This window comes from Hydrococcus rivularis NIES-593 (assembly GCF_001904635.1).
Taxonomy (GTDB): Bacteria; Cyanobacteriota; Cyanobacteriia; order Cyanobacteriales; family Microcystaceae; genus Hydrococcus; species Hydrococcus rivularis.
The window spans coordinates 1-52,040 of sequence record NZ_MRCB01000033.1; the positions used below are offsets into that span (position 1 = coordinate 1).

General features: G+C 46.2%; 40 protein-coding genes and 1 pseudogene. 22 read left to right on the forward strand and 19 right to left on the reverse strand.

All coding sequences use genetic code 11. The features are described 5' to 3' along the window. The 3 genes from NIES593_RS19565 to NIES593_RS19575 all read left to right on the forward strand — a co-directional run. The coding region (locus NIES593_RS19565; protein WP_217651977.1) for an Eco57I restriction-modification methylase domain-containing protein at positions 1-1,506 on the forward strand (1,506 nt) is incomplete at its 5' end. A gap of 122 nt (positions 1,507-1,628) precedes the next feature. Beyond that, positions 1,629-1,880 (forward strand): hypothetical protein, encoded by a 252-nt coding sequence (locus tag NIES593_RS19570; RefSeq protein WP_073601183.1) that lies wholly within the window; start codon positions 1,629-1,631, stop codon positions 1,878-1,880. Continuing rightward, complete coding sequence (locus tag NIES593_RS19575) at positions 1,877-2,269, forward strand: hypothetical protein (protein ID WP_073601184.1); 393 nt, start codon at positions 1,877-1,879, stop codon at positions 2,267-2,269. The genes NIES593_RS19570 and NIES593_RS19575 overlap by 4 nt, the downstream gene beginning before the upstream one ends. Before the next feature lie 180 nt (positions 2,270-2,449). On the opposite strand, the gene NIES593_RS19580 is transcribed toward NIES593_RS19575, so the two are convergent. Beyond that, positions 2,450-3,151: a Crp/Fnr family transcriptional regulator gene (locus NIES593_RS19580; RefSeq protein ID WP_073601185.1), complete on the reverse strand. Its 702-nt coding sequence runs from the start codon at positions 3,149-3,151 to the stop codon at positions 2,450-2,452. A 599-nt stretch (positions 3,152-3,750) separates the two neighbouring features. Between NIES593_RS19580 and NIES593_RS19585 the strand changes: the two genes are divergently transcribed. Genes NIES593_RS19585 through NIES593_RS19605 form a run of 5 tightly spaced genes read left to right on the forward strand, consistent with a single transcriptional unit; the run spans position 3,751 to position 8,508 of the window. Then, the gene (locus NIES593_RS19585; RefSeq protein ID WP_073601213.1) at positions 3,751-6,060 is read left to right on the forward strand and encodes a nitric-oxide reductase large subunit; all 2,310 of its coding nucleotides are present in this window, start codon (positions 3,751-3,753) and stop codon (positions 6,058-6,060) included. 34 nt (positions 6,061-6,094) lie between these two features. After that, complete coding sequence (locus tag NIES593_RS19590; protein ID WP_073601186.1) at positions 6,095-6,433, forward strand: group I truncated hemoglobin; 339 nt, start codon at positions 6,095-6,097, stop codon at positions 6,431-6,433. Next, on the forward strand, positions 6,430-7,149 hold the full coding sequence (ric, locus tag NIES593_RS19595) for an iron-sulfur cluster repair di-iron protein (protein ID WP_073601187.1): 720 nt from the start codon (positions 6,430-6,432) through the stop codon (positions 7,147-7,149). Before NIES593_RS19590 ends, ric begins: the two co-directional genes overlap by 4 nt. Next, on the forward strand, positions 7,149-7,595 hold the full coding sequence (locus tag NIES593_RS19600; RefSeq protein ID WP_073601188.1) for a CopD family protein: 447 nt from the start codon (positions 7,149-7,151) through the stop codon (positions 7,593-7,595). Before ric ends, NIES593_RS19600 begins: the two co-directional genes overlap by 1 nt. Before the next feature lie 58 nt (positions 7,596-7,653). Then, positions 7,654-8,508 carry a YwiC-like family protein gene (locus tag NIES593_RS19605; protein ID WP_073601214.1) on the forward strand — a complete coding sequence of 285 codons (855 nt, stop codon included), beginning with the start codon at positions 7,654-7,656 and terminating at the stop codon, positions 8,506-8,508. A gap of 84 nt (positions 8,509-8,592) precedes the next feature. On the opposite strand, the gene cysS is transcribed toward NIES593_RS19605, so the two are convergent. Then, entirely contained in the window at positions 8,593-10,023 is a 1,431-nt protein-coding gene (gene cysS, locus NIES593_RS19610; protein ID WP_073601189.1) for a cysteine--tRNA ligase, read from the reverse strand. A 3-nt stretch (positions 10,024-10,026) separates the two neighbouring features. After that, positions 10,027-10,392, reverse strand: a complete 366-nt coding sequence (locus tag NIES593_RS19615; protein WP_073601190.1) for a SaoD/DsrE family protein — start codon at positions 10,390-10,392, stop codon at positions 10,027-10,029. A gap of 389 nt (positions 10,393-10,781) precedes the next feature. Here NIES593_RS19615 and NIES593_RS19620 point away from each other — a divergent pair, with 389 nt between their 5' ends. Further along, positions 10,782-11,993, forward strand: a complete 1,212-nt coding sequence (locus tag NIES593_RS19620) for an FAD/NAD(P)-binding protein (protein ID WP_175561183.1) — start codon at positions 10,782-10,784, stop codon at positions 11,991-11,993. 178 nt (positions 11,994-12,171) lie between these two features. Here NIES593_RS19620 and NIES593_RS19625 read toward each other — a convergent pair whose 3' ends face one another. The 6 genes from NIES593_RS19625 to NIES593_RS19650 all read right to left on the reverse strand — a co-directional run bounded on the left by NIES593_RS19625 (position 12,172) and on the right by NIES593_RS19650 (position 23,447). Next, positions 12,172-12,957, reverse strand: a complete 786-nt coding sequence (locus tag NIES593_RS19625; protein WP_073601191.1) for a DUF4198 domain-containing protein — start codon at positions 12,955-12,957, stop codon at positions 12,172-12,174. A 215-nt stretch (positions 12,958-13,172) separates the two neighbouring features. After that, complete coding sequence (gene hemB, locus NIES593_RS19630) at positions 13,173-14,165, reverse strand: porphobilinogen synthase (RefSeq protein ID WP_073601192.1); 993 nt, start codon at positions 14,163-14,165, stop codon at positions 13,173-13,175. Positions 14,166-14,290: 125 nt separating this feature from the next. Beyond that, positions 14,291-17,089, reverse strand: a complete 2,799-nt coding sequence (locus NIES593_RS19635; protein WP_083602495.1) for a CHAT domain-containing protein — start codon at positions 17,087-17,089, stop codon at positions 14,291-14,293. A gap of 15 nt (positions 17,090-17,104) precedes the next feature. After that, the gene (locus NIES593_RS25670; protein ID WP_073601193.1) at positions 17,105-17,308 is read right to left on the reverse strand and encodes an element excision factor XisI family protein; all 204 of its coding nucleotides are present in this window, start codon (positions 17,306-17,308) and stop codon (positions 17,105-17,107) included. A 22-nt stretch (positions 17,309-17,330) separates the two neighbouring features. Then, positions 17,331-21,434: a two-partner secretion domain-containing protein gene (locus NIES593_RS19645; protein WP_083602497.1), complete on the reverse strand. Its 4,104-nt coding sequence runs from the start codon at positions 21,432-21,434 to the stop codon at positions 17,331-17,333. Between the two features lie 285 nt (positions 21,435-21,719). Next, positions 21,720-23,447, reverse strand: a complete 1,728-nt coding sequence (locus NIES593_RS19650; RefSeq protein ID WP_245817652.1) for a ShlB/FhaC/HecB family hemolysin secretion/activation protein — start codon at positions 23,445-23,447, stop codon at positions 21,720-21,722. Positions 23,448-23,945: 498 nt separating this feature from the next. On the opposite strand from NIES593_RS19650, the gene NIES593_RS19655 reads away from it, so the two are divergent. The 8 genes from NIES593_RS19655 (at position 23,946) to NIES593_RS19685 (ending at position 33,133) form a co-directional block, all read left to right on the forward strand. Further along, positions 23,946-26,036, forward strand: a complete 2,091-nt coding sequence (locus NIES593_RS19655; RefSeq protein WP_073601194.1) for a dynamin family protein — start codon at positions 23,946-23,948, stop codon at positions 26,034-26,036. Between the two features lie 251 nt (positions 26,037-26,287). Next, on the forward strand, positions 26,288-27,184 hold the full coding sequence (locus NIES593_RS19660; protein ID WP_073601195.1) for a M48 family metallopeptidase: 897 nt from the start codon (positions 26,288-26,290) through the stop codon (positions 27,182-27,184). 13 nt (positions 27,185-27,197) lie between these two features. Then, the gene (locus NIES593_RS19665; RefSeq protein ID WP_073601196.1) at positions 27,198-28,277 is read left to right on the forward strand and encodes a lipase family protein; all 1,080 of its coding nucleotides are present in this window, start codon (positions 27,198-27,200) and stop codon (positions 28,275-28,277) included. A gap of 107 nt (positions 28,278-28,384) precedes the next feature. Then, complete coding sequence (locus NIES593_RS19670) at positions 28,385-29,419, forward strand: dynamin family protein (RefSeq protein ID WP_073601197.1); 1,035 nt, start codon at positions 28,385-28,387, stop codon at positions 29,417-29,419. 208 nt (positions 29,420-29,627) lie between these two features. Then, on the forward strand, positions 29,628-30,422 hold the full coding sequence (locus NIES593_RS19675) for a lasso peptide biosynthesis B2 protein (protein WP_073601198.1): 795 nt from the start codon (positions 29,628-29,630) through the stop codon (positions 30,420-30,422). An 11-nt stretch (positions 30,423-30,433) separates the two neighbouring features. Continuing rightward, complete coding sequence (locus NIES593_RS19680; protein ID WP_073601199.1) at positions 30,434-32,290, forward strand: asparagine synthase-related protein; 1,857 nt, start codon at positions 30,434-30,436, stop codon at positions 32,288-32,290. A 197-nt stretch (positions 32,291-32,487) separates the two neighbouring features. After that, on the forward strand, positions 32,488-32,643 hold the full coding sequence (locus NIES593_RS24340; RefSeq protein WP_175561184.1) for a hypothetical protein: 156 nt from the start codon (positions 32,488-32,490) through the stop codon (positions 32,641-32,643). Beyond that, positions 32,636-33,133, forward strand: a complete 498-nt coding sequence (locus NIES593_RS19685) for a hypothetical protein (protein WP_073601200.1) — start codon at positions 32,636-32,638, stop codon at positions 33,131-33,133. The genes NIES593_RS24340 and NIES593_RS19685 overlap by 8 nt, the downstream gene beginning before the upstream one ends. Before the next feature lie 10 nt (positions 33,134-33,143). Here the strand turns inward: NIES593_RS19685 and NIES593_RS19690 are convergent, their stop codons facing one another. Both NIES593_RS19690 and NIES593_RS19695 read right to left on the reverse strand, forming a co-directional pair. Beyond that, the gene (locus NIES593_RS19690) at positions 33,144-33,572 is read right to left on the reverse strand and encodes a type II toxin-antitoxin system VapC family toxin (protein WP_073601201.1); all 429 of its coding nucleotides are present in this window, start codon (positions 33,570-33,572) and stop codon (positions 33,144-33,146) included. Continuing rightward, positions 33,565-33,819 (reverse strand): YlcI/YnfO family protein, encoded by a 255-nt coding sequence (locus NIES593_RS19695; protein WP_073601202.1) that lies wholly within the window; start codon positions 33,817-33,819, stop codon positions 33,565-33,567. The genes NIES593_RS19690 and NIES593_RS19695 overlap by 8 nt, the downstream gene beginning before the upstream one ends. A gap of 458 nt (positions 33,820-34,277) precedes the next feature. On the opposite strand from NIES593_RS19695, the gene NIES593_RS19700 reads away from it, so the two are divergent. Then, positions 34,278-34,772: a hypothetical protein gene (locus NIES593_RS19700; protein ID WP_073601203.1), complete on the forward strand. Its 495-nt coding sequence runs from the start codon at positions 34,278-34,280 to the stop codon at positions 34,770-34,772. A gap of 222 nt (positions 34,773-34,994) precedes the next feature. Further along, positions 34,995-35,744, forward strand: a complete 750-nt coding sequence (locus NIES593_RS19705; protein ID WP_073601204.1) for a peptidylprolyl isomerase — start codon at positions 34,995-34,997, stop codon at positions 35,742-35,744. A 48-nt stretch (positions 35,745-35,792) separates the two neighbouring features. Here NIES593_RS19705 and NIES593_RS19710 read toward each other — a convergent pair whose 3' ends face one another. The 6 genes from NIES593_RS19710 to xth all read right to left on the reverse strand — a co-directional run bounded on the left by NIES593_RS19710 (position 35,793) and on the right by xth (position 44,255). Then, positions 35,793-36,599 carry a DUF928 domain-containing protein gene (locus NIES593_RS19710; protein WP_073601205.1) on the reverse strand — a complete coding sequence of 269 codons (807 nt, stop codon included), beginning with the start codon at positions 36,597-36,599 and terminating at the stop codon, positions 35,793-35,795. After that, entirely contained in the window at positions 36,592-39,051 is a 2,460-nt protein-coding gene (locus NIES593_RS19715; RefSeq protein WP_073601206.1) for a CHASE2 domain-containing protein, read from the reverse strand. The genes NIES593_RS19710 and NIES593_RS19715 overlap by 8 nt, the downstream gene beginning before the upstream one ends. Further along, positions 39,051-40,412 carry a DUF1822 family protein gene (locus tag NIES593_RS19720; RefSeq protein ID WP_073601207.1) on the reverse strand — a complete coding sequence of 454 codons (1,362 nt, stop codon included), beginning with the start codon at positions 40,410-40,412 and terminating at the stop codon, positions 39,051-39,053. The genes NIES593_RS19715 and NIES593_RS19720 overlap by 1 nt, the downstream gene beginning before the upstream one ends. Beyond that, complete coding sequence (locus NIES593_RS19725) at positions 40,409-41,827, reverse strand: hypothetical protein (protein ID WP_073601208.1); 1,419 nt, start codon at positions 41,825-41,827, stop codon at positions 40,409-40,411. Before NIES593_RS19725 ends, NIES593_RS19720 begins: the two co-directional genes overlap by 4 nt. A 304-nt stretch (positions 41,828-42,131) precedes the next feature. Further along, positions 42,132-43,439, reverse strand: a complete 1,308-nt coding sequence (locus tag NIES593_RS19730; RefSeq protein WP_073601209.1) for a DNA cytosine methyltransferase — start codon at positions 43,437-43,439, stop codon at positions 42,132-42,134. A gap of 21 nt (positions 43,440-43,460) precedes the next feature. Beyond that, the gene (gene xth, locus NIES593_RS19735) at positions 43,461-44,255 is read right to left on the reverse strand and encodes an exodeoxyribonuclease III (protein WP_073601210.1); all 795 of its coding nucleotides are present in this window, start codon (positions 44,253-44,255) and stop codon (positions 43,461-43,463) included. A 166-nt stretch (positions 44,256-44,421) separates the two neighbouring features. Between xth and NIES593_RS19740 the strand changes: the two genes are divergently transcribed. After that, positions 44,422-45,666 (forward strand): BaiN/RdsA family NAD(P)/FAD-dependent oxidoreductase, encoded by a 1,245-nt coding sequence (locus NIES593_RS19740; protein ID WP_073601211.1) that lies wholly within the window; start codon positions 44,422-44,424, stop codon positions 45,664-45,666. 406 nt (positions 45,667-46,072) lie between these two features. Here the strand turns inward: NIES593_RS19740 and NIES593_RS19745 are convergent, their stop codons facing one another. Then, entirely contained in the window at positions 46,073-46,216 is a 144-nt protein-coding gene (locus tag NIES593_RS19745) for a hypothetical protein (RefSeq protein ID WP_015144552.1), read from the reverse strand. Positions 46,217-46,495: 279 nt separating this feature from the next. Here NIES593_RS19745 and NIES593_RS19750 point away from each other — a divergent pair, with 279 nt between their 5' ends. Together NIES593_RS19750 and metK are read left to right on the forward strand one after the other, a co-directional pair. After that, on the forward strand, positions 46,496-49,729 hold the full coding sequence (locus NIES593_RS19750) for a cation-translocating P-type ATPase (RefSeq protein WP_073601212.1): 3,234 nt from the start codon (positions 46,496-46,498) through the stop codon (positions 49,727-49,729). 243 nt (positions 49,730-49,972) lie between these two features. Continuing rightward, positions 49,973-51,196, forward strand: coding sequence for a methionine adenosyltransferase (metK, locus tag NIES593_RS19755; protein ID WP_073601219.1), 1,224 nt, complete (start codon positions 49,973-49,975; stop codon positions 51,194-51,196). A 351-nt stretch (positions 51,197-51,547) separates the two neighbouring features. Here metK and NIES593_RS25675 read toward each other — a convergent pair. Beyond that, positions 51,548-51,952, reverse strand: a pseudogene (locus tag NIES593_RS25675) (DUF6920 family protein). Positions 51,953-52,040 lie beyond the last annotated feature (88 nt).

Below are 52,040 nucleotides of genomic sequence, written 5' to 3' on the forward strand. Positions count from 1 at the left end.
TTAACTCCGTTCAAAACCAGGCTTAGAGCGTGTTGCCAATTTTCGGACGAGTCTAATGAGCTAGTTAGAAAAAGCAAGATGGATATTAAGGAGTTTGAGAAAGCTCAGAAAAAGCTGCTTGAAGATCCAGAAATTGCTCAAGCTTGGTGTGAATATCAAAGCCAATTTTCCTATGTGAGCGCTTATTTTCGTAGAGCAGAACAGTATAAAAATCAGATTTCTATTGTGAATGGTAAGAAGGCAGGAACAGACATTAACCTTTATAAACTATTTCTAGAACAGTGCTTCAATTTATTACGAGAAGGTGGACGATGTGGAATCATCTTGCCTACAGGAATTTATACAGATTTGGGAGCAAAACAGCTTCGAGAAATGCTGTTTATGCAATGCAAGTTGGATAATTTATTTGGTATTTCGAACGAACGATTTATTTTTGAAGGTGTTGATCACAGATTTAAGTTTTGTTTGATCGACTTTGAAAAGGGTAAATCAACTGAGAGCTTTCATTCTGCTTTTCGGATTGATCCACGGGAAGCTGTTAGGCCTGACGAGTTGGCAACCTTCCTGCATGACCAAACCCAACAGCTTGAGATTCCAGTATCGCTCGTACGGCAATTATCGCCAGATTCATTGTCGGTGATGGAATTCAAGCAAGCGATCGACATCACCATAGCCAAAAAGATGCTGCAATTCCCCTTACTAGGCGAAAAGATTGAGGGCAAATGGAACCTCAAGCTGACCTGTGAATTTCACATGACGAATGACAGCTATCTCTTCAAAACTGAGCCAGCACCAGGGCGACTGCCGCTCTATGAAGGCAAAATGATCCATCAGTTTACGCATCAGTTTGCCGAGCCGCGCTATTGGGTGGATGAGCAGGAAGGGCGCAAAGCGGTTTTAGGGAAAAATGGTGTGGATCAGGGTCAAAAGTTGGACTATCAGGGCTATCGATTCACTTATCGATCTGTAGCTGCTAGCACGAATGAGCGGACTTTAATTTCGTCAATCATTCCAAATAATGTCTTCTTTGGACATTCCATGAATGCTTGCGTTCTCAATGATGGAAATAATTTTTTAATTAATAATCAAGAAATTTTGTTCTTGACAGCCTGTTTAAATTCCTATGTTTTTGACTACGCCTTAAGACAAAGAGTGAGTCAAAATTTAACAATGTTTTACATCTACCAACTTCCTGTTCCTCGACTTCAAGAGGGCGACCAATGGTTTAGGGAAATCGTCGAACGAGCCGCCAAGCTCATTTGCACCACACCAGAATTTGATGATTTAGCCAAAGAAGTCGGGCTAGGCTCCCATAAAAATGGCGTAACCAATGAAATAGAACGCGGTAGACTCCGTGCTGAACTCGATGGCATCATTGCCCACCTGTACGGACTGACCGAGGCCGAATTTGCCCATATCCTCAGCACCTTTCCCCTCGTCCCCGATGCCACCAAACAAGCCGCTCTCCAAGCCTACCGCGATGTCGAACGGGGGGTGATCCCATGATTCAACCCTACGGCTTCACCAACGCAGAACTCGACGGCCTCATCAACTACGACATCAAATACCGCATGGGCAGAGATTCCGGAGGGGATGACATGGATTTCTAATCACAGCTTACCAAACCGATGCAATCAAAGAAGGAGAAACCCTATGACACAAGTAAAATCTACTACGAACCCGAAATGGAGTTGTTAACCGTTTTCTGGCAACCTCCCCGCAAAAATCAAATTGCTACAGAGCTAGGTGATGGAGTGATTTTAATTAAAGATGAAACAACAGGCGAACCGATTGGCATGGAACTGTTATCCTATCATCCTAGCGATAACCGCTTTGATGCTGTCAGCGTTGAGATAGGTCGATTGGCGGGTATTTCATGATCGCGCCCTTACAAACCATCGCCCCCGATCATCCAGCCTATCCCACTGCACTCAAAACCTGGGGTGCCTTCAGAACAGCACCGATCCTCAACACGATCGGTAATCTTGAATTTCTGACACAGAATACGATCGCCCTTTTCTGCTCTAAACAATGTCCTGGAGATCTCATCCTTAAAACTTACGACCTCGCTCAGAGCTTGCGGGATCAAGCCATTCCCGTTATGAGCGGTTTCCATACCCCGATCGAACAAGACTGCCTCAAAATTTTGCTCTCTGGTACCCAACCCATCATCCACTGTCCTGCCCGCAGTCTCCACAACAACGCGCTGCACCCGACCGCCGAGAGGTTATCTGTCAGAGGCAAAGATTACTTGCGGCGAGTGAGCTAAGCCGTTACGCCAAAATCCTTTGGTTATGGTAGAATAAATGGCTGCTTGGCTGGGGCAGCTATCACTTCTCAATTTGTTTACAGGGCACCCTGAACAATTGCTCGATCTACTGAAAACAGCGTCTGCAATCCTTGATATTTCGTTCGCGATCGTCCCAGATTTGGAATTAATCAAGGCTCCCTACCGATCGTTTTGCTCCAGTAACTGACTTAAGTCTTGCAAGCGATCGCGATCGCGCAACTCAATTTGTGCCCCACGAACCATAATCATTCCTTCACGGCTGAGCCGATCAAAGGCTCTAGAGAGGGTAGCTGGAATAGTGCCGAGGGCAGCAGCCAGTTGACTTTTGCTCAAATCTAACTCGACTACACAGGGGTTATTTGTGCGATCGCTCAAATTCAGTAAGTAGGTTGCGAGGCGTTGGGGGACTTCTTTAAATGAAAGATCTTCGATCAACTGACTGAGATTACGGGCATGTTGGGACAGGCTAATGAGCATGGTAATCGCGATATCAGGATACTGATGGAGCAACTCAATAAAAGCAGTGCGGGGCAGAAAAATTACCTCTGATGGCTCGATCGCGGCTGCCGATGCTGGAAAATCTTGACCATCTAGGGCGGGAACTTCGGCAAAATGGTCTCCTGGACCGAAAAAATGGAGTATTTGCTCCTTCCCTTGCGCTGATAACTTAAAAGCCTTTACCCGACCTGTTTTCACAACAAAAAAGCCCGTCGCCGCGCTGCCCTGATGAAAGATATATTCTCCCTTTTGGAAAATATGTAATTGAGCAATATCAGCGAGCGATCGCAGTTGCAATGGGCTTAATCCGCGAAAGATTGGTGTCGTTTTGAGCCAGTGGGATAAGTCGATGGCGGCAGGCATGGGTTTTGGGGTGCGAACGCCGATAGGTTGTGCCTATACTCAGATACTATCGTGATATATTATAGAATTTTTGCCATTTAGGTTAGGACACCCAGTAACGTTACAATCTATCGCTCGTCACTATAGCCCTCTGGATGGGGACGATTAGCGGCTGCTATATTGCCAGGTTGCAATTCATCTTCCCCCTAATCAAGAATCATGGGAGCAGCCCTTCCTGGAGCTTTATGTTGATGCCTGTCTTCGTCGGCTCCCTCATCATCACTTTTGTGCCCAGTAGAAGTTACTCCCAGCATTGGCTGTAGTAAATTTTCAGGTTGTGCATTTTCATTTTTATACATTCATTAATGTCGAGAAGGCACTGGTATCAAGTCCCGAATCGCACAGCCTTCTGGCATCGACAATCTTCAAGTTTTTTTAGGCAGGATTTGACTTAAGTCAAAGCATGTTTGGCAAGATCGATACTAGGATCGATACTAAGCTGAGTTAGCTGGATCGACCTTGTGAACCGGCTCGAATAGGAAGACTCTAAGAGGATTGCTTTTCTGGTCTTTTCTAGTCGAGGTTCTGTGACTGGATTACCAAACTTTGTAACGATCATTATGGCAAATCCAACCTTTGATATAGCAGTACCCATTCGTAAGCCAGGCAGGCAGTTAAGCTTGCCCGCCTGGCTTGTATCGATCTGCATTGTTACCTTTACAGTTTTACTTTCAGCCGGGGCAGCGATTTATAAAAATGCGCCGCCCATTCCGGCGACCATCGTCTCGCCACGCCAGGAAGTGATTTTAACCCAGGAGAACATTCAATCGGGTCAGGAAACCTATCTGGCACGGGGGGGGCAACATATTGGCAGTATCTGGGGGCATGGTAGCTACCTCGCTCCTGATTGGACGGCTGATGTGTTGCATCGCTGGGGTTTGGCGACGGCGGGGGTGCTGTACAACGGCGATGCGAATTTCGCGCAGGCGGATTGGGAAGCCCTATCGGCGAGCGATCGCGCCCTGTTGCAGGTCAAGCTACGCGACGAATTTAAGACCAATCGCTACGACCCCGATACGGGCCGCTTGACGCTGACCGCTGCCCAAACCCAAGGGTTACACCAGGTCTTTGCGGACTATCAAACCCTGTTGTCCCAGGGGTCAGCCGTGCATTCCATTCCCAGCGGTTGGTTTACCGATGTTGGGCAAATCCGGGATGTCACGGCATTTTTTAGCTGGACTGCCTGGGCTGCCGCCGCTAACCGACCGAATGCGCTCTTTTCCTATACCGCCAACTGGCCCCACGATGACCTGATCGGTAACCAGGCGCCGGCGCAGTTCCTGATCTGGTCGATCGTATCCGTGATTGTACTGATTGCCGCGATCGCCTTTTTCCTGTTTGTCTATCTCACTCAAGAAGAGGCCTACAAGGTTCTCCCTGTCGCCACGCGTCCGGCTATTCGTCTGGCTACCCCCAGCCAACGAGTGACAACGCTCTTTTTTGCCGTTGCCATGACTCTGTTTTTGGTACAGATTTTGATGGGAATGGTGACGGCGCACTATGCGGTGGAAGGGGAAGGTTTCTATGGGATACCCATTCAGCAGTATTTACCCTATGCCGCCTCCCGCACCTGGCATTTACAACTGGCGGTGTTTTGGATTGCCACCTGTTGGCTGGCGGCGGGACTCTATTTTGGGCCGCGCTTTGGCAAGCATGAACCTCAGGGGCAAGCCTGGGGCAATGGTGGCTTACTCGCCGCTCTAACCGTAGTGGTCGTCGGCTCCTTGGTTGGTTCCTGGGCGGGTATTCAGGGCTGGCTGGGGGATAAAAGCTTTTGGTTTGGGCACCAGGGCTATGAGTATGTGGAATTGGGTCGCCTCTGGCAACTATTGCTAATTGGCGGTATGGTGTTCTGGCTCTGGCTGATGTATCGCGCTCTCAAACCTGCGCTCAAGGCGGAAGGCAGCAAAACGGGGCTCAATCACTTCTTCCTCTACAGTGCGATTACGATTCCGCTCTTCTATGCATCGGGATTGATGTACACTAACCATACGCCGCTGAGCGTGGCAGAATACTGGCGCTGGTGGGTGGTGCATCTGTGGGTGGAAGGGTTCTTTGAGGTGTTTGCCACGGTGGCGATCGCCTACCTCTGTAGCGAACTGGGTTTCCTGAAGCGTTCCTCTGCCCTGCGTGCGACCTATCTGACGACGATTCTCTATCTGGGTAGCGGTGTGATTGGCACGCTGCATCACCTGTATTTTGCGGGTACCCCCGTGTTTATCACCGCGATGGGATCGGTGGCCTCGGCGCTAGAAGTCGTCCCCCTGACATTGATTGGCTTTGAGGTAGTGAAGTCGCTGAAACTTTCCCAAGAGGCGCAGGGATTTTATCGGATGCCGCTCCAGTTCTTTATTGCCACCTGTTTCTGGAATTTGGTGGGGGCGGGTGTCTTTGGCTTTTTGATCAATCCACCGATCGTCCTCTATTACTCCCAAGGGCTGAATACGACGCCGATCCATGCCCATTCCGCCCTCTATGGTGTCTATGGGTCGTTGGCGATCGCGCTCATGCTCTTTGCCCTGCGGGAAATCACTCCCGATCGCGCCTGGGATGAGAAGAAAATAAACTTTGCCTTTTGGTGGATCAACGGCGGACTGGTACTGATGATGGTCATGGGTCTGATTCCCAACGGTTTCTACCAACTGGTGCAATCGGTCAACCACGGCACTTGGTACGCCCGCAGCGCCGAAGTGATTAGTTCGCCTTGGATGCAGTGGACCGTGTGGTTGCGGATTCCCGGCGATATTGTGTTTGCCGTGGGAGCCGTCATGCTGGTGTATTGCGTTGGGCGATCGCTGGTGGGTATTTTCCAGCAACCTACCCAGGCGCAACCGCCCGAATTTCTCGCGGCTGAAACCACTACACACTAAAAAAACATACAAACCTACGCAAGGACAACAACGAATGGCAACATTATTTGAGCAACTGGGTGGAGCAGAAGCGATCGACTTGGCTGTAGATAAATTCTACGAACGGGTGTTGGCTGATGAACGGATCAAACACTTTTTTGCCAATACCGATATGGCGAAACAACGGGCACATCAAAAAGCCTTTCTTACCTACGCCTTTGGTGGCACGGATAAATACAGCGGCAGCGATATGCGGGAAGCGCATAAAGCCCTGGTCGTTGAGCAAGGCTTAAACCACGAGCATTTTGACGCGGTTGCCGAAGATCTGATGCTTACTGTGGCTCGACTTAGGAGTTGTAGCTTGTACTCTCAGAACTCTCGGAGACGACTATGACCACTCTGCAAATCAACAACACCGTCGGCGCGATCGTCCGCGATCGCCCCTCCCTCTCCCGCCTATTCGAGCAAGCCCAAGTCGATTATTGCTGTGGCGGCAAAAAGACTCTAGCAGAAGCTTGTGCCCAGCGCGGGATCGATCCCCAAGTCTTCCTCGCGCAGTTAGAAGCCTATATTGCAGCCACACCCGCGCCAGAAAGCAATCTCAGCGACCTGTCTTTAACGGAACTTGCCAACCATATAGAGCAAATCCACCATGCCTACTTGCATACCGAACTGCCCCGTTTAGAAAAACTGGTCACCAAGGTGGCAACCGTCCACGGCGAGAAAGAACCGCGCTTGCGACAAATTCAGGACATTTTTCTAGCCATCGCTGCCGAACTCACCACGCACCTGATGAAGGAGGAGCAGGTCTTGTTTCCCATGATTCGGCAGTTAGAAGCCAGCGATACTGTGCCCGTCTTTCACTGCGGGACGCTGGCGAATCTCATTCAGCAGATGGAATTGGAACATGAGGAAACCGGGGCCGCCCTCGTCCAACTGCGCCAACTGACCGATAATTTCACCCCACCAGACTGGGCTTGCAATACCTATCGGGCGATGCTCGATGCCCTGCACACCTTTGAACAGGATATGCACCAACATGTTCATAAGGAAAATAATCTGTTGTTTCCCCAGGCGATCGCCCTAGAGCAAACCAAAGGAAAACGCTAATGCTATTCAAAATTCTGGTGATTCTCCATACCCTGGGTGCCACAATCTGGACGGGAGGTCATCTGGTACTTGCTCTCACCGTACTACCCCAAGCATTGAAGCAGCGCGACCCCGATCGCATCCATCAATTTGAATCCCACTTTGAGGGGTTGGGCTTATTGGCGCTTTTGCTTCAGGTGCTGACAGGGCTGTGGCTCACCTGGATTTATTTTCCCAAGCTGGAACATTTCTGGGCGTTTGATTCCTATCTATCTACTTACATTGGCATCAAACTGCTGTTATTGTTGGGGACGCTAGCTCTGGCCATTCACGCCCGCTTTTTTATCATTCCCAACCTTAGCAAAGACACCCTCAACCGCCTCGCTTGGCACATTGGGGGAGTCACCATCCTAGCGATTGGGTTTGTCATTATCGGCGCAGGAATTCGCCTGGGCGGACTCAGCTAATGACACACCTCATTTCTGTTTGATTCCAGCGATGCATTTGAGACTAGAAGACTCAATGATGGCACTTTCTAATACCAACCCACCTGTCGAAAACGAGGGCGTTCAACTTTCGGTTAGTCCCTCCCCCCATGCACCAACTTGGTATCGCCCGACGATTTCACCGGAGCATGGCGTTTATATTGTCCTGTTGGTATCGTTTCTGACCGGGGCCGCAGCGGCTCAACAATGGACACTGGCAACCACCCTGGCATTCATTTGTGCCTTTGCCGGGTTTCAAGCCGAACACCCCTTGGTACTGCAAATCAAACAGCGACGCACTTGGAAACCCCGATATCTCCTGTGGGGCAGTCTTTATGGGGGACTCTCCTTGAGCCTTGCCATTTATCTGTATCTGCAAGTTCCAGTCCTGCTATGGCTTTATCTAGGCGCGATCGCGGCTTTGATCGTCGATGCCGTCTCAGTCTTCTATCGACAGCAGAAATCCATTGGCAATGAACTCCTAACGTTTGCTGCTGTTTGCCTCGCCGCCCCCTTTGCCGCGATCGCCACAACCAAAACCGTAACCCTCTCTTTCTGGGGGCTATGGCTGTTGAATACGCTCTTTTTTAGCAGCGCAATTTTTACCGTGAAACTCCGCAAACCCAAGACCCAAGCCCTAACGCCGGGGCTGATTTATCATGGAGTCGCCACGCTGATTATCTTCGGGTTGTGGTATGGTGGCGGGTTGACAACGCTAGCGGCGGTCGCCTTTGGAATTGTCCTGCTCAAATTTGGGTTCATCCTCTGGCGACGAGACTGGTATAAAACCACGAAGATTCAGAATGTCGCTATACTGGAAACCCTCTCAGCGGTTGTGTTCTTTCTCTTGACCGCGATCTCTCTATTGCCCAACTATCCTGTTGCTGCGGCATAACAATCCGCTTGCACACAGCAATGGTTAGTTGAATCCGAAAGATTTTGGCGACGGGTGATGGGCAACGTTAAAAATTTAGTTATCTCAACGAACAATACTGGTTTCCCCATTAGGACGGTCAATTAAACTAATTCCCATTTGTTGTAATTGTTCCCTAATGCGATCGCTTTTGGCATAATCTTTTACTTTTCTAGCTTCATTTCTTTCTTGAATCAGTCTTATAATTTCTGCTTCGTCAAAACCCTTGGCATCAGTGATATTTGCTTCAGTTTTAGCCTCTAAACCTAAAACTCCTGCCAAATGAACTAAAGTTTGCCATTGCTGTTGTAATTCTTCGACACCAGTATCGGTTTTACCTTCATGGGTGAAAAGATTTCCTTCCCGACGGAGATTTTTAGCTAGTTCAAATAAAACAGCTAATCCTCCAGGAGAGTTAAAATCATCGTCCATTGCTGTTTTAAATTTTTCTATGACGGTAAAGTCCAGTTTTTGGTCTTTCTTCCAACCTAATTTTTTCCCAAACAGTAATCCTTGTTTTAAAGTCTTCCAACTATTTACTGCTGAATTAATAGCCTCTTCAGTAAAATCTAATGGTTTGCGGTAATGTGCCTGTAAAACAAATAATCTAATTACCATCGGATCGAGGGGACGATTTAATAACTCGCGAATCGTCGTAAAGTTACCCAAAGACTTAGACATCTTCTCGCCATTCACCGTTACCATACCATTGTGCAGCCAGTATTTAGCTAAGGGTTTACCATTGGCAGCTTCCGACTGGGCAATTTCATTTTCATGATGGGGAAAGACCAAATCGCTTCCACCGCCATGAATATCGATGGTTTCTCCTAACAATGCCCTAACCATAGCAGAACATTCGATATGCCATCCAGGACGACCTTTTCCCCAAGGAGAATCCCAAGCAGGTTCTCCTAGTTTGGCACTTTTCCAGAGGGCAAAATCTGAAGGATGTTTTTTCTTAATTGTTTCAGGATCCCTAAGTGCTACTCTGCCACTGGCCCCTGCTTTCATCATTGACTGGGTACGCCCAGAAAGTTTGCCATATTCTGCAAAAGCTTGGACATTGAAGTAAACGTCTCCATCCACAACATAGGCATAGTTTTTATCCAGCAAGATCTGAATTAATTGTTGAATCCCAGAGATATTATCGGTGACGCGGGGATATTCATCTGCATCCATGACATTTAAGGGACGGATATCTGCAAAGTAAGCTTTGATAAAACGTTCTGAGATATCTGCCATCGAAACCCCTTCTTGTTGGGCGCGATGGAGAATCTTATCATCTATATCAGTAAAGTTCTGAACGTAGGTTACTTCATATCCCCGCCATTGCAGATAACGACGTACCATATCCCAAACAATATAGGAACGGGCATGACCTAAATGGCAATAATCGTAGACGGTTACACCACAGCAATACATAGTCGCTTTTCCTGGTTGAAGAGGAATAAATGGTTCGAGACGACGGGTTTGGGTATTGTAGATTTTAAGAGCCATTTTTTATAATGTGATGATGTAATCTGGGATATTACTGTTTAAAGCTTGGTAGAGATCGGGAAAACAACCTACTTGCACTCCTTCTACTGTATTTTGAGGCGTACAATTTCCTGGTTCTCCTTGAGCAAGACCTCTTTCTAAAGCACAGCGATCGCACAACATCAGTAACATTCCAGAAGTTTTAGCTAGTTTAGCCAAACGCTCTCCCATTGAGTCTCCCTTTCTTAAAAGGTAAGTATTATCGTCGAAGAAAAACATTCCTACCACTTCTGCACCGTGGTTATGTTCTTCTAGTTGGGGCAAAATCATTTGACCTAGTTTGTAACTAGCTGTATGTCCTGACGTACTAAAGATATAAGCAACTTTCATCGTTATCGGGTTATTATAATGATAATCATTATTATAATAGATCCGCTTAAACAACCATATTGTTTGTACTTGTACGGGCGAGTTTAGCTAAGATTTTTAGGGAAATTAATAACTTAAAAACAAAACCCAGCCCTATCGACGTCAAAATCTTTACTGTGAGAAGATTCTGACTAAATAATTAATTAATGCTACTGCCATGAATTAACAATTAACCCTTCCACTTAAAATTGCTCACATTTAAGCGATCGTTTTGTTGGTCTTTTATAATAATGATTATCATTGTCGATTCACAATTATCATCGATACTCAAATTTCATTAAGCATCTGTAGCGTTCTTTTTTTAAAAGCAGTATAAGCCAGACGAAGAAGAAAAGCCATTAAAAATTTCTATGAAAAAGATATCATTACCTACCTATATCGATCTAGCTATTGTAGGTGCGGGACCGCAAGCACTAACCTTAGTGACTCATTTACTGCAAAAACGAGCTAAATTCAGGAATCGGTTTTTAGTATTCGATCCTAGTGGAACTTGGTTGAGTCGATGGCGACATCAATTTGCTGCCCAGAAAATCCCTCATTTGCGATCGCCGGCGGTTCACCATCCCGATCCCAATCCCTATGCTTTAAGAGCATTTGCCGAAAATCGCCCTCACGAACTGTTTCCCCCCTACGATTTACCGGGAACGCAGTTATTTGAGGATTTTTGCGGGGAAGTAATTCGCCGATGGCAATTGGAAAATTGCATCTATCCAGAAAAAGTAGTCGAGATTCTGCCTCACAAACATCGGTTTCAATTAATTTTAGCGGCAGGAGAATCGATAATTGCGCGTCGAGTCATTTTAGCAACGGGAAAGGGGATTCCTCAGTTTCCTGAGTGGGTCAATCGAATTCCCTCTCCCTATCCATCAGAAAGATTGTGCCATTCTTCGCAAATCGATCTGCGATCTTTGCACCTAGCTGGAGAGAAAATTTTAATTATCGGTGGCGGTTTGACTAGCGGACATTTAGCAATGGGTGCGATCGCGCAAAATGCTAACGTTTTTTTAATGGCACGCAGAACCTGGCAAGAAAAGCTATTCGATGCCGATCCTGGTTGGTTGGGGCCGAAATATTTGAAGGGATTTGCAGCAGAATCTAACTGGTACAGGCGATGGGAGTTGATTCAACAAGCACGCAACGGCGGATCGATGACTCCAGCGATGATGCTACAGTTGAGGCGCTTATCGCGAGAAGGCAAGATTACTCTCAAGGAACGCTGCGAGATAGTTGGGGCAATCTGGCAGGACTCGCATTGGTTGGTAAAATGTGCCAATGGCGATGTTTATGAGTGTGACAGAATTTGGTTGGCTACGGGCACTAAATTTGATTGCCAACAAAACCCCCTTCTCGAAGACATGTTAGCCGCTTATCCGACAGAAATTGTCAACGGTTTACCCGTCCTCGACGAGTATTTACGTTTGCCAGGGAGTGAATTTTTTCTTATGGGTGCTTTAGCAGCTTTGCAAGTGGGGCCAGTTGCCAGAAATCTGTCGGGAGGGAGAATGGCAAGCGATCGCATTGTTCGGACGCTTACCAAAGCAAGTATCGCGCTGTCATCGTAGAAATGATACCAATTTTCAGGTTTTCGCGATCGACATTATTCTCCCCTCTCCCAAACTGGGAGAGGGGTTAGGGGTGAGGGCGATCGACTATCTCTGTTATTAATGAATGAAAGGAGAGGGGTTGGGGATGAGTAGCGAGATGCGAACTTCTGGATGCAACTTACCGTTACAGAAGACACTAACTCCGATCGCGTTTCAGTGCCAAAGTTGTTAGACCAATTACGCCAAAAGCTAGCAAAAAAGAGGGTTCGGGAACGGAAATAGTTTGCGCGGTCAGGGTAGTCGCATAGGATATCCCAGGGTTATTGGCTGTCGGATTGTCATAACTTGCTTCAATAACTTGCAATCCTCCTTCACCGATGGGAACCAAAGCAATCCCGTTAGTATCGATAGTGAGTTCTTGTCCGAGGTATTCTACTGTTGGATTAGCGATCGCGTTTCCCTGATACAAAACCCGAATAGGCAAACTTTCTCCCACTCTTACTGTAAAAGGATTTGTTAGAGGCATAATCTCAAGCGGAAGACTGAAAGGCGTTGCTAGTTCATCAGACCAGCTATAGAGAGCTTTTGTAAACTTGAGATAATTAGTCACATTTTCGTAATTAATTGCCTCTGCCTGTTCTGGCGAAAGATTTTCATAGCTGCCGTCTGGATATTCAATCCAAAAACCGTTGTCATAGGTGGCTGTTAAGGCAGCGACTTCTCCTTTTGGAACCACGAACAAGCGATCGCCTTCTACAGAAGTGTTACTTGGGACAATTTCTCTACTTAGATCGTAAGCCGTAGCCTTTCTAAATTTGCTGGGAGTTAAAGGCTCTGTTCCCTCTTCTGGATGACCGAATACTAATTCATAATTGCCATCGTTATAATCAAACCAAATTACATGAGCTAAAACTGGTTGACCGATTAGAATAGGCAAACAAGCTACTGCGAAGCCAATTTTTTTCAAGGCTTTTGCAATCATCTTTCTAATTTTCTAACAACTAAAAATCATGATAGATTTTTTGCTGTCAAATATCAATCCTGTCCGGGGGCATAATAACTTTAAAAATGAGATTAATTAGGCTTATTTTTAGATTTTAAATCTAAAAGAAAACCCTAAGAATATTAATTTTTAACAAAAATTTTAACAAAAATTTGTCAGTTTCTAAATTGTTAAAAATCATTCCGGTGCGGCATTCAACGCAACATCAATGCCACTTCTTTGGCAAAATACGTCAAAATGAGATCGGCTCCTGCTCGTTTCATACTGGTAAGGGTTTCTAAAATTACTTTTTTCTCATCTATCCAACCGTATCCAGCAGCCGCTTTAATCATGGCGTACTCGCCACTGACATTGTAGGCAGCTACGGGTAAATTAGTATAGTCGCGCAGGCGGCGAATGATATCTAAATAAGCTAAAGCTGGTTTTACCATGACAATATCTGCACCTTCAGCTATATCTAGGGCTACTTCTTTAATTGCTTCCCTACTATTAGCGGCATCCATTTGATATGTTTTTTTATCGCCAAATTTTGGGGCTGATTCTAAAGCATCGCGGAACGGGCCGTAATAAGCTGAGGCATATTTAGCAGAATATGCCAAAATTCCTACATTAATGTAGCCTTCTGCATCTAAAGCTTTGCGAATTGCGCCGATTCTCCCATCCATCATATCGGAAGGCGCAACAAAATCGGCTCCCGCTTCTGCTTGGGAAAGTGCCATTTTTACTAACACTTCTACAGTTTCATCGTTCAAAATTTTGCCATCTTCAACGATGCCATCGTGACCGTAGGGCGAAAATGGATCGAGGGCAACATCGGTAATAACGACGAGATCGGGAATTTCTCGCTTAATTGTTTTTACCGTTCGCTGTACCAATCCATCTGGATTATAACTTTCCGTACCTGTATTATCTTTTTTTGCTTCTGCAATGAGGGGAAAAAGCGCGATCGCCTTGATTCCCAAATTATAGGTATCTGCTAGTTCTTTGAGAAGTAAATCGAGAGAATAGCGGTAGCAATCCGGCATAGAAGGAATTTCTTGTTTGATGTTTTCTCCTTCCATAACGAAGACTGGATAAATTAAATCGTTAACCGTCAGTTCGTTTTCTCGTACCAGGCGACGGATAGATTCAGTGCGACGCAGGCGGCGCGGACGATGTAGAAGAGAAGGGAGGTTCAATGAAGACATCAATATTCCTGTAGAGAACGATTGGAATGATTTTATTATAATGATAATCGTTTTTATAAAAAATCCAATTTCGTAGAGCGCGATCGCCCAACCGCAATAACTCATTGTGCCGTAACTACCACTCACTACAGCCAATTGCCCACAAGAACGTAAGGTGCCCAGAAATGCGGGCGATCGAACTTGGAATTCTCCAAAAGAGCCAGTTGGGCGCGACGAAGTGCTTCTGCTTTAGTCACGGTAGGATTTTTCAGAGCTTCATAGAACTGACCCATCAGGAAGGCAGTGGCTTCATCATTGACACTCCATAAGGTGGCGAGCGTACTGCGTGCCCCAGCCCGCACGGCAACTCCAGCCAGTCCCAAAGCGGCTTTTTTGTCTCCAGTCAATGTCTCGCAAGCACTAAGGACAAGTAATTCAATGGGATCGGTCCTACTGGGATCGCGGGAGCGTAGTAAGTCATTGAGCTGGTTAACATCGAGCTGTCCATCCCAGGTGAGAATGAACGTCGCTTCAGCTTGAGAACTGAACTGTCCGTGAGTCGCCAGGTGAACTACAGGGAAAGGAAGTGCGTTAATTTGGTTTTGAAAAGCTGCGTTCGTAAACTCCCGATTGAAAAGTTCCACGCTACTAGATACCCGAGACCGAACTTGAGCGAGTTCATCGGCGACGTATTTTAGTGCGGGGAAGCGCCCGCGCGCTTCAGTCAGTCCGGCAGCTAGCGCTCTTAACTCTCCCCGTTCTAAAGGTTGGGGATCTAGCAGTTGCAAGCCTGGGGTTAGGGCAATGCCATACTTTTCTACGAGATACTTTTGTCCATCGTGGAGAACGGCCATTGGGATATTCCGTAAGGGACTATCCAGTACGAACACCAAGGTTTTGACGTTGCTAGTCAAGTCTTTGGAAACATCGCGAAGCAGCCAGTCATATACCTGTTGAGCAAGGGGTAAAGTTTCTTGGCTGTTGCGCTGTGTCAGCGATTGAGCCAAGCGCTCTAGAATTCTTTCGACTTTTTGGCGAGCGTCAATCGGTGTCGTATAGTGGCGCAGGGCTGGCTGCTGGGGCAATTTGAGAATTATCTCAAATCGGTCTGTCAAGAGAATCGGATAGATAATTGCTGCTGTCGGGTCGTTTTTGTCAGTGACTTGGTCAATTACGACTGGCTGAGCATCGAGACAGATAAGCTGAAAGAAATTCTCTAATTCTGCTAACTGAAGGGAATCAATCGCTTCGCGGGCTTGCTTTAAATTTTCCTGACTAGCTTGGGCAGTCCCTTGAGGCTGCAAGAGCAATCCCACGTACTCCCGATAGACGGGTTCTACGCTTTCGCGAAAGGTAAACTGAATTTCTGGATTGATGGCAACAAGATCGTTGCGTAAGGACTGCAACGTTTTAACGGCTTGGCGGTAAGCTGCGATCGCCTCTTTGAGCTTTCCCTGAGCTGCGAGTAAGCGTCCTAACTGCCATTGCCACTGATAGATCAGATCTGATGCCTGACTCTGCCATGCTTCTTTTAAAGCTTGCTCGGTGTACTCTTTAGCCTTTTCTCTTTCTCCGAGATTCTCGTACAGCTGACCTAGAAGACCGACAGCATAGGACTGCGATCGCTTATCGTCGAGTTTTTTAGCCTCTTCAACCGCAGTTTGTAATAGCTGGATGACTTCTAAGTAGGATTGCTCGTCTAAAGGAGAAGATGAAGACCGCTCTTCCGATTCTTGCTGTCTCAGGCAATAGGGATTCTTCTGGATAAGACAAACTAGATTCCTAGCCAAGTTAATCTTGACGTAAATAGCCCCCCGACTGACGGGGAACTCGGCAAGCAACTCCTGGATTTGGGACGATAACTCTTGTGCCTCTTGCCATCGTGCCTTCTCTATCAATAGCTCCAGTTGATTGAGTTGAGCCTGAATCTTAATGGTCGGTGAGACGGCGGCTTTTTGATAATTAGCTAAGGCGTTTTCAGCGTAAGTGCTAGCCTGTTTTGTGTCTTGTAACTCTTGTGCTCTTTTTGCTAACGCTCGCTCGGTATTGCCTAAATTAAGCCAAGCTTTACTCTCATCCTGGGGCGAGTTCCAACTTTGGGCGATTTCTAAACTTGAGAGCAGAACTTGTTGGGACTGTTTAAGACTGCCAATGACGCGAAGAACATTGCCTAAACTACGCAATCCTCTAGCTTTAGCTTCTCGGATCTCGCTAGGTTGAGCCTCGAGCAGTTCTTGTTTGAGAGTCTCAATCTGTGTATCTGATATCTGACATTCTTGCTCGTCAAGCTCCAAAGTTTTCAGCAAAGTCTTGCAAGCTCTCGGATAAAGCCCCAAATCTTGCATCGCTTGGGCTTGGTTAATCTGGCTTATCGTTTCGCCGTTGCTACCGCCAATGTTTGCATAGAGATCGACAGCTTGTTGCCAAGTCTCCAGGGCAGCTTGCGATCGCCCGATCTTCTGTTGTAGCTGTCCTTGAATATCGAGGGTTTGAGCGAGGATGCGCTGTTGTTCTTGGGTCTTTTCTAAAGTTTGTAAAATGTTGAGGCTGTTTGCGATCGCTTCTTTCGCCCTCTCCCAGTCGCTCAGTTGCTGATAAGTTAGGGAGAGATTACTTAAAGCCATCGCTTGATTGAGGCGATTCCCTTGGGCAGCAAAAGCATCAGCCGCCTGTTGCCAAATCTGTGCTGCTTCCTCAAACTGTCCTAAATTGTAGAGTCGATTGCCTTGTTTTACCAGGGACGAGGTATCGGGTTGAGTTTGGGCAATCGGGGTTGAAAGAGAAACCTGGGCAACTACCGGAGGAACTGCGATCGAAAGGACAAATAATAAAGCGGCTAGAATTAGCGATCGCTTTTTGTAGAGCCTTTTGACTGCCAAAAACCAATTCCTACTTGCCAAAAGTTGCTGTAATTTCTCGCCAAATCTTGGCTTTTTTCTTAACACTTTTTCTATCCCTTGTCAATCAAAAAACTCATTTCTGTTAAAGATAATTGTCTTTTTGAGAAACGAATTAATTCTTTCGCGTTGTATCCAAATTTTGTCGTCGATTATTTCAAGATGAACGAAACAGCTGTGTACTCTTCTTTTTCCTTCCCATCCCATCGTTATTAAACGATAATGGCTGTTATTTCGATCGACAATAAACTTCAGTATTACAAACAATTACTGAGTTGAAAGAAGGTTGTCAGCGCGGCTGGCAGGTGGCTGAATTTCGCTCCTGACGTTGAATTCCTGTCCTAGCCGGGTTGTAGGCAACGAGAACCACTTCGCCTTTTTCGTTGCGCACCCACCCTTGGGCTGGTACGATCTCTTTGGCAGCAGTCGAGATAGACGGCGAGGTTACAGTAGCTGCCGATTCTTCGGCTGGTTCGACCAAACCAACTCCCACTTCATCGCTGGTTTGGACTTGTTCGGGAGTCGAGGGCAAACCGCCCCGTCCGGTGATAGTAAATTCGCTTTGCGCTCCCTTTTTACAGGCGTTCTGGGCAATGAGCTGGTTGGGATCGACGACGGTTTCCGGCAAGTCCACTAATCCTTGGCTGGGGTCAGTTTCAGGAGTGTTGATTTCTACGACTCCCTCTACTCCAAGTTGAGAACTAGCGGTAATTTGACTGTCAGGAGTGAGAAAGATTCCTTGAGCCGTTATCCTGATGTTGCCCCCCCTGCCAGCAAAGGCATTGGCGGTTATATCGCTATTATCGCTGGCGACTAGGAAGTCGGTATTAATGGCGATATTGCCCCCATTTCCCGTTCCGCCTGCGGTTGCCGAGATAGGACTGTTGTTTCGCAGACGCAAGAGATCTGAGATTTGCAGGGTGATATTACCGCCTTCTCGACTAGCAGTAGCGGCGGAGATTTCCGAACTCTTGTCGAGGGTTAGATTGTCTGCGGTGAGGAAGATGCTCCCACCATTACCCTGTCCCTGGCTATTGACGCTGATTTTTGCCCCGTCAGTGAGATTAACTTGGTTGGGATCGATAAAAATATTACCGCCGTCGCCTGTAGAGCCAGAAGCGGTGCTGGCTTCTATGGAACTGGCGCTTAGGTTAAGACGGTCTCGAAGATTGAGAGTAATATCTCCAGCTTTTCCACTGCTAGCGGTATTGGTTTGAATTCGGCTACCGCCTGTGGCTTCAAAAGTATTAGCAGTGATGGTAATTTTGCCCGCATCTCCTTGTCCTGCGGTACTGGCGGTAATTTGAGAGCCGTCGGTTAAGGAAAGTTGTCTGGTTTGAATGTCAATGTTGCTTGGTTGATTGGCAACGCCTTCAGTTCCTATGACAGTGGAAATCGAGCTGTTGTTGGAGAGAAATACATTTTCATCTGCCCTTACCCGAATATTACCAGCATTCCCACGACCAAATGTGGTAGCAGCCAGTTCAGCACCATTCGTAACAGAGAGTGAGCTTGTTTGGATATCCACATTTCCACCGTCGCCTATGGCTTCGGCTCGCACATTGCTAAAAGCACCACTGGTAAATCTGATAGAGCCGCTTCTCCCTTCTCCGTCAAAAGAGACGGTATCACGCGCTCGGACGATCACATTACCAGCATCTCCACGACCAAATGTAGCAGCAACTAGTCGAGAGCCCTTCGTAACAGAGAGTGAGCCCGTCTGGATCTCAATACTCCCGCCATTGCCTACAGCTCCGGGATCGACTGCACTGAAGGCAAAACTTTCATCAAAGGAGACAGTATCACGGGCTCGAATAATTATATTGCCTGAGTTGCCTTCTCCAGCAGTGCTGGCACTCAATCGAGCGCCATTAATGGTCAAAAGCGAGCCTGCCTCAATTATCAGGTCACCCCCATTACCTATAGCTCCTTTTTCCACCGTGACACCTAAATTGTTTTCACCAAAGTTTCCAGCTTCAACACCTTTACCACCATCGACCGAGACTGTATCGCGGGCTTGAATGACAAGATTACCAGCATTCCCACGACCAAATGTGGCAGTCGATACCCCTCCACCATCCCGGACGATCAACCTTCCGGTTTTAATCCTCAAGTCTCCGGCATCTCCAATGGACCCTCGTCTGACAGCAGTAGTTAAGAGACTGGGCGATCCAAATGCTGAAGCACCTATGACTTCCACTGAGTCCCTCGCTCGTATGAGCAAGTTCCCAGCATTTCCCTTACCAGCAGTATCTGCCGTCACATCTGCACCATCTCTGACAATCAGCCGTTCCGTTTCAATGGTCAAGTTTCCCGCATTTCCCTCGCCTCCTGGCTCGACCCGAACTCGTAAACGACTAGGAAACCGACCAATTGCCGCCGTGCCAATTAGCTCTACTTCAGAAGCACGAACAGTTAAGTTTCCGCCATCCCCTACGCCAAAAGTGGCAGCCGACACTTGTCCACCATCTCTGAGGGTTAATCGTCCTGCTTCAATGAGTATATCTTTTGCATTTCCCTCAGCCCCTATTTCAACTTGAGCATGTATGCCGCTGTCAAACCGACCATCTGCTGATTCTCCAATCACTTCCACTTCAGAAGCGCGAATTATTAGATTTCCAGCATCTCCTACACCAAAAGTAGAATTATTTACTTGCGCACCATCTCTGATAGTTAACCGTCCCGTTTCGATAGTCATATTGCCCGCATTTCCCTCACCTTCTTTCGCGACTTGAGCACCCAAAAGGGTGGGGAACCGACTATCAGGTGCGTTTCCCCTCAGTTCCACCGACTCAGAGGCGATCGCAGTCACGTTTCCTGCCTTCCCCTTGCCAGTAGTGAGTGTCAGTACCTGTCCCCCATCCTGGATAATCAGCGTCTCAGTTGCAATCGTCAAATTTCCAGCATCGCCTGCACCAGAAGTAGAATTCAACACGCGGGCACCATCGCCACTGACACTCAACTGCTCGGTCGTAATCATCAAGTTTCCAGCAGTCCCAGCATCAGAGGTACCAGAAAACAAGCCACTAAGCAGACCATCTGCTTTTGTTCCCCTCAGTTCCACCGACTCAGAGGCAGTCACAGTCAAAGTTCCCCCAAGACCTTCGCTAAAAGTATTAGATGATACCACTGCCCCATCCCGGACAATCAACTTTCCTGTGTCAATCGTTATATTTCCAGCGGCTCCGGTGCCTTGAGTTTGAGCAAATAAGCCGCTGGAGAACCGTTTATCTGCTGAGGTACCAATCAGTTCCACTTCAGAGGCACGAACTATTAGATTTCCCGCATCCCCTTTACCAAAAGTAAGAGCTGCTACTTGAGACCCATCGCTGACACTCAAGCGTCCAGTCTCGATAGTCACGTCTCCTGCATTGCCCAGAGTCCCAGAGTCTGCATAGTTCAGGATAAAGCTGTTATTTGCAACTGTCGTTGTCCCTGTAGCATTGAGTGTAATATCTCCCGCCTGACTGCCAACTGACCCCAAACCTGCCCCTATCCCAGTAAGGAGGACACTGCCTCCCAAAACATCTATATCTTGGGCATCGATCGCAATACTACCGCCACTCCCAGCGGTCACATCAACAAAAGCTTCATTGGTGAGTGATACATCTGCTCGCGCTATACCATCAGGAAAACTCAGGCTACCGTCACCATTCAGCCCTACTATCCCCATTCCGGTTAGTCCCCCCAATTCTACTTGCCCACCCGGAGCCAGCAAAAGCCCCCCATCCAAGCTCACATCGCCGCCTACTAGCGCTAACGTTTTCCCTAGCTGTACTTGCAGGCTAGAGCCTTGCACGCCAATACTCCCTGCCTTCTCTCTAAATCGCAAGCCAATAGGAATATTCACTGTCAACAGGGGTGGTGCTTGGGGATTAGCGGCGCTAAAATCAAAGCCATTATCAAATAAAAGACTATCGGCTGTAGAAGCCACAAAAGAACCACGCACGTCCAACCGAGCGTTAGGTCCAAAAAGAATCCCATTGGGATTGATCAGGAATAGATTCGCATTTCCTAAAACTCCCAATGTTCCCAGAATATTAGAGGGATTACCACCTGTAACGCGAGTGAGAATGTTTTCAATGGCTGCGGGATTGGCAAAATAAGCGCCCCTGCCTTCCTCTATATTGAAATCTTGAAAACTGTGGAAAAGGTTCGCTCCCCTAATTGCTCCCCCTTCGATCGCGTCGCTGGGAAGACCGTTAATATTGTCTTGCCTGACAGTAGAACTTTCTGCCCCAAGAGTACCATCAGGAACGATCTGCGCCGCCGCAGGAGAACATAAGGTAATACGGCTAATCAGTGGAAGAGCTAACAAGAGTGATTTTCGCCACCCTTGTCTGTCACCAGCCAATAGATTAGCCGCTACAGTAGATTCCAATCTCTGTACCATTTTTCTTGATGAAATTTTTTGATCGCTTGATTTGGTAATTGCTGTAAAAAATGAGTAACTTGGGTTAAGCTGCTCGCGAACCAAACAACCTATAGAGGTGTTAGATTTCTCTACGTCAACCCAGTCGACAATTTCTCTTAACCAAGCAGGATTGAACCAGAAATTAGCTAGCGATCGCCTTGGTTACAGTGTTTAAAAAACTAAAATTTGTTAAATAAATTATGAGTTAATTAAGGATAAATTTATGATATATCTTTTTAGAATTGACAATTCAAAATTCACAATTTAAAATAAATTGAGATTTAGGCTAAAATACAGCCCGTTGTCGTTCCAAGTTCTCTTCTCAATATCCACATCAACTAGAGGAATCCCCCAATCCAAACGGGCGCTGAAATCGTCCCCCATTTGCCACTGCAAACCAAGACCGACACCCACGAGCGCATTCGGATCTGGGTCGGGAAAATCGCCATTATTCCAGCCGACCCCAAAATCCACAAACGGCACGATCTGCAACACTCCTTCTACTTCCGAGACTCGTACAATAGGCAGTCGCGCTTCAACGCTAGCTAGAAAGCCATTATCCGTCAGCAGTAAATCCTGCCGATAGCCTCGGACAGTTCCCAAGCCTCCAATAGAAATTTGCTCTAGCGTTAAAAGGGGGTCAGTTGCTAGCTGGAGATCGGAACGAACGACCAACAAGGTGTCCGGTGCAAGCAATCGCACGTACTGCCCTTGCCCTCGCCAAGCGAAAAAACGGCTATCGGGAAGTCCCTCTCCATTGACCGTCGCATCAAATGCCCCAACACCTAGACTAAATTGGGAGCGAAGAGCAAACACTTCTTGCGGATTGCGTTTAACCCAGTCCTGGAAAAACCGAATCGCTGAGATGCGAATTTCTCCCTGGTTGTTAGCCCCCGGAGAAAGAGGAAAGCCCTCGCCCAAAATAAAGTTTTGGCTTTCCTGTCGAGAGAGGGTCAACCCCAAGGCGAATTCTTCGCTAGGAGATTGAAACAATGGCTGGCGCAGCGTTAGTTCGTAGTAGTGATAGTCTCCAGTAATGTCTAAACGCTCAAACTGGCGATCGATTACCTCATTGTCGCTCAATCCCCCTGCCAGTCTAATCGTACCGTTATAAGGATTGATGGGAATGGTATAGCTGAGATCTAAGGCGGTACTTCCATCAGTGTTGGAGAGACTGGCATCGAGACTATCCCCAAAGCCTGCTAAATTTCCTACCGTGAGGCGAGCGCCTCGTCGAAAGCTGCCTACACTGGGATTGCGTCCGTTATCGGCAAAGGGGGCGAGGGTAAAATAATCTGCCTCTGCGACTTGAACTTCAAGTAAACTCGAATCTGGACGCACCCCAGCCGATAATTCAGCCGAAATGCTTTCAATCAGTGGGTCGAGTTGCAATAGTTGCAGCGCTTCCAGCAGGCGGTTTTGATTGAGGGGCTTAGAGGTGGCAACTGCCAAGCGATCGCGCACGTAGTCGGGATTCAGCCGTCTAGTTCCCGTGATTTGGATATCTTCGATGCCTCCTTCAATAATCGTAATTGTCACTACTGCTTTTTCTGGGAGGAAAGCTTGACTCGCTTCGATGACCGCACCAGAATTAATGTAACCTGCCTGGATGTAGAGATTGGTCACGGCTTCTTCTGCTTGGATCAGTTCGGCAAAGGTTATTTCCTTTCCAGTAAAAGGTTCAACTGCCTCGCTTAATTCTTCATCACTGAAGGCTGTATTGCCGACAAACTCAAATCGTTCAACCCGAATCTTGCCAGGAATTTCCTCAAGCGGTGAAGGCATTGGCTGTGTGGGTGGAGTTTCGAGGCGGGGCTTTTCGGGTTCGGTTGGCAGTTCGGTTGGCGGTTCGGGAGTTTTGGGAGGAATTGGGTTGGGAAGTTGAGATAAATATTCGTTGTCGGTTAGATCTGGCTGGTAAGTATCTACCGTTTTACTCTTTGGGATAGAGATATTGGCAGGGGAAGCTGCTGCTTGGACAACACTTCCCACAACTGTTAGGAGGACTGGTATGATAAACCGATTTTGCTGAAAAATCCTACATAACACTGAACTTATTTTATTAAAGTCTTAAAAGAGAGTATCTTCTTTTTATCATGAGATAAGCCCTAAAAATTCTTTTGTCAAACGGAGCGATCGCCTGTTAACGTCTAAACCCTCAAACAGTATCCGATCGATATCCGATCGCGCTTTAGTAACTCCATGACTGGCGAAGCGCCGCACATTCAGGAAACAGATTGCAAAACTCTTGTCAGTCAATTGTGCATAGGTGCGATCGCGTGAGAGATACCTTTAAGCGAGTCTAACTTATCAGGGTTGGCTTAGCAGCGAGGAAATCATCGATCGATTCCGAATAAGTTAATCCGGTTAAGACCTAAAAAACTGCATAGGTGCGATCGTCTCAGATATACGTTAGCTCGAATCCAGGCTTCAGTCATAAAAACTGAGCCAACTAAAAAAATTTTCTATCCAATTACAATTGAATTAGTCATGGTTACTTCAGTTGAACAGACGCATCATAATGAAGCAGACAGATTTATCAGTGACGTAGAAAAAGCCAAAAGAGCACGTCAGGAATTTGCTGAATACCTAAGTCAAATGACACAAACCCTAGTTACATCTGAAGCTGAAGGAGAAAAAGCTTCTGGTCGTTTAGGGCTTGAGCAGGATATTGCCGACCTTAATAACGTTAGCGAAAATTTACGCCAAGGATTATTCCGACTACTTGTCTTAGGAGACATGAAGCGGGGAAAAAGTACCTTTTTAAATGCTTTGATTGGGGAAAAAGTCTTACCCGCAGATGTTAACCCTTGCACAGCCGTTCTCACCATTGTTCGCTATGGTAACGATAAACAGGTTACTATTCATTTCAATGATAGTAAATCACCTGAAACCCTTGATTTCCTGACTTTCAAACAGCGCTATACCATCCCTCCTGACGAAGCGAAAAGATTAGAAGAAGAAGGAAAACAAGCGTTTCCAGATGTTAATTATGCAGTAGTTGAGTATCCCTTAGACATTTTAAAAAACGGCGTAGAATTCATCGATAGTCCCGGACTCAATGATACCGAAGCAAGAAACAACTTAACTCTGGGTTATATTAACAATTGTCACGCAATTCTCTTTGTTCTCTCAGCTACACAACAGTGTACTAAAGAAGAACGTCGCTATCTGGAAAATTATCTTAAAGATAGAGGTTTAACGACGTTTTTCCTGATTAACGGTTGGGATTTAATTGCCAATAAAGTGGATGATGAAGAGGAAATAGAGGAAGCTCAAGGGCGGATTCGGACAGTTTTTCAATCTAATCTTACCCCCTACTGTCAAGTAAATGGCAAAAATCTTTATGAACGGAGAGTGTTTGAGCTTAACTCACTAGGAGCACTCAAAGCACGCAGAAACCAACCACCTGGTTCGTTAGTAGGAACTGGGTTTGACAGGTTTATTCTGTCTTTAGATACTTTTCTGACAGAAGAGCGAATCATTGCGGAACTGCTGAAAGTCAAAGGTTTAGCTCGTCAAACCTATCAGCACGTTCATGAAGCAGTAGAACGGCGTTTACCTTTACTAGATAAAGGAGTAGAAGAACTCAGACAGAAAATTAAAAACGTAGAACCTCAATTTAAACAATTAGTTGAGATTCGGGATAAATTTAAAGATGAAATTCACACCACTTCTGAGAATTATGCTAATGGGTTAGCAGATGATTTTTATCACTATTTCTCAAACTTAAGTAACACTTTAGAAACAGATTTTGCTCCTTATCAACCTAATCTTAAAGTTTTTGAGTTGCTCAAAGCTGGGAAACGGAAAGAGTTTGAACAGAAGCTGGAACAGGCATTTAAGCAATACTTTAACGATAAGATGGCGGCTTGGAGCAAAGGAGCAGAACAAAAACTCAAGGAAGCTTTTTCTCAACTGGCACAAAGTGCTGAAGCATATGGAGATGTTTATAGTCAGATTACAGACAAAATCTCAGAGAAACTGACTGGACAACCGCTAGAAACTACTACTGTTTCCTCTGAGGATAAATCTCCAGGATGGGCAAGATGGGCTGGAACTGCTGCTGGTGTATTGCTGGGTAATTATGCTGGAGCTGCTCTGGTAGGTATGGGTGTCTTAAACTGGAAAGCTCTAATTACTCAATTTATTACTCTTGTAGTCGCTAATGTCATTCTTATAGAATTTTTCGGTGTTTTTTTAGGAGGACCAATAGGTATGGCCTTAGCTGCTATGGTCGTAGGTCCTATTCAATTAGCAGCAGCACGAAATCAGCTAATTAAGACAGCTAAGGCAGAAATGAAGAAGAGTCTGCCAAAAATAGCGAAGGAGCAAGCTTGGAAGGTTTATAATTCCGTTAAAGAGGTTTTTGATAACTTTGAGGATGAAGTAAATCAAAGAATCAACAGCGATATTCAATCTCGTAAGACGGAACTAGATGAGCTTCTCGCTCAGAAAGAATATCGAGAAATTGACCACAAAAAAGAAGTAGAAAGATTAAAAGCTCTTAATGGTCAGATTTTTGCTCAATGGAATTGCATTGAAGCAGCCTACGATAAGCTCCTTGAAGGAACTATATAAGTATTAGAGTCTTTGAGCCAAGTCGGTTAGGCAAAGAGTGAAAAATCTGCAAGACTAACCTCCGATTATCTACAAAAAAGCTAATCCTAACCGACTTTTTTCTTCCAAAATACAATCAGGGTAAATCTAACTATATAGAAGATTGTATTGAGCAAGAAATTGATTAAAAATTTACTTTTAAACAAGTAAATTTTCTGAAGCAAAAATACTTTTGTTAATTGATGTCTTCTTGAATTACGGAGAAATTAATCATGGAAAGAAAACAGCTTTATGAACTCGCTCCTCAAGACTACGAACATAACTTTGACAGAGAAACTAGAAATTTGCTTGAGGATACTGCTGGGTTGGACTTCATAATCAGCCAAATTAATAAATTTGGCATAGAGAGAATTCTGAAGATTAAATATACTGGAAGCTATTTAAAAATTAACTCTAAAAATTTTCCTACTCTTTACAGTGTTCTGGAAGAAGCCTGTAGGATTTTAGCACTTGACAAGATTCCCGATCTATATGTTGTCTGGAGTTATGATATCAATGCTCTGACAGCAGGAGTTGAAAACCCAATTGTCGTTGTTAATTCAGGATGTATCGATTTGCTATCTCCTGAAGAACTTTTATTTGTTATTGGTCACGAATTAGGACATATCAAAAGCAACCATGTTCTCTACTATCAAATGGTTAATCTAATGCCTTTGTTCACAAAAATTCTTGGAGATATGACTCTGGGTATTGGTAGCACAGTAGGAGTAGGAGTACAGATAGCTTTATTAAACTGGCAAAGAATGGCAGAGTTAACAGCAGACCGGGCAGGTTTGCTAGTCTGTCAGGACATTAATACAGCTACTACAGCTTTGATGAAAATGGCTGGACTTCCCCAAAAATTTTTCAATTCCATAGTTATAGAAGATTTTATCGCTCAAGCGAAAGAATTTCAAAATTATGACTACGATACTTTCGATCTCGTTGCCAAAGTAATTAGCACAATGGGGCAAACTCATCCCTGGACTGTGATGCGGGCAGCAGAATTGTTCAAATGGGTTGAATCGGGTGACTATAACAAAATTTTAGAAAACACGGGTTGGCGTTCTAAATCCCTACTCTGGCAACAAAAACACCCTTGGAAACCTTCATTCTTTTCTAATTCATAACCCATAACTGATTATGAATAGCTTTAGAGATAAACTAACCACTTCATTCGCCTCTCAGTCAACAAAAATCATTGCTAAAAAGCTAGCACAAGCTACAGTTAATACCTACTTGGGTAAAGAAGTAGGAGCTTCTCTCAAAACATATGGAAAGTTTAATCGTCAGCGCGTGCTTGAGATGGCTTATCTTTGTCGCCTTGCTTATATAGCTTACGAACAGATTCCTATTACTGTTACTAAACTGTTAACATCTGGTCAACTTTTTCCAAAATACAAATTCAAAACAGTAGACTTCCTCTATAACGATTCCAGTTTATTAACTGATGAAAATTATCCTGTCTGCTGTGGCTATATCACCTCTACTCCAAAAGAAATTTTCGTTGTCCTCAGAGGAACGAGAGATATTAAAGACTGGTTGATTAATCTGTTAGTTAATACCAATCCTCAAGGAATTCATTCTGGCTTTGCCGCTTATGCAGACAGTATTTGGGCGCAATTACACAAAATAGGAATTTTTTCTGATGCCAATTCTCATCAAAAGAAACTAATTCTAGTTGGACATAGTTTAGGAGGAGCAGGGGTTACTTTACTCGCTCATAAACTCAGTTGTCAAAGTTTTAGAATGTCTTTGTTTGAGCAAGTAGAAGTTTATACTTTTGGTTGTCCTCCTGTTAGTACCGCCGAACTAATCTTAGATGCTTCTGTATATTGGATTAGAAACTCTGCTGACTTGATTTCCCATATTCCCAAATTCGTTTCTTTAATAGGAGGTTGGCATCCCTATATTTCTGAGTCTCTTTGTAAGTATCAATATCTTTTACCAGAGTATGTAATTCATCATGATTATCAGATTTACCAACTAGATCGATCTGCTGCTAAGAATTTATGGAATTCTTGCACGATAGGAGGAATTTTTTCTCAATTGCAGTTAGACAATAATATAGATAGTTTTGAGCAACTAATTATTTCTCTTATCCGTTGCTTCCACACCGAACATCGACTTTTGTCATATATTGAAAAATTAAACTATGGTTTAATTCCTCATGTGTTAAATTCTATGGCTTTATCTGATTCAGCCAATCAAGCAGAGGAATAAGAACTGTATTGACTGCACGAGGAAAGAGTCTCGCCTATCTGAAATTCAAGATACCTAATAGTTGGCGTTGAATTGCTCGTTTTTAAAAGGAGGAAAAGTAATTAATAATGTTAAGAAAAAACTATCAAAGCTTTAAACTTGCAGATAGTCTCAAATTAACTTCTCGGTTACTCGATCGAGAAGAAAATAGCGAACTTTTGCTAGATATTCAGTCTGTCTGCGACCATCTATCAAGCCCAAACTTTAGAGTGGCTGTATTTGGTTCTTTTAATCATGGTAAGTCAACTTTGCTGAATGCTTTACTAGGGAAAAAAATCTTACCTACAGATCTGATTCCGACAACGGGGGCAGCTATTAATATTAAATATGGAACTGAATTAACAACTCGAATTATTCGGTCAGATGGAACAGAGATCGATGAGAAAGGAACAGAAATTCTTCAGCGTTTTACTAGATTAAATAGCGAGCGAATCATGCGCTCCGATCTTTCTTCTGTAGAAGTTTTTCTTCCTCATCCTTTATTAAAGAATGGTGTAGAGTTGCTCGATCTTCCAGGGACTAACGATCGCGAAGAGCAGGACAATTTAGTTCGTCGTCAACTGCTCAGTGCAGATTTGATTATTCAAGTTTTAGATGCTAATCAGCTTTTTACCTTAACCGAAGTAGACAATCTTCAAGATTGGCTAATTGATAAAGGAATTGAAACGGTTATTTTTGTTGTCAATTTTTTAAACTTATTAGAGATTGAAGACCAGAAAAAAGTCATGCAGCGATCGCGTTCTATTGCTGAAGAATTTCGCGGTAATTTCCCTAACGGTATTAGTAACTTATATCGAGTCGATGCATTACCAGCTTTCAAAGCTAAACAGCAAGGAGATCGAGCAACAGCTTTTAGCAGCGGTATATTAACCCTTGAGTCGGCTGTGCAAAATCTTGTTGCAATTCTATCAAACGATCTTCAAAGATATCGTTTACTTAGAGTTGTAGCGATCGCTAATCGAGTTAAACAAATTTTAGAAGAGCGAGTAAGGTTTCTCTGTCAACTAAATACAGAATTACAAAATGCTAGAGAGTATCTGGAGGTTTACTGTTATGAAAAATCAATATTCCCAATCGGATTCCACAACAAGACAGACAGATAAGAATCGTGCGATTCAGTCCTATCTTGCACCCCAACTGGTCGTCGTTGGAAAAGCAAGCGACTTGGTGCAGAGTTACTCTTATGGCAAATACTCAGACGGCTACTCAGGTTATTACTGGGAGCGTTAGGAAATTCTAGCTCATTAAGAGCTAACACTTATATCAGCATCAGGACTCTGAATTCATAGACAACAAACAACTATCAGTGAAATGGTTACTACGATCGAAGAGATTTGTAAATCTGATTTAGGAAGTACGCTCTCCTGTGAGGCTCAATATATTTTAGCTCCAGATGTTATTCTGCTGCTTATCTCGGATGGCACAGCGAGGCTTCTTGACTTGGGGGGCTACTTCTATGCTATTTCCGCTACTGGGACTGAGATGCTTGAGGAAGTTTTGGAGAGAGATACTGCTTCAGCAGCGTCAAGAATGGCACTACGGTACGGCGTAGATGTTCAACAAATACACAAAGACCTGAAAAGTTTCTTAGAGGATTTAAAGAAACGCGGTTTGGTTCGTCGTCCTAATTCGCGCTGGCATTTAATAAGCGATATTAAGACATTTGTGGCGTTTTTTATGCTCTTTCCCGCCCTCTATTTTACTCATTGTAGCGATCGCTTATTGAGGACAAAAGCATGGATTCTTCTGACGCTAGGATACATTTCCATTGCCCTTTTTGGCTGGGCTACAACTGTAACCGTATGGCAGCGTTACTATCGTAAGGTTTCTGAACTCCAATCTAGGCAAGAAAGTGAGAAAACTATAAAGACCATTGATGAGGTGGTTCGTGCAGTAACAGCAAAGCACTTTTTGAATATAGGGTGTAAGGAGCGAGCTTTGTGCTGCTGGGATCTGATTCGCTCGGCTGGTTTGCCTGCAAAGCTGGTTCTGGGAGTCGATCTGTTCCCGCTAGCAAGTCATTGTTGGTGTGAATTCGGCTCGCAAGTGTTAAGTGACTACGAAGATCGGTGCGAACGTTTCACGCCGATATTGTGTTACGAATAATCCAGAGAACTATGAATATTGGATTCTCAGTTGTTACACAAGACAAAGGGGTTGATTTTCAACTCTTTCAACCCAGCATTAGCGATCGCCCAGTCCTGGTGACCTACTCTCAGGCATTCGATTGCTCGGCAGTTTGTATGGGTAGGCTTTACTACCGACACGAGCTACTCCCAAAGTTAGCCTCCCGACTGCCAAAGAATTTTTTAAGCGAATGCGAGTCTAATTATGCTGCTCTAGCACTAGCAGCTTACTGGCAATTCGGATTCAAAGGATTGGAACAATTGGAAGGAGACTTTGCCCTCGTCATTTGGGATGCTAAAGAAAACCGCCTGATTGGCATTCGAGATCCGATGGGAGGCTATCCCCTGTTTTGGACGGAATCTAACGGCAGAATCGCTTTGAGTAATAGTCTGAGTTCTCTACTGGATTTACTGCCGCATCGAAAGCTCTCGCTTGATTACCTAGCCGAGTTTCTAATGATTCCTGGACCAGTTAATGAAAGATCTGCCGAAGGGTGTGTTTATGAAGGCATTCACCGGGTCTTGGCAGGCACGATAGTCAGTATAAATATTTCCACTAGACGGAGCGAGCGATACACCTACTGGAATTGGCTGGAACGCATGATTGAGCCAACGACAGATTGTCTCGAAGAGATTAGCCAACAGTATGCAGAACTCTTAGGTCAAGCCATTCGAGAGCGGATTTGTGGACGAACAGCTTCCCATTTGTCTGGAGGGATGGACTCAACTGCCGTCTCCCTAATCGCACGCGATTTAATTGCTTCGGGTGCTGGCGAAGCCCCTCTGCACGCACTTTCTCTTGTTTATAGCCAACTTCCCGGACTTGCGCGGGAGATGCCTTACCTCGAAACTGTCCTGCAACAGGAGAAAGACATTGTGCCGCATCGGATACCTGCCGATGACCTGCTAGATTTTGATAGCTTTACCAATCCGCCACCTCACGATGAGCCTTATGCTGTTTTGTGGCGCTTAGGGATGGATCGGGCGATCGTAAATGCTGCCGCCAAGTTCGGGGCAGATACTATGCTTACTGGTCTTGGCGCTGATGAAATGCTGGATGTCCAGCCTTTCTACATCACCAATTTGCTTCGTCAGTGGCGTTTCCGTGCCGCCTGGACAGAAGCTTGCAAGTGGTCGCAGACAGACAATTGTAGTCCCTGGGGAATTCTTTATCCTTTTGGTATTGCTAGCTTATTTCCAGCTTGGACGCGCGGTCTTAGCGAGATTTTGCTGCGCCGAAGCCATCCAAATTTGAGCAAGCAGAATGACTGGAGTATCCCGCCTTGGATCTTGCCTGGTTTTACTCGCCGCCAAGCGCTGCGGAGTTATGCGATCGGGAACGCTCGCCGCATCTACCGCTCCTGCAACTCGACAGCCCTTTCCTTTGCTATTTCTTCTATTGAAAGCAGAATAGGGGATGTAATTCGTTGGTCGGTAGCAGCCCCCCAAGGCATAGCAATCGCTCATCCCTTCCTCGATGTTCGCATTTTGCGTTTCTGTCTGGGCATTCAGGCTAAGCTCAAGCCGGAACCTGGCAGAATGAAGCCTATTCTTGCCGAAGCCATGCAGGGTATTCTTCCCGACCAAATTAGAAATCGTCCTCGCAAGGGACAATTCAACGAGGTTTACTACCTCGGTTTGGCTCGGAACTTAGAGAATTTAGAGACAACGATCCGACAGGCTCCCATTGATGACTTAGGCATACTGGACAAAGATATCTTGATTCGTTATCTCCGAGAGGCTGCACTTGGAGGTGCCCATGTGCGTCAGCTTCACCGCCTAAACTTGACACTTTCGCTTATCAGATGGCTCTGTATGCAAAAGGAAACTAAAAATTTGATTTTGTAAGTCACGTTTTTTGAACAGTAATTCTAGAGGAATAAACTGTTGCATATTCCCAATCCAATGATGGAGGTTCAGTGAAACTATACTGAATAAAAATGATTCGCCAGTATTTCCAACAAGACTGTATTGAATGCAGAGATACGATTGCTGGTACCAGTAAATTTGTAACAGATTCCTAAATATGGAGTGCAAGTATAATTATGTTTGCAAAACGCAATTCACCAACAATCCTGGTTGCTTGTGCAGCAGTATTAATGGGTGCATTAGTCAGTTGTAATCAAGCCAAACAATCGCCTGTTTTTCCTCCAGAAAGAGGTGAAGATCCGATCGCAGGAGAATTTATGATTTATGTATAGCGATCTTGAGGCAATTTGGCAAATAACACTTACTCGACCTCACGTCATTGAAATCAAAAACACAGGTGGCTTTTTTCAAGATAGATTCAGAGTCATTGTCAATGGAATTGAAATTTTAAATCAACCAATCTTTTGCGGTTATGGTTCGCACTCATTTATCTTGGATGATTCTCTTGTAGAAATCCGTTGGTTTGTCAACTATTTTTCGGGAAAAATAGATTCCATAGTACTGAGGCGAGACGAGATAATCCTTGCCCAGTATGGTAGCGATCGCGCTGTCGGTAAAACTTTTATTTCTAATCGCGATCGAGCGTTTTTATCCAATAAAAATAATGAGAGAAAAAAGGAGAAGTATGACTCAGAGAGAAGCGAAATAATCCAAATTACTCGTGGCAAGAATGCCAGCAAATGGAGGACATCTATTTACATCATCGGAACTACCACATCGGGTAAGAAAGCAGGACTGTTTACTAAAGCCGTTGAGACTTAGCGATCGCCATTTATTCTCCTAGTTCATGCACGTAAGCGGGTCGGGGAGAGAGTTGATTGAGTAAAACCCGATCGATTGTCCAAAATTGGGCAGATTCGCTTTCGGCAACTGCTAGAAAGGCAGCATCATAGAGGGTTGGGAGTTGATACTGAAGAGCAAGTTCCCAGGATCTCATTCTAACCGACTCCTCGTTGATGTAGTCTATGGGGAGATTACAAAAGTCCTCATAACAGCCTTGCGCTTGCTCTGCCGTCAGCAAATCCATCCTGATTTTTTTTCGCAAGACAGACCCGATTTCTGCCCAAGCAAAGGCGGGAGCAACTAAACGGGCGGCCCCTGAAACGGCTTCTAATACCAGAGTATCTGCCTGGGGTTCGTGTTCGTCTGGGACGAGGTAGGACACTAAAACGCTGGTATCTAGACAGAAAACTCTATTCACGCCGCCCTTCCCCTTCTCTGAGAGCGCGAATCAGTGCGGTAGCATCTGGCTGTACGCCAGTTTTTGCCTTAATTTCAGCCCGCCTAGCCACAATGCTCTCATGGGCTGAGAGTGCCCGTCTCCGTCTCACCTCTCGCTCCACTGCTTCTACTACTAGCTCATTGAAGGATTCCCCACCATATTTTAGCTGTTTGGCTTGACGGACTAACTTCGCAGGAAAGCGGATGGTAACGGCTTCACGTTCCATATCGATCTATCTAGTAACTTACTTGTGATATCATTTATTGTAACCTTTTTTCGATGGCAATGGCTCGCTCTGCCTCTCTAATCGCGCTTTAGCGACTTCGTGACTTGAGAAGCGCCGCTTCGGAGAGGTTGAAGTTTTTAAAGACTGCACGTTCAGGAAACAGATTGCAAAACTCTTATCAGTCAATTGTGCATAGGTGCGATCGCGTGAGAGATATCTTTAAGCGAATCGAGCTTATCAGGGTTGGCTTAGCAGCAAGGAAACTATTGATGGGTTCCGAACGAGTTAATCCGGTTAAGACCGAAAACTGCATAAGTGCGATTGCGTGAGAGATACCTTGTATCAGGTCAAAGTTAAAAGGTTGAACAGACCATGGAAGGGACTACTGTCAGGCCCTGAAACGATCCCTTACAACTTGGCCACCGAGGTTCATTTTTGTAGATTTGGAGGTATTTTCAATGACTACTTGGGTTTATGATGTTACGCTCACTGGAATTGTGAATCAACAACGATTTCAACGTCCGGGTCAGCTTGTTATTAGTAACGACTCCATCGTCAATCCTCAAGGAACTAGTAATGATGTGAATTTCTGGGAGGTAGGTCTTTTTTCTAGCGATGTACCATCGCTAGGTCCTGCTAACCCCCAAGGGACTGGAGCTATTACGTTCGTCACCAATAATGCTCTTCTTGGAAGAAGCCCAGTTGATACAGTGTATGAGGCGTATGATTCCCAAACAAACACAGTTTACATCGGACCAGATCCACAAACTCTCAGCTATGGTCAGAACCAATTTAGTAGCGGGGGGCTTTTATCGACACCGGGTTTAATCTCTAGTGGCTACATGGCACTCCAACCTCAAAATGATAACTCAATACTTGGAGCAATCGATTTTTCGGGTCCCGGTGGAGGATATCAGGCACAATTCAGTGGAACACTTGTACAGGTAGTCTAAGAAACCGTTAATTTCCTCGGACGAGTACATCAATTTAGGCACTTACCTCTACCAAGTGAACTTTACTGGCTTGCAGAGTAGAGAAATCAAATATTCTATACCCGATTCGGTTGATTCCCGAATGATCTGAGAGGAGGATAGTAACGTTGGGGCAACCACAAAGGAATTGCCCCAACCCTACATAGGAAATGTTAAAGGTAACTACAAAGGAGCTTTTTAGGTATGACTGCGGTTTTACATGTAGGTAATCAAACCATCACCGCTGAGGAAGTCCTTCCTCTACTGACCAATTACCAGATAATGCCTCAACTGTTGCGTGAGATCGTCATTGAACAAGCTATTATCCCTTTTACCTGTACAGATGAAGAGAAAGCCAGTGCCTGCCAACAGCTTTATCAAAAAAAACACCTACACCTGGAAACAGAGCAGCAAGCTTGGCTGGAGCGTAATGGGATGACTCCAGAGCAATTAGAAGCTTTACTTGCTCGAAGACTAAGAATTGAGAAATTTAAGCAAGCTACCTGGGAGTGTAAACTCGAATCTTACTTCCTTCATCGCAAGAGGCAGCTCGATCAAGTTATTTTCTCTCTGCTTCGGACGACAGATATGGGGATTGCTCAAGAACTCTATTTCCGGCTTCAGGAAAAGGAGCAGTCCTTCGCCGATTTGGCTCAAGAATACTCTCAGGGTCCAGAAGCCCAAACTGGTGGGTTCGTAGGTCCGGTCGAGCTAAACACTCTCCACCCGGCTTTGGCTCAGATGCTTTCAGCGAGTCAACCCGGTCAACTTTGGTTCCCCTTTGCACTAGGAGAATGGGTGGCGATTGTGCGACTAGAAAAGTTAATACCAGCTCAGTTAGACGAACCCATGCGCCAGCAACTGCTGGGCGAACTATTTGAAGCCTGGATTCAAAAGCAAGTTAGTCAACACCTTGCAAAAGTTATCCAGAAAGACCGAGTTCAGAATTGCTGAGGGACAACACAACCAAAGTTTGAACTAACTTTGCTCGCCCTGGCTTGTCTAGGAGTCACTCGGTTCGCATAGATAGCTCAAGATTTCTTGGGTATTGCGAGTCAGAGTAGGAGACGGATTTTTCACTGAATAAATTTCCTGCAAAGCATCCGACCAAAGACCTCGTTGGGCAAAGTAATTAGCCCGTTGTAAGGCGATTTCCTCGACAGTGGCTTTTGCTGTTTTTAGTTGCGTTTCCAACTCCCCCAGTTCAGAGGCGATATCATTGCGCTCTTGGGACTCCATGACTTGAAAAGTAAAGCGCTGACGACGGGAAGACGGAACGACCAATTCCCAATCGTAGATTTTCCCAGGCTGCAACGCCTCTCCGGTATACTTAACACTTTGAAATTTTGCCGTTTGAGATTGTGCCGTGACAGTCTGACTCCACAACAGTTCCTGCTTGCGATCGGGACTAAAAGGACTATAGAGGCGGATCTCAAGGCTTGGCACTGTCCCTTGCCAGATAAAGAGAGGGCGATCGCTCCAGATGACATTTTTTTCTCCTAACAAACCGGGGGTAATCTCGCAGACATTCCCTCGTGAGGTTAAGGCAGGCTCGTTCCGTTTCGATTTCAATAATTCCCAAAGAGCTGCCCAGACTGAGTTCTGCTCGCTACGCCTAGTTTCTGCTGGAGTATTGGCATTGCGAACGCGATCTCTAGTTTCTACTGAGGACTCAGAATTCGGCTGAGCAAAGGCACTGAGAATCAATCCAGAGGAGAAACAGGCGGTAGCTGTGGCAGCCAGTAGCAATATAGACGCGATTCTCAGGCTGGGTTTTCGAGTTAAGGTCAACGACTTGATATTAACCATGAGATGTCCTCCTCAAAGTCGGCAAAACATAAATCCAAAAGGCTACTGACGGCACAAACCAAGGCAGCAATAGCGCAGCAGAGATATAAACCTGTAGTCCAATGAGAATATAAGCGGCTGTAGCACTGGCTAGCCCAATTGCCCACTGCCGTCGCCCTCTGTACTGTTTCCTCAGCACCAGTGTGGCTCCTTTGCCCAGCAAAACCGCTACGCCGATCGCCCAAAGATCGGGAATGGGGACGACTAATCGCTGTGCCAGCAAATGGTGAATCATGTAAGCAAGAGCTTCAGATCCCGCGAACTTGTCTGGGTTGGTTGCCGCAGAAACCCGCCGTTTTCGCCAGTAAGCAACGGCTAGAGGTGCTGGGAAATTATCTGCCCCAGGTATGACTCCAGCTTCGTCATATCCTCCTGGGGCAACGATCGCGATTTGCTGCTCGAACCGATCGCCTGCTAAAGGCTCGGCGTTACCATCGAGTAACTGCCAAGCGGCAATGCGGTCATAAACCAAGTCTGGGGGAATCGAAAAGTCATTGATAGGTCGCAACCAAAGTTGACCAAAGTTTTCGACAAAGCTGCTTATAGGGTGAAGCCGTGTTTGGCGTAAGAAGGCAACAGTATCGTTGGGTTTATCTCTCTCGTTGAGATAATTAAATACTTGGGTACGAAAATCGCTTCGGTTATTTAATCGCGGTTTCGGCAAATCAGAGGCAGAAGGGTCTTGATTGAGTGCGTAAACTACTGCCAGCAGATAGGCAAAGGGACAAGTCTGGTAACAATCTGTTTTTGCAGGTAAAAGTCTGACATATTGGGGCAAGGCATTAGTATAACCTTCGAGACTCCAATAACGTTTCGCAATGCCAGTTTCAGGTGCTCCCCCCACTTCTTTTCCGTTATCCAACTGAGCTGCAAATACAATCCAAATGCCTTTCCGATCGACCGCAGTGCGGATAGATTGTGAGAGTAGGCGATCGTTCCCTGGTCTGTCTAGAAGATAATCGATTCCTACAACTTTGGCATCTAAAGCGGAGAGTTTGTCAATTAGACTAGCTAGATAGCCGCGATCGATTGGATTGGGATCGGAGATCCCCGCTTTTTGAATTGACTGCTCGTCGATCTGAACCAACAGGACAGGGGGTAATGCCGCAGATGGAATTTGCCTGGTGACATCGCGGTAGATTGCCTGGATTAAGACTCGCCCTTCTAATAAGAAGTCCTGTACGGGGGGGAATAAGCTCAGTAGTACTAAGGCTCCCAGAGCGATCGCTTCTTGGCGCGTGGGCAACCACTGTTTGAGCCATTGCCTAAAGCCAAAAGGTTCAATTTGAAACAGAGCAGCATCGGGATGGCAAAATAAGGAAGGAATGAGGTAAGCAGAGGGATAGGTAAGGTTCTGTTGCTGCTTGAGATATTGACTCGCTGCCAGCAGGGCATCGCACACGTCTTTATATTCAGCCAAGACTTGCAGGAACCGTACCAGAAAGGCTTGCGCGACTCGATTGTGGATTGGCTCCCGCATCACTGCCACTTGGCTTAGTCCCAAGTCAATCAGCGAGGCAGCAATACTGAGTCCTTTACAGGAGTTGAAGAGAGCAAATTGGAGTCCTCGCTCTTTGGCTAGCTGTAATTGTGGCGCAATTTCACTGACGAACATTGACGTGCCAGGGGCGATCGCTAACTCTCCTCCAGCAATGGCAGTTTCATTGCTATGTCCGGCGAAAAATAAAATATCCCAACCCCGTTCGTCTGCGATCGCCTCACAAATCTGCGCCTTGAGTTCGGGTATGGCTTTTCCGGGTTGCCAGCCAACAAATTGAATTTCTGCCACGGAGGCAAGCGATCGCAAAGCTTGCCGATCCCCTTGAAAGTTCAGTCCCGTGTCATCGCCTAAAATAGCTAAGACGCGAGTTCGACCGCGACGAAATCTCTGACGCAGGGGGATGGTTTCTGCTCGGATGTTAACTGGAGTGCGAGCAAAGCGAATGGCGACCGTCCCGGTAAATTCTGTCCCAATTTCCCAAGCTTCCCAAGGAAATCGCTCTAGCTCAATTGGGTTACAAGTCAGGAAAACATCGACGCAGCCGCCACTGAGCTTTGACTGGATGGGCACTTGCTCTGCTAGGCGCTTAGCGGCACGGGCAATCTCAGTGCGAATTTCAAAGAGTTCTTGACAGCGAAGCCAGCGATGAAACTCAGACAGCAGCATAGCTTCCGCCTGCACCAGTTGGGCATGGCGATCGACGGTCGCTCCGCTGCCAGAAGCTTCCACTCGCGATCGCAGCGCCATTTTATAAAAGCCCAGATAAGCTCGCTGCCACTCCTGATACAGTTTCGTCAGTGCTTCTGGATAGGGCAAGGTAGCGCCAAGCTGTTGTCCCCTACCCCAGGACAGTTCAAACAGACAAGCTCGATCGATTTGCTGGATTTTGAGCCGAAAAATAGAGCGAAGCATTATTGCGGTTCTTCACGAATAAAGGCAAAGGGCGGCAAGGTGAGGGTTTCCCTATCCATCAAGACAAGGGTCGCTAGAAATTGCTCGTTCAATGCGCCGACGACACAAGTATAGAGATAGGTATCCCCTGGGTTAGGCTCTACCTCGACTAAAACATTCGTTAGCTCGCTGACTCGTAATTTGAGTCCTTGAGGCAGCTCGTTGCCAGACCGCGTTCCTAAGATTAGCAGCAACGTCCACTCCGATTGAATGGGAATAGACCAGGTGACGGCGTACAATCGCAAGAGATTCTCAGCCAAACTAAAATCTCGGTAAGCGCCACGCGCCTGGACAGGGATTTCCATGCCCGTACTTCTTAACTGGGCGATTATCGCCCCGAACTCTTCAGCAGGCGATTCAACGACCGTATCTCTCAGGGAACGTAGAGATGCTGTAGCCAAAGCCGGGGGCGGAAGTAAGATCCAAGATAGATTCTGGGCGAACTCGTCTAGCTCGCCTCCCAGCCACAGCCCTACATTCCCTACATTTACGACTTGCTGAGTTAAGTTTTGTAAGATTTGTGAGAGTTGACTGGTCGGTTGTGCTTCTGTTTGCAGGCAGTATAGCCAATCTAGTAGCTCTGGACTGCTCAGCAGTGCCGCTCCCTGCTCCCAAGTCAATACCTGCCACAGGGAGCGATTTGGAGATTGTAGCTGTGGGATTAGAGGTTCTAGTTCAGCTTGTATCCCCGATAGAGACGCTAAGCGATTAGTTGGTATCGCAGGCAGAGGAATGGTAGTCGGTTCCAAACAGCGCAGGTAGAGCAACAAGCGATCGCGATTGCGATCGAACCATGCGTATGGCAGTTCGTAAGTCCAGTCTGGCTCAGCTTGTAGGTTAGTAGATTGCAGGCGGTCTACGAGTTGGTCGTGGCGGATGAAGCTTTTAATTGTGGCTTGTTCGTGTTCTTCTCGAACCTCTACCAGCACATAAAAATGGGCGGCATATTCTGGCAAGTCAATGACTGCTCTTGGGAAAGCGATCGCTTCATCTATTAGGGTTCCGGTAGCCAGCAAACAAAGCTTAAACTCGCCAACCTCTAGATGGCAAACCGCCGCGATCGCGTTGGCATACTGCGGCTGCAATACAGTACAGTTTTCTGAGTTGACCCGAAGTTCTGCCGCTCGCTCGCTCAGCCACTGCTCGAAACCAAATAACGCTAAAGCGTTGAGATAGGTTTGCCATTGCCGAACTTCATTCGGAATTTGGCTACTGAGTTGTATGGCTCGGTCAATCTTGTCCGGTTCGAGGAAAATTGTCTCTACGGGCAAGGATTCAAAGTCGAGCAGGAGGTCAGTCGGATCGTTAGGGAAATTGGTCATGGCGAGTTTCTCCTGGCTTCGAGGTGGCGACAGAGACGCTGGGCAAAAAGACTGCTGGAGGAGCGATTTTTAGCAATGCTGGCTTCTGTTTCTGCTTCTTCGATTGTGGCAGCAATCTGTTCGTCAAGAGCAGCCTCAACTTTTTGGAGTCGATCTGGATGAGTATAGGTCATGGCTGTTTCTAAAGTGCGATCGCGCAAATCCTTTAACATTTGCTGCCGGATATCAGCCCGAAATTCCTTGAGCTTGAGCAGGCGACTCACTTGATACTGTGCCTGCAAACCGACAACAAGAGCAATTTCCCTCATAGACTGTCCCTGACAGTGAAACAATTCGAGGGCACTCAGGAATTGCCGCGCCTTTTGAGGGTCTTCGAGCTGCAACCGACTAAACCGAGCTTGAGTTACCTGTTCTATAGCCCGCTCCAAGCAGCTTATGAATTGCTGGCGGTAAAATGTCAAAAATTCTGCTTGCTCGTTTTCTTCTTCTGAGTCATTGGTAGGGGCAGATGCCTGAAGGCGCTCGGCGATTAACCGAGTTTTAGGGCGATCGAGGGATTCTTGAGCGGCAAACCCTCCCCTGGCGTAAATGCGATACTGGCGCAGGCGCTCTGCTAGGTCTTGCAAACGAGACATAGTATTTTCTGGCAAAAGAGTAAGGTTGGCTGTTTGGCTTAGCAGATGAGCGATTTGTTGTAGTTGCTCCCTTGAGGGGGGCAGGCATTTCCCCTTGACTCCAGAGGAGCGCTGCTTGAGGCGATCGCGGCGATAGATAGCGTGATAGCTCTCTAGCAGAAGGCAAGCAAGCTGAATTTGAGCTGGCGTAAGATTGTGAAATCCCGCCAAAATTCGCTGTAATTGCTTGGGAGTCGTGTCATTGAGGATTGCCCAGTCGCTGACCAGATAAACGCCGCGTTCTAACAAGAACACATTAAGTTCTCGATGATGTTTTACGAGCCTCGTCGTCCAAGTGGACAAGCTCGCGCGTTCCGGATCAAAGGTCTGCAAAATCTCAATAGCCATAGATTTATATGCTCTTGGAGATCTTGACGCTCTCAAATCATCCAAAATGTCATCAAGGACGAAAGGAAACAGATCGTGACGAGTAAAGCCATGTTCGCTGCCAAATTGAACTTCAAGCTGAATGCAAACTTGCTCGATCTGACCGGAGATAAAGCAGCGCAAACAACGCTCAGCATTAAGAAAATTGATGTCTTCCTCCAAGGGAGCTTTGGAAGCATCGCGGCGTAAAGCCAGCAGTTGGCGTTGAATGACCGAATCCGCCACGTCTACTTGAGTTGCCAATTCGGGAAATTGCTGCTGGAAAAACGCTTTAGCTGAGGCAATTTCTTCAACTTTGCGCCTTCCGGTAGCATCAAGTTTTACGAGTCTCCAGTATCTCGATGCAGCACCCACAGTTATTAGACCTAGCTCGGACTAATTACATAATGAAACCTCCTGCGGCTAAGCGATCTAAGCTCTTAACTTTTGTTTGTAGTCGTTTTCTTGACTGAGGTCTTTTCTGTCAACCTTACCTATTTCTAAATGCGCCGAACTTATGCAGCTATTAATCTGCATAGAGCAACAGAGCAAGTAAGATGGCATCGCATTTATGCTTATCCTCTCTGAATTGACAGTTCTACAGCAAGCGCATAGCGCTTTTTTGCATATCCTTCACTCGTTTGGAGAGAAAGTCAAATAGCCGCTAACCAAATAGCACCTATTTTGCCACAGCCGCCAATCTAGGACTAATTGTGAATTGCGAATGGGATCGGTAGTATCGTGTCGCTTGCGATAGTTTGAGCTGAAGTAGTCTTTCATCGCCCAACTTTTGCCGCAGAGTTGGCTTAAAGGGTGACGCATTAAGGGTGCGAATAATCTCTGCTGCCACAGCTTTGGCTAATAGTGGCGGTACGGAATTGCCAACCTGCCGAAATCCATGCCATTTGGTCGCATGAAATCTAAACCAGTCGGGATAGGAATGCAGTCGTGCTGCTTCTCTGACCGTAATACATCTTGGCGTAAATGGATGAATTGGTCTGGCAGAGGTGAAAGCCCCATTATACTTATTGGTTCCGGCTCTTAGCGTGTTACAAATCCCATCGGGATGCAGCTTGTGGAAACGACTGATCTTTTCGGTTTCGCCGTGACGAGTTTCTTGAAAGCGTTTAATCGTTTCAGCGGTGTGTCTGGTTCGTATGCTTGAGGAGAGAATTTGCAAATTATATTCGCGATCGTATGAATAATCATTTTCCAACTGTTTGATCCCCCGAAGGATGAGAGCATAATGACTAGAACCCTTGCATTCAGCGATAACCCAATCTTTTCTTAGTAATTCTGGATAATGTTCTACTTCAGGTAAATCTCCGATGGCATCCCACACTGTCGGGGCAGTGGGTAGATTGGATAATTTTTTATATTTGGAGTTATTTAACCGAACTGGTTGAGTGATTGGCTGAGGGTATTTGGGTAATTCAAAATCCTCTCTTGCTCCCAGGAGAAATAATCTTTCGCGAGCTTGCGGAACTCCGTAACAAGCAGCATTGAGAACTTGATAATTTTTTTGTACTTGGTAACCTTGAAACTGAAATTCTTGTATCAAAGTTTCGAGGATTTTTTGTTGTTTTCCAACAGCCAATCCCCGTACATTTTCCATGACGAAAAATTTGGGCTTTAACTCCAAAACTACTCTCAGAAACTGAAAGACAAGGGAGTTACGCGGATCGTCAACTACTCGTTTGCCAATTAGTGAAAATCCTTGACAGGGAGGTCCTCCAAAAACTACATCGATATCGCGATCGCCAATTGCCGATTGACTTCTAATTTCTGCTCCCGTTATTTCAGTTATATCTCGACATAAAACAGTCCAGAAAGGAAAATTATATTCATGAGTCGCGCAGTGAATCGGATCGATTTCTACAGCAGCAAGCACGTCAAATCCTGCCTGTTCAAAACCGAGAGTCATTCCCCCCGCACCTGCGAATAAGTCTACTGCAATAGGTCGCTCGCGATCGCTTTTCTTGACCATTCCAATTACTTAAGCACGCTCTTAAAATTCAACGATAACGGGAGCGTGATCGCTAGGCTGAGGAAGCTTTCTCGGTTCTACGTCAATCCTACAGCTAATCGCTCTTTCATAGAGTTGGGGGGTTAAATAGTGATGGTCGATTCGCCATCCTCGGTTGCGTTGAAATCCTCCGTGGCGATAGTCCCACCAACTAAAATATCCGCCTTCGGCAGTAAATTTGCGAAAGGCATCCTTTAAACCAATTGCTAGGACTTCCTGTAGCGCTTGGCGTTCGCGGGGAGAAGCCATGATATGATTTTCTTTTCCTTTGGGATCGTAAATATCTCTATCTTCTAAAGCAATATTGAAGTCTCCACAGACGCAAAGTTCCTCCGAGCTTTTTTCGCGCAGCGTTTTTAAATAGTCTTTTAGCACTTTAAGCCAACGCAGTTTATATTCATATTTCTCGCTATCGACAGCAGCACCATTTGGCACGTATAAATTAACAATCCGAATCTCATCAATAACGCCAGTAATAACTCGCTTTTGTGAGTCAAAATCCGAATCTTTAGCTAGCAAATCGCCTAAAACAGGAGCAAAACCCGTACTTATTTGCGTTAATGGCTGTAGGCTAAAAATCGCTACCCCATTATAAGATTTTTGCCCAGAGATATAGAGATGATATCCAAGTTTTTCAAAACAATCTCTAGGAAAATCTGCATCAGTTACCTTCGTTTCTTGTAAACAAAGAACATCGACAGGATTTTTTTGTAGCCAATCTACTACGTGCTGCTGGCGAGTGCGAATTGAATTAACATTCCAAGTGACAATTTTCATGGGTTATGGCTGCTAATTCGAGTAGAAACAGAAATCTTAACATTTTTATGTCTAAATTGAGCAAAACGGGGAGATTTATTTTAACAATTTAAGTATCTTACAAATTAAGAATAAAATCGTTCAAATCTATCGCTTAAAATTGGAATAGAGAACGAGCGAAACTTTCTTGACTAATCCTCTCAACATTATTGTCATCGGCGGCGGGGCTGCCGGATTTTTCGGGGCAATTACCTGTGCTGCCGCCCATCCCCATACCCAAGTAACGTTACTAGAAGCAGGGCACACTCCTTTAACGAAGGTGCGAATTTCTGGTGGGGGAAGGTGTAATGTTACCCACCACTGTTTCGATCCCGCTCAATTAGTACGATCCTATCCTAGAGGAGGGAGAGAACTGCGAGGCGCTTTTAGTCGCTTTCAACCCAAAGATACCATCGCTTGGTTTGAGTCTCGCGGCGTTCGCTTAAAAACCGAGGCGGATGGCAGGATGTTTCCCGTAACAGATAATTCGGAAACAATTGTCAATTGCCTGATGGAAACGGCAAGACAAACGGGAGTCAAATTGCGCACCAAGGCAATGGTCAAATCTGTGAGGAAAAAATCGGATTCTTCCGCACAAAAAGGGTTTGAGGTGGAGTTAAAAACGGGAGAAATTTTAAAGTGCGATCGCCTGTTAATTGCAACGGGAAACAATCCGTTGGGCTATCGTTTTGCCAAAGAGTTAGGACACGCGATCGAACCTCCAGTTCCTTCTCTTTTTACGTTCAATATTAACGATCCTCGCCTGCAAAATTTAGCCGGAGTTAGCGTTGAAAATGCCCGCGTGCATCTCGCGAATCCTGGAAAAAATCTGCTCGAACAAACGGGAGCATTATTGATTACTCATTGGGGACTTAGCGGTCCAGCGATTTTAAAATTATCTGCTTGGGGAGCGAGAGTTTTATACGAACATCGCTATCAAATGTCTTTGGTAATTAATTGGGTTCCTACTCATAATCCAGAAACTTTAAGACAATATTTATTAGAACTTAAATCGAACAATCCCAAGCGTAAAATTTCCAGTTATTCTCCTTTACCGATTCCAAAACGTCTTTGGCAGAGATTCCTGACTTTTGTTGGCATCGATAGGCAAATGACTTGGGCACAATTATCCAAGGGAGCTTTGAATGAATTAGTTCGAGAACTGACACAAGGACAATATCAAATTCAAGGAAAAGGCGTTTTTAAAGAAGAATTTGTTACCTGCGGCGGCATAAAGTTAAAGGAGGTCGATTTTAAAACGATGGAAAGCAAAATTTGTCCCGGACTTTATTTTGCAGGTGAGGTTCTCGACATCGATGGAATTACGGGCGGATTTAATTTTCAAAGTGCTTGGACGACTGCTTGGCTAGCAGGTAATGCGATGGGGAAATAATCTAGCAGTTCTCTTTTAGATGAGGTACATAACTTATAGTTTTAAGGCAGAAGTAAGAAGGTAGACTATACCTCACTTAGAAAGAGAAACGCTATATAGCGATCGCAGCATCAGATTGTTACTTATCGCTCAAAGTTGGGAATGCTGAGAACAAAAGTAATTATCTTCTTAGCTTCTCAGTAACGATAATGATTCAGTTTAACTTTCTCAAGCCCACAAAACCAAACAATACTGATGTGATCGAATCTTCATTCAAGAGTCAGTTAGAAAGAAATTTGAGATTAATTGAGCCAACTTGCCAACACTCAAAAAAGCTTTCCCCCGTTAGGTTTCAAATTTTAGAAACCTGACGGGGGATTGTGTATATCTTAAATCGATCCGGCTCGACTTAGCAGATTCAATTGGATTACATTAAGCCCAATTGAGAGAGGATTCCTTGGCCGGTCAGCAGTTCGGTAAGCACGCCAATGGTGAAGCCCAGCATAGCTAGACGACCGTTCCAGCTTTCAGCAAAAGCGGTGAAACCAAATTTAGCCTCTTTGTTTTCCATAAGTCGTAACCCCTATAGATGAGTGCAGTTGCAGTTTAGTCAAGTATCTGTAGTCAAATTTAACTTAAAATTTAAAACTTTGCAACATTTATTTATATTCTGGCAATGCGATCGCGAAAACCATTATCCTGTAAGTTTTGCTACAAATTACTACCGCAACTCTATTACCTCTCTGTCAAGACTCTAAAATAAAAGTGAACGACGACCAGCGATCGAACAACTAATAACTGGTAACTGTTTTATGACCCCCATTCGAGGGAAATGCATTGAGGGGTAAAAATGACCAATCGCGCTTGCGCTTCCCCGGTGACGAAGCATCCGATGGTTTTGGCGCTGCATACCGCCGTCCAGGGGAGAGCTAGATTTAAAGTTAGAGGACTTTATCGCTCAGACGAACTCAAAGAATATTTAGAGTCGCGCTTGTCAAGTAAAAAAGGGATTAATTTTGTATCGGCTCGTCCGGCAACGGGTCATATTATTGTCCGCTTCGATCCGGAATGTAGTTATAAAGCGATCGCACAAGCAATTGAAAAGTTGGTATTAGACTACAGAAATCAGAAGGCAGAAGCTCCAAGGCAGAAGTCGGAAGTCAGAAGTAAATCTCTCCCAACTCCTCCAACTCCCCCTAAACTCCCTATCCCCCCACAATCCCCATCTCCTCGTCTTCCTGCCGAACCATGGCATCTCAAAGACGCAGGAGCGATCGCAGCTGAATTAGAAACCTCGGCGGAAGTGGGATTAGCGAGCCGAGCAGCTAGAGAAAAACTGCAACGATACGGAGCCAACGCCCTATCAGAAACGCCCCCTCGCTCCGGGCTAAGCATTTTGCTCGACTACTTCAAATCCGTACCCGTTGCCTTGCTTGCGGCTGCGGCAGGGCTTTCCCTAGTTACAGGAGGCGTAGCAGATGCCGTTGTCATTATGGGGGTAGTAGCCCTAAATGCTGCTCTCGGTTACGCCACAGAAAGCCAATCGGAACGAATTATCCATTCTCTCAAGCACCTAGTCAAACCCTCTGCCTTTGTTATCAGAGATGGCAATTTAGTCGAAATTAGCGCCCAAGAAATCGTTCCCGGAGATATTTTGGTTCTCAAACCGGGCAGCTACGTACCAGCAGACGCAAGGCTGATCGAAGCCGATCGCCTCAGCGTTGATGAGTCTGCCTTAACGGGCGAGAGCATCCCCGTAACGAAAACACCTGAAACCCTTACTCGTCCAGACGCTCCCCTCGCCGAACGCACCAACATGGTCTACATGGGGACGATCGTCACGGGAGGGCAAGGGCTAGCCGTAGTCGTTGCCACGGGACAAAATACAGAGATGGGAACGATTCAAACCCTGGTAGGCGAGACCATCGTCCCGCAAACCCCCATGGAAAAACAACTCGATCGCGCGGGAAGTCAACTCGTCCTGGCATCGAGCGCAGTTTGCGGCATTGTTTTTGGGATCGGTTTATTGCGCGGCTACGGCACTCTCCAGATGCTCAAGACATCCATCTCTCTAGCAGTAGCTGCGGTTCCCGAAGGATTGCCAACAGTTGCCACGACAACTCTAGCGCTCGGCATCAACAATATGAGGAAGCATCACGTCCTCATCCGCCGCCTCGATGCAGTAGAAGCCTTGGGTTCCATTCAGACCATCTGCCTGGATAAGACGGGAACGCTCACGACCAATCAAATGTCAGTCGTAGAACTGTACGTGAATGGACGATCCATTCAGCGCTTCGATGGAAAATTCCTGGTGGAGGAAGAAGCAATCGACCCCTACACCAGGGACAACCTGACAAAACTGATGCTGGTTTCAGTTCTGTGTAACGATAGCGAAGCGAACTCGGATGAGAATGGATTTTACGTTCTCAATGGCTCGTCAACTGAGAACGCCCTGATCCAGATGGCAATTGAGGCTGGGACGAACGCGATCGCGCTCAGGGAAAAATATCCGCGTCTGGAAACCAGCCACCGCTCCGAAAACCACAATTTCATGACCACCGTTCACCTCAACGAACGTCATAAATTTATTGCCGTTAAGGGAAATCCGACAGAAGTCATCGATCTGTGTAGCTGGCAGATTAAGAATGGGGAAAAAGTTCCTCTAAGCGAAGCAGACAAGTTGGCGATCGAGGCAGAAAACGAGCGCATGGCAGGCAAGGCGCTCAGAGTGCTGGCAGCCGCTTACAGGGAAAGCGATCTAGAAGAAGATAGCAACGGCAATCCTCCAGAAGATCTAATTTGGCTGGGACTGATCGGCATGGCAGATCCGATCCGGCATGGCGTCAAAGACTTGATGGGCAACTTCCATCAGGCGGGCATCGATACGATCATGATCACTGGCGATCAAAGTCCTACTGCCTACGCCATCGGCAAAGAATTGAATCTGAGTCGGGGCGAGCAACTGCAAATCTTAGATTCAACCCACCTCATTGAAATCGATCCCGAAGTCATGAAGGGACTGTGCCAGCGCGTACACGTCTTTGCCCGGATCAGTCCTTCTCACAAACTGCAAATCGTTCAGGCATTGCAGCAAGCTGGAAGAGTCGTTGCCATGACGGGAGATGGAATCAATGACGCTCCGGCGCTCAAGGCAGCCGAAGTCGGAATTGCCATGGGGCATACGGGAACCGATGTCGCCCGCGAAGTAGCCGATGTGGTAATAGAGGATGACAACCTCGAAACCATGATTATTGCCGTCAGTCAGGGAAGGACTATCTACAACAACATCAGAAAAGCCGTTCACTTCCTGCTCTCTACCAACACCAGCGAGATCCTGGTCATGCTCTTTGCTACGGTAGGGGGTCTGGGTCAGCCTCTCAATGCCATGCAACTCCTTTGGCTCAACCTAGTGACCGATATTTTCCCCGGTCTCGGTCTTGCCTTAGAGCAGCCAGAACCCGACGTACTCAGCCAGCCTCCTCGTCCTCCCGAAGAACCAATCCTCAAGCGATCGGACTTTCAGCGCATTACCGCAGAGTCAGTTACCTTATCGGCTAGCGTTCTGGGTTCCTATATATACGGCATCCTGCGCTATGGCATCGGACTCCAGGCAAGCACGATCGCATTTATGAGCATGGTTGCAGCGCAACTCATGCATGCCCTGAGCTGCCGTTCTGAAAAACACCGCGTTTGGAGTAAAACCAAACTGCCGCCGAATCGGTATTTAGGTGCCGCTCTAGGAGGGTCGTTCGCGCTACAGCTCCTGTGCTTTATAATTCCGGGTTTGAGGAGTCTGTTGAAGCTCGCACCTATTAATGCCTTGGATAGCGTTGTCATCGGCAGTAGTGCTTTCCTACCCTTTGTGGTGAATGAAGCAACTAAGAAAGAACAACAAGAGAATAGAGCGGCACTAGAGCAGGGAAACCCAGAAGATGGGAAACACGGGGGAACAAGGGAAACAAGAGAGACGGGGGAACTCCCAGACAAGGAAGAGATAAAAAAGGCAAAAAAGACAAAAAAGACAAAAAAACAAAAAAAGAAAAAAGACAAGGGAGACAAGGGGATAAGAGGACAGGGAGACTAGGAGATGGGGGGACTGGGGGATGGGGGGGAAGTCGGAACTCAGAAGGCAGAAGGCTTTTATGCAGAAGGCAGAAGGGAGAGAAAGAGATATAAGGGAATCAATCCAAAATCCGCCGTTCTCCTTGAAGAGGTTCAAGGAGCGTGCGGCGGCTTCGCCAAAATCTGCGGAACGCAGTCGCCGCACGCCGCTGGAAGTCAATTCCAGCACAACGGCGACCAAAATCCTTTCATCCAAAAACGAACTATGAAACAAGACTTTATGTTCACCTCCGAATCGGTGACAGAGGGACATCCAGATAAACTGTGCGATCGCATTAGCGACGCGATCGTCGATAATTTTCTGCGCAAAGATCCCTATTCGCGGGTAGTTACGGAGTGCGCGGTCGCCACCTCGATCGTTTTTATTGCCGCTCGGTTTGATTCCGATGCGATCGTAGACTTTACTAAAATTGCTAGAAAGGTCATCAAACAAGTCGGTTACGACCAGCCCGATTTCAGCGCGAAAACCTGTAGCATCGTAACTAGCCTCAAAGAGTTACCGCCGAGTCAATACCGCTATTTCGACGAAAAAAAACTTTCCGATGAGGAAATCGATCGCATTCCAGTCAAAAATCAGGCAACCGTTTTCGGGTTTGCTTGCAATCAAACGCTTGCCTTGATGCCGCTTCCGATTTGGCTGGCACACAAATTGGCAAAGCGATTGACCGCCGTCAGATGCCAAAATATCCTTCCCTATCTCACGCCGGATGGAAAAACTCAGGTGGGAATTGAATACCGCGATCGCAAACCACATCGCATCCACAGTATCACCGTCATTGCCAGTCAGAACCAACCCTTTAACTCCCAAGGCCCCGATCTCAAAACCCTGCAAGACGATATTCGAGCAACCGTCATCGACCCAGTTTTTGAGAACGAAGAAATTCAGCCAGACGACCAAACCAAAATCTTTATCAACCCCGACGGACCGCTAATTATCGGGGGTCCTGCCGCTCATTCCGGGCTAACGGGTAGAAAAAATGCGATCGATACCTACGGCGAATATTCGCGGCACAGCGGCGCAGCCCTCAGCGGTAAAGATCCGACGCGCATCGATCGCATCGGCGCTTATGCCGCTCGTTATGCTGCCAAAAATGTGGTAGCAGCAGGACTGGCTGACGAATGCGAAGTGCAGCTTAGCTACTCGATCGGACTTGCCCACCCCGTCAGCGTCCAGGTAGAAACCTTTGGAACGGGAAAAATTTCCGATAAAGAAATTACGATGCTGCTAGAGAAGTGTTTCGATTTCCGGCTGGCTGGCATTATCAAACAGTTTAATCTCAGGACGTTGCCCGCAGCGATCGAAGGGGGATTCTATCGACAGCTAGCCGCTTACGGTCACGTCGGTAGAACCGACCTGGGGTTCATTCCTTGGGAAGAAACCGATAAGGTTCCGATTTTACAGGAATTGATATCGAGTCCGGTTAGTTAAGCTCATTGCCCTTTCTTAGGGCGGGGATGCAGGCGTCCTAAGTCATTTGTCATTTGTCCTTTGTTTTTTCCCCTTACCCTTTCCCCCAATCCCAATGACAGATGACCAATGACTAATGATATCAAATCCAGATGAATGACCCCAATAACCAGTAGTGCGAGCTAGAAGCTCGCGTTCGAGCAGGAATAAAAAGCGAGCAACACGTGTGCGCTTACGCGCACGCACTACATACATATTAACGTTCGCGCTCACCCGCCGCGAGCAACCTTTCGACACTCACCAACAAGACTGCTCCGGTCGGTGTGCAACGGGGTTGTTAGACCGATAGCCGCTGTTAGCAATACCCCTCGTTTAACGTGCGAATTCGTAAACGATTTCTGTGATGCTACCCCGCCAATAGGGTTTAGTACCATCAGGCAGCAACCAGGCCACCTCACCATTGAGGGGTACTTGCATACCACTGCGCTCCTCGTAATTCCAGAAGCGCCCGTACCACGGTGTTGGGATGACTTTTCTATCTACTGTACGCCCACGTGCTTCTGCTTGCACACTGTCGATGAGATCCTACTCGTTGAAGGTAAAAAGCAGGGTTATGCTAATGTCGCACTCAGTAAGAGTGCCTTGGGCAGAGCGATCGCTTACCGCTTCCCAATGTATTCCTTGGCTAGGGCTAGGCAACAGTGCTGTGGGATACCAAACTGCCTCAGCAAAAAAGCGCATTAGCTCACCCTTAGCAATATCACCCGTACCTTGCATGTTGACGAGCGAAAACAGCCCAAACAGTGCAGCATTATCGGGTAAGGTTCGAGGGTCGCCCCTCTCCCCTCCCCTAAGAACGGAACGT

Coding starts and splice junctions, on each gene's coding strand:
- NIES593_RS19570 (WP_073601183.1), top strand. CDS start 1,629: ATGCAATCAAAGAAGGAGAAACCCTATGACACAAGTAAAATCTACTAC.
- NIES593_RS19575 (WP_073601184.1), top strand. CDS start 1,877: ATGATCGCGCCCTTACAAACCATCGCCCCCGATCATCCAGCCTATCCC.
- NIES593_RS19580 (WP_073601185.1), bottom strand. CDS start 3,151: ATGCCTGCCGCCATCGACTTATCCCACTGGCTCAAAACGACACCAATC.
- NIES593_RS19585 (WP_073601213.1), top strand. CDS start 3,751: ATGGCAAATCCAACCTTTGATATAGCAGTACCCATTCGTAAGCCAGGC.
- NIES593_RS19590 (WP_073601186.1), top strand. CDS start 6,095: ATGGCAACATTATTTGAGCAACTGGGTGGAGCAGAAGCGATCGACTTG.
- ric (WP_073601187.1), top strand. CDS start 6,430: ATGACCACTCTGCAAATCAACAACACCGTCGGCGCGATCGTCCGCGAT.
- NIES593_RS19600 (WP_073601188.1), top strand. CDS start 7,149: ATGCTATTCAAAATTCTGGTGATTCTCCATACCCTGGGTGCCACAATC.
- NIES593_RS19605 (WP_073601214.1), top strand. CDS start 7,654: ATGGCACTTTCTAATACCAACCCACCTGTCGAAAACGAGGGCGTTCAA.
- cysS (WP_073601189.1), bottom strand. CDS start 10,023: ATGGCTCTTAAAATCTACAATACCCAAACCCGTCGTCTCGAACCATTT.
- NIES593_RS19615 (WP_073601190.1), bottom strand. CDS start 10,392: ATGAAAGTTGCTTATATCTTTAGTACGTCAGGACATACAGCTAGTTAC.
- NIES593_RS19620 (WP_175561183.1), top strand. CDS start 10,782: ATGAAAAAGATATCATTACCTACCTATATCGATCTAGCTATTGTAGGT.
- NIES593_RS19625 (WP_073601191.1), bottom strand. CDS start 12,957: ATGATTGCAAAAGCCTTGAAAAAAATTGGCTTCGCAGTAGCTTGTTTG.
- hemB (WP_073601192.1), bottom strand. CDS start 14,165: ATGTCTTCATTGAACCTCCCTTCTCTTCTACATCGTCCGCGCCGCCTG.
- NIES593_RS19645 (WP_083602497.1), bottom strand. CDS start 21,434: ATGGTACAGAGATTGGAATCTACTGTAGCGGCTAATCTATTGGCTGGT.
- NIES593_RS19655 (WP_073601194.1), top strand. CDS start 23,946: ATGGTTACTTCAGTTGAACAGACGCATCATAATGAAGCAGACAGATTT.
- NIES593_RS19660 (WP_073601195.1), top strand. CDS start 26,288: ATGGAAAGAAAACAGCTTTATGAACTCGCTCCTCAAGACTACGAACAT.
- NIES593_RS19665 (WP_073601196.1), top strand. CDS start 27,198: ATGAATAGCTTTAGAGATAAACTAACCACTTCATTCGCCTCTCAGTCA.
- NIES593_RS19670 (WP_073601197.1), top strand. CDS start 28,385: ATGTTAAGAAAAAACTATCAAAGCTTTAAACTTGCAGATAGTCTCAAA.
- NIES593_RS19675 (WP_073601198.1), top strand. CDS start 29,628: ATGGTTACTACGATCGAAGAGATTTGTAAATCTGATTTAGGAAGTACG.
- NIES593_RS19680 (WP_073601199.1), top strand. CDS start 30,434: ATGAATATTGGATTCTCAGTTGTTACACAAGACAAAGGGGTTGATTTT.
- NIES593_RS24340 (WP_175561184.1), top strand. CDS start 32,488: ATGTTTGCAAAACGCAATTCACCAACAATCCTGGTTGCTTGTGCAGCA.
- NIES593_RS19685 (WP_073601200.1), top strand. CDS start 32,636: ATGTATAGCGATCTTGAGGCAATTTGGCAAATAACACTTACTCGACCT.
- NIES593_RS19695 (WP_073601202.1), bottom strand. CDS start 33,819: ATGGAACGTGAAGCCGTTACCATCCGCTTTCCTGCGAAGTTAGTCCGT.
- NIES593_RS19700 (WP_073601203.1), top strand. CDS start 34,278: ATGACTACTTGGGTTTATGATGTTACGCTCACTGGAATTGTGAATCAA.
- NIES593_RS19705 (WP_073601204.1), top strand. CDS start 34,995: ATGACTGCGGTTTTACATGTAGGTAATCAAACCATCACCGCTGAGGAA.
- NIES593_RS19710 (WP_073601205.1), bottom strand. CDS start 36,599: ATGGTTAATATCAAGTCGTTGACCTTAACTCGAAAACCCAGCCTGAGA.
- NIES593_RS19715 (WP_073601206.1), bottom strand. CDS start 39,051: ATGCTTCGCTCTATTTTTCGGCTCAAAATCCAGCAAATCGATCGAGCT.
- NIES593_RS19720 (WP_073601207.1), bottom strand. CDS start 40,412: ATGACCAATTTCCCTAACGATCCGACTGACCTCCTGCTCGACTTTGAA.
- NIES593_RS19730 (WP_073601209.1), bottom strand. CDS start 43,439: ATGGTCAAGAAAAGCGATCGCGAGCGACCTATTGCAGTAGACTTATTC.
- xth (WP_073601210.1), bottom strand. CDS start 44,255: ATGAAAATTGTCACTTGGAATGTTAATTCAATTCGCACTCGCCAGCAG.
- NIES593_RS19745 (WP_015144552.1), bottom strand. CDS start 46,216: ATGGAAAACAAAGAGGCTAAATTTGGTTTCACCGCTTTTGCTGAAAGC.
- NIES593_RS19750 (WP_073601212.1), top strand. CDS start 46,496: ATGACCAATCGCGCTTGCGCTTCCCCGGTGACGAAGCATCCGATGGTT.
- metK (WP_073601219.1), top strand. CDS start 49,973: ATGAAACAAGACTTTATGTTCACCTCCGAATCGGTGACAGAGGGACAT.